The organism is Lentilactobacillus fungorum, assembly GCF_016860605.1.
Classification (GTDB): Bacteria; Bacillota; Bacilli; order Lactobacillales; family Lactobacillaceae; genus Lentilactobacillus; species Lentilactobacillus fungorum.
In genome coordinates this window covers 57,672-115,342 of the sequence record NZ_BNJR01000021.1, presented here as the reverse complement: position 1 = coordinate 115,342, position 57,671 = coordinate 57,672, and the positions used below count along the sequence as shown (strand labels likewise).

Below are 57,671 nucleotides of genomic sequence, written 5' to 3'. Positions count from 1 at the left end.
ATGAAAGAAGTCGAAAAGTACGTTTTAGACGAGCCTAATCAAATTGCCGATTATCACAAACCATGGGCTGATAAGCTTAAGCAAACGGACCATTTTACCAAAGAAAACGTTGAGCAAGTGATCAACCAAGAAATTGGGTTAGTTTTTGCCAGGGTCTTAGAAGATGCTGGTGTTTACAAATGGAATGATGAAGGTCAAGCCGCTTTTGACCGATTCGTGCAAGCAATTAAATAAGTGGCATTTTAACGGGACTGAAGCTAACACCTTGTTTATGGCTTTTAATGAAGTCGAGACGAGGCTGTATAGGCATTAGGGCCCGTTTGTTTTATGGTATGATAATATAACAGATGTAATTGAGTCAGAATAACTGTACTAAGTAGAAGAGGATGCTTAAGTCTACGGGTAAGCCGTTTTCTAGATGCTTTGCTTCGCTCACTTTTGCAGGACAGCTGCGCAAAGCAGAAACTTCCACATAAAACATCTTGGCCAAAAATCCAAGCCCGGGATTTCCGGCCAAGATGCCTTATGTTCCAGTTTCTAAACGCTTTGCTCCGCTCACTTTACTTTTTAGGAGGATGACATGAAATTTATTGCTTATAACGTCAGGGATGATGAAATTCCGTTTATCGAAAAATGGGGGAAGGATCATCAAATTGAAGTGGCTTATACGACCACGACGTTAACACCAGAAACCATTGAAGAAGCCAAAGGGTATGATGGAATTTCTGGTTTGCAGACGATTGCCTATACCAAAGAATTGTTTATTGCTTTTCGAAAGCTCGGGATTAAGTATTTAGCGTTGCGAAACGTGGGCGTTGATAACCTGGATTTACAAGCGGCAGCCGACAATGGTGTTAAAATCACCAATGTGCCGGCATATAGCCCAGAAAGTATTGCGGAATTTGCTGTTACCATGGCCCTGTTTTTGTCTAGAAAGGTTGGGTATATGCAACAACAATTGCGGCAAAAGCAAGAATTTCACTTTTCACCAGACTTTATGGGCCGATTGATTAGTGAACAAACCGTTGGGATTGTGGGTACCGGCCGCATTGGTCAACACGCAATTCGGCTGTTCAAAGGTTTAGGCGCAAAGGTAATTGCTTATGACAAGTATCCAATTAAAGATACTCATGGTGAGTTTCACTATACAACTAGTTTTCAAGATTTAGTTCGGCAAAGTGATATCATCAGTTTACACATGCCAGCCACTCCAGATAACTATCATGAGTTTAATCATGAAACTTTTGAGTTAATGAAAAACACAGCGCTTTTCATTAACACAGCAAGAGGGTCGATTGTTGATACCGCCGATTTGATTTTTGCCTTACAAAGCGGAGAAATTGCTGGTGCCGGGATTGATACCATTGAAAATGAGTCTGCCGATCTTCAAGATTCACGGTCAACAAAGCAAGTGACTGATGCCGATGTCATTAAGCTGTCAATGATGCCCAATGTTTTAATCACGCCGCACTCTGCGTTTCATACTACTCGCTCCGTAATGAATATGGTGAATATTTCAATGGATCATTTAAAAGCAATGGTGGAAGGAAAACCAGTTAGTGACATAGTTGACTAGCGATGGTTTTTATAAATGTTGACAATCATTGCGGTAGGGTTGAACTCACGTGTTTTAATGTGCTTAGTGATGGTTGGAACATTGCTAAAAATGGTCAATCGGCTCCGGTCGAAAAAGTTAAATGACAAAAGGCTTGATGAGCAACACATTAATGTGCCGTTCGTCAAGCCTTTTTCATTAGCAAATTATCTGGCTGGTCAGCTTAAGATGAGTTAGCTAACGTTTAAATATCATAGTCACTGTCATTCATCGATTCAACGTTGCCCAACAAATAACCGTTCCCAACTTGAGAGAAGAAATCATGATTAGCAGTCGACGTTGAAATGCCATTCATAACAATCGGATTAACATCTTCTGCGGTATCGGGGAAGAGCGGGTCTTGCCCAAGATTCATTAAGGCTTTATTTGCGTTATAGCGAATAAAAATTAAAACGTCTTCCGTCCAGCCAATTTGGTCATACAAGAGATGGGTATACTTCTCTTCGTTAGCATATAGCTTATAGAGCAAATCGTACAGCCAATTTTTGAGGTCTTCTTGCTTGCCCTTAGCAAGTTGGTTAAAGCCAATTTGGAACTTGTAGCCAATGTACGTGCCATGGACGGATTCATCTCTTAGAATTAGTTTGATAATTTCAGCTACGTTTGGAATTTTATTATGTCCAAGGTACCAAAGCGGGGTGTAGAAGCCAGAGTAGAACAAGAAGGTCTCTAAGAACACACTCGCAATTTTTTTCTTCAACGGGTCCGGTTCATTTACATAAATATCATGAATCTTGAGGGCCTTATTCTGAAGAAATTCTTCCGTGTCACTCCAATCAAAGATTTCGTCAATTTGCTCAGGTGTATTTAAAGTTGAAAAAATTGACGAATAGCTCTTGGCGTGCACGGACTCCATAAATTGGATATTGTTCAAGACGGCCGTTTCGTGTTGCGTTCGGACATCCTTTCGAAGCGATGCCATGCCTTCTTGTGACTGCAGCGTGTCTAGGAGCGTTAAGCCACCAAAGACGTGGCCGACTACCCACTGATGATCTTCGTTTAGGGTTCGCCAATCTGACAAGTCATTTGATAGCGGGATTCTGGTATCCAGCCAAAATTGCTCCGTTAATTTTTCCCAAGTTGCTTTATCAATTTGATCATCAATCGCGTTCCAATTAATTGCTTTATAATTTTCAGTCATCATTCTCCCCCTAGATAACGCAGCTTTCACATTGATTGGAGCCAACTTCTTGTTGGTCGTCCGTGAAAGTTCGGATGTAATATATTGATTTTACACCTTTTTTGTAAGCATAGTTCCTTAAAATGTTTAAATCACGAGTTGTCATCTTATCAGTCCGACCATCTTTCCATTCGTACAGCCCACTTGGGATGGTTGAACGTAAAAATAGGGTTAATGCCATTCCCTGATCGATGTGTTCTTGGGCAGCGGCATAGATGTCGATCACCTTTCGCATATCCATATCATAAGCGGAAGTGTAATAAGGAATCGTGTCATTTGATAGATAAGGGGCCGGATAATAAATTTTGCCAATTTTTGACTCTTGGCGTTCTTCAATTCGGTTAATGATCGGGTGCAAGCTGGCAGTCGTATCGTTGATGTACGAAATCGAGCCATTAGGGGCAACTGCCAAACGATTTTGATGGTAGAGGCCGTATTGCATAACAGCTTGCTTTAACGCTTCCCAATCGGCTTTGGTTGGGATCATGTCATCAGAAAAGAGTGCCTTGACTTTATCAGACTTTGGCGCATAGGACTTTTCCAAATATTTATCAAAATAGCTGCCATCCGCGTACTTACTTTTATCAAAGTTATCAAAAACTTGATGACGTTCCTTGGCAATCTTATTAGAAGCAACCAAGCTCCAATAATTTAAAAGCATAAAGTAGATGCTGGTAAATTCAATTGATTCTGCTGAACCGTAGTACATATGGTGTTTAGCAAAAAAGCTGTGCAGACCCATGGCCCCTAAGCCGATCGAATGGGACTCGTGATTACCTTTTTGAATTGAAGGGACGACGTCAATGTTGGAGTGGTCTGTTACAAAGGTCAATGCTCTAACCATCGTTTCAATAGAATGACCAAAGTCAGCCGCGTTCATCATATTGTTAATGTTAGTGGAACCCAAATTACAAGAAATATCTTTGCCTAATTTGATGTAATGCTGTTGGTTATCAACCGTTGCTGGTGTTTGAACCTGCAGGATTTCTGAACAAAGATTGCTCATGACGATCTTGCCGTCAATTGGGTTAGCCCGATTAGCGGTATCAATGTTAATAATATAAGGGTAGCCGGATTCTTGCTGTAGCTTACTGATTTCTGTTTCTAGGTCGCGGGCCTTAATCTTGGTTTTCTTGATCTTGTCATTGGCAACCAACTTGTCGTATTCTTTAGTGATGTCCACGTAAGAAAATGGTTCGCCATATTCGCGTTCGACATCGTAAGGACTAAATAAGTACATATCGGCGTTTGCTTTGATTAACTCGTAAAATTTGTCTGGAACAGTCACACCTAATGAAAGGGTCTTTAGGCGGATCTTCTCATCAGCATTTTCTTTTTTGGCACCCAAAAAAGAAATGATATCTGGATGGAAAACGGATAAGTAGACGACGCCGGCACCTTGGCGCTGGCCGAGCTGATTGGAATAAGAAAAGCTATCTTCAAGCAACTTCATGACGGGGACAACCCCTGAAGCGGCCCCTTCGATGTGCTTAATTGGATCGCCGGCGGCCCGCAAATTGGATAAATTGATGCCAACCCCACCGCCAATTCTCGATAGCTGCAAAGCAGAATTGATGGTTCGGCCAATTGTGTTCATGTCGTCAGTTGTCTGAATTAAAAAGCAGGAGACAAACTCGCCGCGATTTTGCCTACCAGCATTTAGAAATGAGGGTGTTGCCGGCTGGTAACGCTGGTGGATGATTTCATCTGCTAGATTCATGGCTAAGCTTTCATCGCCGTCCGCAAAGTAGAGGGCATTTGCCGCGACGCGATCTAAGAAAGTTTCTAGGTAGGCATCATTGTCGTTGGTTTTTAAAGCGTACTGGGCATAAAATTTGTAGGCAGCCATAAATGATTTAAAATGAAAGTTTTGGTTTTGAAGATAATCATAAAGTTTCTCAATAAAGCCAAAATCATATTGATCAATAAAGCCCTTTTCGTAATAATGATTGTTGATTAAGTAGTCGAATCGCTCTTGAAGCGAGTCAAATTTGACTAGATTGGGGGAGACGTTCTTATCTAAGAATGCTTGTAAAGCCTCCTGATCCTTTTGAAGCGGAATTTGCCCGTTAACCGGGATGTTAATCTCGTTATTTAAATCAAAATACGAGGTGTCCGTTAAGTGATGAAGTGACATGTTTGAACCACACTTTCTTTAATTTTGGGAATAAAATAAGCGAGACCAAATGTGGTTTCGCCCATAAGTGATGAAATCTATATGGTAAAATGGATAAAGTGATCAACCGGCGATGGATTGAAGCTGATCAGGTCTAAAGCCACTAAAGGCTTGCTTGCCATCGACATCGACGACGGGAACGGCCATAAAACCACGTTTCTTAAGATAATCAATATATTGTGGCTGCTCGTTAATGTTATGTTCTTCAAACGCAACGTTATGTTCGGTAAGGTAACGCTTTGTCATTTTGCACTGCATGCAATTGTTTTTAGAGTACAACGTAATTTTTGCCATCTTTATCATCTTCCCCTTTTTGCTCGTTTTTACTTGATGCTTATAGTTTACACTAATTGAGAGAAAAATCAACGATAAGAACACAATATATTGTGATTTTAAACTGACCATCCACTAAATATGGGATGCAATTTAAAATGATAGAATAGGAGTTAAAAAATGAGCGACAATCAATTTTACTACTCAAAGAATCCGGATGTCCAATCGAATCCAACGACTTGGCATTTTACATTGTTAAAAAACAACTTAACGTTTACTTCTGACAACGGTGTGTTTTCTAAACATACGGTCGATTATGGCACTCGGGTATTGGTGCACAATCTGAATTACGATCAATTGCCAGTAGGTAAAATCTTGGATTTGGGAACCGGCTACGGCCCTATCGGAATCGCAATTGCCAAAGCGTTTCCTGATCGGCTTGTTGATATGGTGGATGTCAATGAATTGGCTTTGGCACTAGCGAAAAAAAACGCCCATGATAATCAGGTTGACAATGTCAATATTTTTTCCAGCGATGTTTACGCGGCCGTGGTTGATCAATACGCAGCCATTGTGACAAATCCACCCGTTAGAGCAGGTAAGAAAGTTGTTGACGCAATGATTACTGGCGCGCTGGCTCACCTTGTTGCTAACGGGGTCCTAACCGTTGTCTTACAAAAAAAACAGGGGGCGCCCTCGGCCAAAAAGTTGATGACAACCGTTTTTGGTAATTGTGACATTTTAAAACGGGATAAGGGTTATTATATTTTACAGAGCATTAAAAAGTGAGGGAAGCTAATGGCAAGTAAAAACGATCACCAATTTATGCGGGCAGCACTTGTGGAGGCCCAAAAAGCTTTCGTCATTGGTGAAGTTCCCATTGGTGCCGTAGTCGTTTCCGACGGTCGAATCATTGGCCGTGGCCATAATTTGCGAGAACACCTCAATGATGGCGTTGCTCACGCCGAAATCATGGCCATTGAAGAAGCTTGTGCCACCATGAATTCTTGGCGGCTTGTTGATTGTGACTTGTATGTGACAATTGAACCCTGCTTAATGTGTGCCGGGGCAATCATCAACTCAAGGCTTAAAACCGTTTATTTTGGTGCCCGGGATCCCAAAGCAGGTGCGGTTCGAAGCCTTTACCAAGTTTTGGAAGATCCCCGGCTGAATCATCAGATTGAAGTTTTTGAAGGGGTGTTAAAAGCCCAATCAGCTCAAATCATGAAGGACTTTTTTCGGGCGGCTCGAAAAAGAAAAAAGTAAAATAGACTGGCATTTTTTAGTGAAGTAAGTTATGATGGATATTGCCGCAAGGCCCTGAGACAAGGGTCGGGTTACGAACTGTGTCAGGTCCGGAAGGAAGCAGCACTAAGTATCATCGACCTTGTGTCTCTTGATTATGAACTTTAAACTCTCAGCAAATCTGCTGGGAGTATTTTTTTTATCAATTTAAAGATGCGCGAAGGAATTATTAATATAAAGAAGTTTTTGGAACTAAGTTTGGGCCAGCCATCGGGTGACCACTTGCGAAATTTAATGAAAATCGCTTATTATTTATATTGGCATTATTCCGTGTTTCATCATATAATTATTGAGACGTTTTTAATTGAACGATTTTTGAAATGGCGCTTTTTGGAGGGTTTAGTAATGAGCTATCAAGCTTTATATCGGGTATGGCGGCCACAACGGTTTGATGAAATTGTGGGCCAGTCAATCATTACACGAACGTTAAAAAATGCCTTGATTACTAAACAAATTAGTCATGCGTATTTGTTCACTGGTCCCCGGGGAACCGGCAAAACCTCTGCTGCCAAGATTTTTGCCAAAGCAGTTAACTGCCACTACTTAAAAGACGGCGAACCTTGCAATCAATGTGAGACTTGTAAAGCCATTAACGAAGGCAGCTTAAACGATGTCATTGAAATTGATGCCGCTTCAAACAACGGGGTCGAAGAAATTCGGGATATTCGTGATAAGGCCAAGTATGCGCCAACCCAAGCGGATTACAAAGTCTACATCATTGATGAAGTTCATATGTTGTCAACCGGGGCTTTTAATGCCTTGCTGAAAACTTTAGAGGAGCCACCGGCAAACGTTATTTTTATTTTGGCAACCACCGAACCTCATAAGATCCCAGCAACGATTATCTCTCGGACTCAGAAATTCGATTTTAAACGGATTAAGCCAACCGATATTTTGGAGCGAATGGCTTACATTCTGCAGCAAAAACACGTTGATTATGACGATCGGGCGCTGAAGTTAATTGCCAAGGCGGCAGAAGGTGGGATGCGGGATGCGTTAAGCATCTTGGATCAAGCAATGTCGTATGGTGACAATCAAATCACATATGAAAATGCGTTGTTGGTCACAGGAAGCGTCACCAATGAATTATTGACCAAATATATGCAGCAAGTGCACCAGCAAGATACTAAGAATGCATTATTAACGGTTCAAAAGATTCTTGATGAAGGCAAGGATGCAAGCCGATTTGTTGAAGACCTGACCAGCTATTGCCAAGACGTGCTTTTGTACCAGCAAGATCCGCAAATGGTTGAGGAAATGGAATTAGGGGTTATCGACGATGAGTTTAAGCAGATTAGTACGGAAATTAGTGATAGTGATATCTATCAAATCATCAACGAACTAAATGACATTTCAAATTCTTTGCGGTATACGGCTCATCCAGATGTTTATCTGGAAGTTTTAACGGTTAAGATTACCCACCTTGATGAAAAAAAGCCTGCAGCGACGACAATCCAAACGGCCGCTCAACAAGCAGTTCCGGCACCAAATGTTGAGCGGACAATCCAGCAGCTCACTAATCAGGTCAATCAACTGCAAGAAGAAATTGATACGCTAAAAAAATCGACAACCAACGCCATGCCGAAAAGCTCAGCTTCTGCTGATTCAGCAGCGACAAAGCCATTGGCAAGAACTAAGGCAACTGTAGCTGAACACGTTGAATTGGCCAAGATTTATCCAATCTTGGGCTCGGCAACTAGGAAACAATTAAATCAGTTTAAAGAAGTTTGGCCCGATTTGATGAACACGCTGACCGTGACGCAACGGGCGGTAATGCATGTATCAAAGCCGGTTGCTGCGAGTGCCAAAGGGGTAATCGTGTCGTTTGATTATGCGTTCTTATACCAAAAAGCTCAAGGCGATACAGAGTTAAGGGATGCCCTAGAGAATAATTTGGATCGTATTGTGGGGAAAACACCAGAAATTGTGTTTGTCCCGGAAAACCAATGGCCCCAAATTAGAAAAGACTACTTGGCAAACCACAAGGATCAGCTTGCCAGTTCCAAGAAGGCGGGGCAAGATGCTGACCCAAAAGCTGATGAAAGTGCCGGAAGCGATGAACCGCCTATCGTTAAAAAGGCAGCGGAATTGTTTGGTAAAGAAATTTTAGATATTAAAAATGACTAATTGGAGGACTTAATGATGATGAATGGTATGAATCGAAACAATATGATTAAGCAAATGAAAAAAATGCAAAAGCAGTTGACCGAAGAACAGGAAAACTTAAAGCAACAGGCATTTACTGGGGTTGCGCCAGATGATATGGTTAAAGTGACTTTTAATGGCGATCGAAAGATGACCGATATCCAAATTAAGCCGGAAGCCATCGACCCTGACGACCCGGAAATGTTGGCTGATCTGGTCTTGGCGGCGGTTAATGATGGCTTAGCAAACGTTGAAAAGGCAACGCAGGAAACGCTTGGCAAGTATACCAAGGGCCTTCCGGGAATGTAATTGGAATTGAGAAGGGAAAAGTATGCAATATCCGGAACCAATCGCAAAGTTAATTGATAGCTACATGAAATTACCGGGGATCGGCAACAAAACCGCAACTCGGCTGGCTTTTTATACGGTTGATATGAACGAAACAGATGTTAAAGGATTTGCTGACGCACTAGTCGCTACCAAAAAAGATCTTCACTACTGTTCGATTTGCGGCAACCTAACCGATGAGGACCCTTGCGAAATTTGTCGAGATAAAAGTCGGGATCAGTCAACAATCCTAGTGGTTGAGGAGCCAAAGGACGTCATGGTGATGGAGCGGGTTCAAGAATATCACGGTCTTTACCATGTCCTCCATGGGGTTTTATCACCAATTGAAGGCAAAGGACCAGAAGATTTGAATATTAGTTCGCTCATTAAACGATTGCAGCAAAATAAAGCTGTCAAAGAAGTGATTGTAGCCACTAATGCAACTCCCGAAGGTGAAGCGACGGCAATGTACTTAAGTAAACTAATTAAACCAGCCGGTATTAAGGTTACCCGATTAGCTCACGGATTATCTGTCGGTTCCGATATTGAGTACGCTGATGAAGTGACGTTATTCAAGGCAGTTCAGGGTCGAACCGAAATCTAGTGAGGGGGGACATGATGTTTTTTAGTAGATGGAAACGGCGTGATATCAAAGCCGATTATGACGAGCGGCTACTTGAGCTGATTAATAATTTAAAGGAAGAATGGGATCATGCGGCCCAGACACAAAATGCGGTTGCGGATAGTGACATTGAGATGGAACAAGAAACTGCATTAGCTCGGCAAAAGTATTTCTTCATATACAAAGAAGCTCGAATTAGAAAAATTAAAAATAATCAAATTCAGCCATCAGTAATTAGCTATGACCGAGACGATTTTGAATGAGGTCATTTGAAATTAACGGTGGTTGAGCCTCGTTAACTGGCAGAGTGACTCATAATGAATTTTAGTATCGAAACAATGACGTTTTTGTTGTCATGGTTTATCGGTTTCTAAAACAAATTATTAATCGCTCTTTTCTTTTGAAATAGACAGGCTAAACAACATATCGTACAATTAATATAATTATAGAAGTGAGGGAATCGGTTTGAATGGTAAATTTATAACGTTTGAAGGTCCAGATGGTGCTGGCAAGACATCTGTTATGAACGAGGTGGTTGGCCCGTTTAAACAGCAGCTTGGCGATCGTTTGCTGGTTACCAGGGAACCCGGTGGCAATAAAATTTCTGAAGAGATTCGCCACGTTATTTTGGATCGTCAAAATACGGAAATGGATTATCGGACCGAAGCATTATTGTACGCGGCAGCGAGGAGACAACACCTTGTTGAAACGATTCTACCAGCCTTAAATGCCGGTAAACTGGTTCTTTGCGACCGTTATGTGGACAGTTCGGTTGCGTATCAAGGAGCTGGGCGACAGATTGGCATGAAACAAGTCTACCGTATGAATGAATTTGCGACTGAGAAACGATTGCCGAACAAAACAATTTATTTTGATATTCCTGTTGAAGTGGGCTTAACTCGAATTGCCAAGCACAGGGATAGCACCCAAATCGATCGCTTGGATGTTGAGACCACCGAATTTCATAAGCGGGTTCATCAAGGGTACATGGCAATTAGAAAGAAAAATGCTGAGCGGTTTGTCACAATTGATGCTACTCAGCCATTTGAACGAGTCGTGGCAGATACGATTAATGTGATTCGACAAATTGCTAGTGAGTATTTTTAAGGAGAGTTAAGTTATGAGATTAGTAATCGCAATTGTCCAAGATAAAGATGCCAATAAACTACGTTCCGTATTTGTTGCCCACGATATTATCGCAACCCGATTTTCGACTACCGGTAGCTTTTTGCGTTCGGGCAATACAACTTATTTAGTTGCAATTGATGATGAAAAAGTTGACTTGGTTTTGAGCTTGATCAAAGAGACCTGTTCTGCGCGTCAGCAATTCATGACGCCGCCGGTTAGTTTGAATGGTGATACGGCTGAGCACACATTTCCAATTGAAGTCCAAGTTGGCGGGGCAACTGTGATGGTTCTGCCAATCGATCAATTTCACCAATTTTAGAAGGGACTTTCATGGCAGAAAATATCGTAGAAGTTGCCAAACAAAAGCAACCGCAGCTGTTTCACCAGTTCATGTCATTAGTTGCTAACAATGAATTGTCTCATGCCTATTTATTAACGGGTGAAGACGGAGCTGGCCAATTTGCTGTGGCAATGGCCGTTGCGATGCGACTGTTTTGTACGCATGTGGTCGATGGGGTTGCTTGTGGACAATGTCCAGAATGTGTACGGATTATGCACCATGATCACCCTGATGTTGTCTTGACAGCTCCTGATGGTCAAAGCATTAAGGTTGACCAAATTCGCCACGTCAAAAGTGAATTTACTAAGAGCGCGGTGGAAGGGGCCAAGAAAGTTTTTATTATTTCTGAAGCCGAAAAAATGACCACTGGGGCAGCTAATAGTTTGCTCAAATTTATTGAGGAACCCGTTGGCAATGTGGTGACGTTTCTTATCAGCAAAAATCGGCATCTCATTTTGCCAACCATTATCTCCAGAACGCAAGTTGTCGAATTTCCGAGCTTAAGTAAGCCGCAAATGATTGCTGAATTGAAACAGGATGGGATTTTACCCAGCCAAATCAATTTACTGATGGCGATTACGAATAGTCGAAGCGAAGTCGATCAACTACTTAAGGATGATTGGTTCGGGCAAATGCAACAGGCAATTGCCAAGTGGTTTAGTTATTTAGCCAGCGGTAATTTAATGGCAGTCCCATTCATTCAAATGACGATAATGCCGATTGTTGGTAGCAAAGACCAGCAGCGAGTGGTTTTAACAATGATCATTAGCCTTTTTGAAGATGTTTTGGAATTAAAATATGGTACCCTGGCAAAGGATGATTTAAAGTATCCGGCCATTATTGATCAAATGCAAAAAGCAGCGACAAATTGGCAAAGTGGCCAATTAATCACGATGTTGGATGAAGTGCTGGCGATGAACAACAGTATGGCCGTGAATGTTAATTTTCAAGGAATCGTTGAGTCAATGACACTGAAGATATTGAAGATTGCCAAATCGTAATTGGCGAAAGGTGATAAAATCGTGGATTCTCAAAGCTTATATGACGAACTAAAAGAGATGGATACTCGGCTAAGTGATACGGCGGCCAATTTTTCTCATTTGCATGAAGCGTTGATTGAATTGATGGAAAAAAACGCCGAGTTGGAAATTGAAAATCAGCATTTGCGGGAACGAGTAACCGAGATCACGAATAAAGTTGGCCAAAATTCACCTCAATTATCTAAATCTCGAAAGAACTTGGAGAAACTATACAATGAAGGCTTCCACGTTTGCAACGAATATTATGGTAAACGGCGTGAAAATGATGAGGACTGTATTTTTTGTACTGATATTATTTATGGTCGTCGAGATTAGGGGAGAATCGTGGAAACACAAAAAAGTTTTGACGCAACAACTCAATATGGCACGCTGTATTTAGTGCCGACGCCTATCGGCAATTTGGCGGATATGACTTATCGGGCGGTGGAAATTCTTAAAACTGTTGATTTAATTGCTGCTGAAGACACGCGGAATACGCAGAAACTTTTGAATCACTTTGGGGTTGAAACCAAGCAGATTAGTTTTCATGAGCATAATACAGCCCAGCGGATTCCCGAATTGGTTGCCAAACTTAAGCAAGGAGTTTCCATTGCGCAGGTAAGCGATGCCGGCATGCCCTCGATTAGTGATCCCGGTCATGAACTCGTCGTGGCTTGTATTCACCAATCAATTAAGGTGGTGCCACTTCCTGGGGCGAATGCCGGTATAACGGCGTTAATTGCTTCTGGTATTTTGCCGCAGCCATTTTATTTTTATGGTTTCTTATCTCGCAAGCCTAAGGAGCAGCGCGAAGAATTAGGTCATTTACAAAATCGACCTGAGACGCTCATTTTTTACGAGGCCCCTCATCGATTGAAGAAAACGCTCAAGGAACTAATTGAACAATTCGGCCCAGATCGGCAAGTCGCGCTCTGCCGGGAACTGACTAAAAAGCATGAAGAATTTATTCGTGGCGATTTGGCAGCCGTGTTTGAATGGGCCAATTCTGTCGAAATTCGAGGAGAATTTGTTATTATAGTGGCAGGTAATCACAATCCGAAAAGTGATGGTCAAGATCCTTTGGCGGGAATGACGATGAGCCAGCAAGTTGATTTTCATATTAAGAATGGTTTGAAAGTTAACGAAGCAATTAAGCGAGTTGCCAAGGATCACCATTTAAGAAAACAAGTTGTTTATAATGAGTACCATGATATTAAGTAAATGAAAGAAGAAGTGCCCATGGCAGCAAAGCAATTTAGTGAAACCCATACCATTCCGTTTTATGAGTGTGATGTGAACAATCGAATTACGATTCCAATGCTGATTAATGTGCTCATCTTGGCTTCTGAGCATCAAAATGAGCAACTGGGAGTCGATCAGACAACGCTGATTGACCGCTATGGAATTGGTTGGGTCGTGATTTCATATTCGATTAAGATTAACCAATTGCCAACTAATAATTCAACTGTCAAAATGACGACCAAGGGAACTTCTTATAACCGTTATTTTGCTTATCGGGAATTTTGGCTGCATGATCAGGCTGGTAATGAATTAGTTAAGGTTGAGAGCATTTGGGTGTTGATGAATGAACAAACCCGAAAGATTACATCGATGTCAGATGACATTATTGCGCCGTACGAGTCAAAAAAAGTCAAACGAGTCCCACGATTGCCTCGGCCAGAAATTATTAAGGATTTGGCCAAGGCAGACGCTAAGCAGTATCAGGTTCGGGTGAGCGACATTGATTTTAACGGTCACGTTAACAACTCGGTTTATTTGGAGTGGATGCTGGATGCACTGCCGATGTCCTTTTTAGGCCGCTATATACCTCGTCAAATTGATATTCGTTTTGACAACGAGGTTAAGTATGGCAATCTGGTGACCAGTTCCGTGGTTGTTGATTCAACGGATCGTGATAGAATTAAAACGATTCACGAAATTACCACCGGTGATGAGATTTCTGCCAGTGCCACGTTTATTTGGAATCAAATTAATGTAGAAGGTAGTCAACAATCATGAAAATTTTAGCGATCGATACTTCCAACCGACCCCTTTCGGTTGCAGTGATGGATGACGATCATTTGTTAGCAGAGACAACGATGACAACCCACCGAAAGCATGCCGAATTTTTAATGCCTGTAATAGAAGATTTGGTCAAAAAAGCAGCTCTCAGTCCGAATGACTTGGACCGAGTAGTCGTTGCTGGGGGACCAGGTTCTTACACAGGAATTAGAATGGCAACAACAGCGGCAAAAACAATTGCGGCAACCCTATCAATTGATTTAACGATGGTTTCCAGTTTATTAACGCTTTGCTTAAATGTCTCGATGCCAGTCGGGTTAATTAACCCCATCTTTGATGCACGTAATGAGAATATCTTTACCGGTTTATATCGCTTCGATAATCAAGGCAAACTGGTGTCAGTTATTGAAGACCAACATACTAATTTGACTGACTGGCTAACCCAACTTAAGCAATATACCGAAAAAATCACAATTATTGGTGATACGGACGCTTTTGAAGCGAAGATGAGGTCAGCATTACCTAATCGATTAGTAGTTGCTGATCAATTAGCAGACATTCCAAGCGCTGCTCGATTAGGCATTTATGGTCGAAATATCACACCGGTAGCTAACGTTGACAGTGTTGTTCCAAGATATTTGCGACTTACAAAGGCAGAAGCCGATTGGAAAAAAAGTCATCCGAATGAGGATACGCAGAACTATGTTGAGAAAATTTAAGAGCTGGTTTAACAAAAATTTTTATAATAAAGAGGCCCAACTGCGGCAACGATATTTGGACATTAAAAACCACGATGTGGAAATTAACGGTACCAAGTATTTTTTAGCCAAGGCAATGATTCCAGACATCCCAGAAATCTTAGGAATTGAACGGGCAGTGTATGGCGGTCAAACGCCGTGGGATGATCGGGCCTTTCGAAGCGAACTTATGAGAAAGAACGATCGCTTGTATTTAGTGTTGCGTCGAAACGATTGGCTAGTGGCATTTATCGGCTGTTCTTTGAATGAACATACCAAAGACTGTCATATTACGAACGTTGCGGTGGCTCCTAATTTTCAAAATCATGGTCTGGGTTATTTCTTGGTGACAACAATCATCAAAAAGGCTCGGCAAATGACTTTTGATAAAGTAACTTTGGAAGTTCGGGTTAGTAATACGCGCGCTCAAAAGTTATACCGGGATATTGGATTTGTCGATAATGGTCTAAAAAAAGATTATTACTATAATGACCGAGAAGACGCGTTAAATATGATCTTGGATATTACGAAGATTGGTTGACCTTGAGAGAAATGAGATGAAATCAGTGTCTAGAGACTTAATACTTTCTTTTGAAAGCAGTTGTGATGAAACTTCCGTAGCAGTAATCGAAAATGGTGATACCATTTTGTCTAATGTTGTGGCGACACAAATTAAGAGCCACCAGCGATTTGGTGGGGTGGTTCCCGAAGTTGCTAGTCGCCATCATATTGAACAAATAACGAGTTGTATTAAGGATGCTTTAACCCAAGCAGAAGTTGACTATGATGATCTATCGGCGGTCGCTGTTACTTATGGCCCAGGATTGGTCGGGGCGTTATTAATTGGTATTACAGCTGCCAAGGCGGTTGCTTGGGCCCATCAGTTGCCATTGATTCCAGTTAACCATTTGGCCGGCCATATCTATGCTGCTCAGCTGGTGGCACCAATTGAATTTCCCGCGATGGCATTGGTCGTTTCTGGGGGCCATACCGAATTAGTGTATATGCCGGTCGAAAATAAGTTTGAAATTATTGGTGAAACTAGAGACGATGCCGCTGGCGAAGCTTATGATAAAATTGGCCGGGTTTTAGGAATTAACTATCCGGCGGGTAAGCCCGTTGACGAGCTGGCGCACCGTGGTCAGGATACTTTTAATTTTCCACGAGCAATGGATCACGACGATAACTTTGACTTTAGCTTTAGTGGTCTTAAAAGTGCTTTTATCAATACGGTTCATCATGCTGATCAAATTCATGAACAACTAAATAAAGCAGATCTGGCGGCTAGTTTTCAACAAGCAGTTATTGACGTGTTGTCAGACAAAACTGTTCGAGCGCTGCGAGAATTTCCCGTCAAGCAGCTTATTTTGGCTGGCGGGGTGGCAGCAAATAAGGGGCTTAGGGACCGGCTTACTCATGATATTCAACGATTTACAAATACCAAGCTAGAACTGGTGCCACTCTCGCTTTGTGGTGACAATGCTGCAATGATTGGGGCAGCAGGCGAGATGCTTTATCGCCATGACGTTCGTGCCGATGCTCGTTTAAACGCGGATCCAGGCTTGGAATTTGAATGGTTAAAACAACCCCAGCAAAATTAACCAATGACGCGTATCTAAAAATAGGGATCAGTTAACGAAGCAAAATGAGATGCTTCATTAACTGATCCCTATTTTTGGATACTAAGTCGAAACAACGACCGTAGCCTGGTCAACGATTAATACGCCTTTCAATAACTATAGCCCCGATTGAGAATTACCCTTTCGAATAGTTTAGTCGTTTAAATCTTCTAATTGAAGGCTTTTTTCTTCCCAATCAGTTTCGGTGGCCTTAATTTGTTCATTAATGGTTTCTAATTGCTGTTGGAGTTTTTGGAGTTTGTCCATATCGTTAAATATTTCCGGTTGGGTCATCTTGGTCTCAATTTGTTCTTTGGATTGGGATAATTGGTCTAGTTGCGCTTCTAGTTGATCAACTTGTCTGGCAAGTTTTCGGTGTTGCTTTTGCTCTGCCTTATTGAGCTGATAGGTCTTTTTATCAGATGTGACTGGAGCTGCTTCTTTCGGGGTTGGATTCTCAGCTTGCTGAATTTCGGCCGCATGTTCTTTAATGGCAATCAGCTCTTCTTTTTTAGCCACGTAATAATCATAATTACCTAAGTAAGACTGGGTACCAGTTTTTGACAATTCGATAACGGAAGTGGCAATTTTGTTGATAAAGTAGCGATCGTGAGAGACGAACAAAATCGTGCCATCAAAGTGATTGAGGGCTTGTTCGAGGACTTCACGGCTATCAATATCCAAATGGTTAGTTGGTTCATCAAGAACTAAGAAATTATTGTGTTGCATGGCCAATTTCGTTAATAACAAGCGGGCCTTTTCACCACCAGAAAGGTCGTGAACGAGCTTAGTCACATCGTCGCCAGAAAATAAGAAGCTGCCTAAAATACTGCGAATATCGCCCTCAGGGGTTGTTGGATGGTCGTCCCACAGTTCGTTGAGAACCGATTTTTCGGCGTGCAAGGAAGCTTGCTCTTGATCGTAATAGCCGGTGTCGACGCCGGTTCCAAACTGTGCGCTTCCTTTAATAAAGGGGATAATACCTAAAATGCTTTTTAGCAGCGTTGATTTGCCAACACCGTTTGGCCCAACGATCGCAATTGCTTGGTTGCGCTTAATGTCCAAGTTGACGGGTTCTGAAAGAATCGTTGTATAACCGACAGCGGCATCAGCAACTTTAAGGACATTATTGCCACTCTTTGATTTGGGGGTAAATTTGAAACGAGCAGTTTTGGCATCACCAGTTGGTTTGTCAAGCCGCTTCATTTTTTCGAGTTGCTTTCTTCGCGCTTGAGCCTGCTTAGTGGTGGATGCTCGGACAATGTTTTTATCGACAAAGGTTTGCAACTTCTCAATTTGAGCTTGTTGTTTATCGTATGCGCGCCATTGCTGAGAAAGCTGCTGATCCTTTTCACGCGTATAATCCGTGTAGTTACCAGTAAAATGTTGTAGTGTCCCATTAGCCAATTCATAAACTTCCGTGACAATCCGGTCAAGAAAGTAGCGGTCGTGGGAAATAATCAATAAGGCCCCACGATAATTTTGAATATAGCCTTCCAACCAAGTGATGGTTTCAACGTCTAAATGATTAGTTGGTTCATCCAAAATGAGCAAATCCGGCTTCTCCAATAATAACTTGGCAAGCGCCAATTGCGTTTTCTGCCCACCGGAAAGCTCGCTGATGGGGCGCCCATAGTCAGCCTCTCCAAAGCCAAATCCATGTAACACTCCTCGAATTTCGGCGTCGTAGCCGTAGCCATTATGTTGCTCAAAGTCGGCTCGGATATGGTCGTATTGAGAAGAAATTTGTGCATAGGCTTCTGAGTTCGGGTCAAGCGTTGTTGAGCTCATCTGTTCTTCTAAATCATGGATTTTTTGTTCCTGCTGTTTTAATTTAGCAAAAACAGTGGCCATTTCAGCGTAAATTGGTTGATCCGAATCTAATCCTGTATCTTGTGCCAAGTAGCCGATTGATAGATTCTTTTTTTCACTGACTTGGCCGCCATCAACGGATTGTTCACCGATAATCATTTTGACTAAAGTTGATTTGCCGGCACCGTTTCGCCCGACAAGCGCGATTCGACTTTTTTCTTGAATGGCCATGTTAACGCCTGAGAAAATTGTTTCACCATTAAACCGTTTGGTTAAATCTTGGGCTTGTAAAATTATCAAATGATTGGCCACCTTTCTAAAATTCACATCACATAATTTTATCATATTCTGTCAGCTAACAATAATAGATTACAAAGATTAATTGAAATACATTTCACAAGATGGCAGGATATGGTAGAATAATAAATAAAGACAAGTTCACAAAGTAGTAGATTTTAAATGACGCACCAATAGGAGGAAATTTTGACAGCTGAAAACATTCCAAAAGCAACCGCAAAACGATTGCCAATTTATTATCGATATTTAAACATCCTACATGACACCGGCAAACAACGGATTTCTTCTACCGAATTGGCAGAAGCTGTTCAAGTTGATTCCGCTACAATTCGTCGCGACTTTTCATATTTTGGCGCATTGGGCAAACGTGGCTATGGGTACGATGTTGATAGTTTATTAAACTTTTTCAAGCAAATCTTGAATCAGGAACACTTAACAAACGTTGCCTTGATTGGAGTTGGTAACTTAGGTCATGCCTTGCTAAACTTTAATTTTCACAAGGATAGTAACGTTCGAATTTCAGCGGCTTTTGATACGAATCAAGACATTGTGAATACAGTTGAAGACGGCGTTCCTGTATACCCGATTTCCCAGCTGGCTGATCAGTTGCGTGAGCAGCAGATCCAAGTTGTGATTTTGACCGTACCGTCAAGTGCTGCTCAAGAAGTTGCTGCTGATGCGGTTGCCGGCGGTGTAAAGGGAATTTTAAATTTTACGCCAATCCGGCTTTCCGTACCCGATAAGGTATTAGTTCAAAATGTTGATTTAACAAATGAATTGCAGACGCTTATTTACTTTATTGATAATTTCAGTAACTAATGTTGATTGAGCTTGATTCAGCCAAAAACGCTTAATCTCGCCCCACTAAGGGAGGAGACTAGGCGTTTTTTGGTTCGCTGGCAAGTCAAAATTAATAGCGGTCTGTTTTGGACATGGCACACTTCACAATAAATTCGAAGAAGTCCTTGCAATTAGTCGGAAAAAATAATATATTATAAGCAGTGATTAGCACTTTTGTCATTCAAGTGCTAATGATGCTAAAAAATGTTGTAAATGGAGGGACTAACGTGTTAAAACCATTAGGTGATCGCGTCATTATCGAAACAGAGAAGGAAGAAGAAAAATCGGTTGGCGGTATTGTTTTAGCAGATAACGCTAAAAAGAAGCCCCAAGCTGGCACGGTTGTTGCCGTGGGCGATGGCCGGGTTCTAGATAATGGCCAAAAAGTTGCCCCAGTTGTTAAAAAGGGCGACAAGGTGATGTTCGATAAGTACGCAGGGACTGAGATTGAGGACAACGATGAGTCCTATCTAGTTTTGCATGAAAAAGATATTGTGGCAATTGTTGAATAATCTTTTTCGGCATCATCAGCATCATTATTTCTATAATAAATCAAAAATAAATTTTTGAGGTGAAATTTGTAATGGCTAAACAAGTTAAGTTTTCTGAAGATGCCCGCGGCGCAATGCTCAAGGGTGTTGATAAATTAGCAGATACAGTAAAAGCAACGTTAGGTCCTAAAGGTCGAAACGTTGTTTTGGAACAATCAGCAGGGAATCCAACCATCACCAATGATGGGGTTACGATTGCCAAGGCAATTGAGTTGCCAGATCATTTTGAAAATATGGGGGCTAAGCTCGTTTCTGAAGTTGCTTCAAAGACGAACGACGTTGCCGGTGATGGAACGACTACCGCAACCGTTTTGACTCAAGCGATTGTTAATGAAGGTATGAAGAACGTGACTGCTGGGGCTAACCCAGTTGGAATCCGTCGCGGAATTGAAAAAGCAACGAAGGCTGCCGTTGATGGTTTGCACAAGATGTCACACGATGTTAAGACCAAGGATGATATTGCACAAATTGCATCCATTTCATCAGCTAACACGGAAGTTGGTAGCTTGATTGCTGACGCAATGGAAAAAGTTGGTCATGATGGTGTCATTACCATTGAAGAATCTCGTGGAGTTGAAACCAGTTTGGATGTTGTTGAAGGGATGCAATTTGATCGTGGTTACATGTCACAATACATGGTAACCGATAACGACAAAATGGAAGCTGACCTTGATAATCCATACATTTTGGTAACGGATAAGAAGATCACTAACATTCAAGATATTCTGCCATTACTTCAAAAGATTGTTGAACAGGGTCGTTCATTGTTAATCATTGCCGATGATATTGGCGGTGAAGCATTACCAACTCTTGTATTAAACAAGATGCGAGGCACTTTTAATGTTGTTGCTGTAAAGGCACCTGGTTTTGGTGATCGTCGTAAGGATCAACTTCAAGATATTGCCATCTTAACTGGGGCAACCGTCATTACTGATGACCTTGGATTGAACTTGAAGGATGCAACCATTGATCAATTAGGTCAAGCTAACAAGATTAACGTTACAAAGGATTCTACTACGATCGTTGATGGCTCCGGTGATAAAGAGCAAATTAGTCAACGAGTTTCAGAAATTAAAACACAGATTGAAAAGACAACTTCAGACTTTGACCGTGACAAGCTAAAGGAACGACTAGCTAAATTGTCCGGTGGTGTCGCTGTTGTTCGAGTTGGTGCCGCTACTGAAACTGAATTAAAGGAAAAGAAGTATCGAATTGAAGATGCTTTGAATGCAACTCGAGCTGCCGTTGAAGAAGGTTTTGTTCCTGGTGGTGGAACTGCATTGATTAATGTAATTCCGGCACTTGACGGCCTTGATAAGGACGCAGAAGGCGATGAGCAGACCGGTATCAACATTGTTCGGCGAGCACTTGAAGAGCCAGTTCGTCAAATTGCCGAAAATGCTGGTGTTGAAGGTTCAGTTATCGTTGAACAGCTCAAAGGTGAAAAAGCTGGTGTTGGTTACAACGCTGCTAATGGTAACTTTGAAGATATGATTAACGATGGGATCGTTGACCCTACCAAAGTTACGCGTTCAGCGCTTCAAAATGCCGCTTCTGTTTCAGCTTTGTTGTTGACAACTGAAGCTGTGGTTGCTGATGAACCAAAGGAAGATACGCCAGCTGCACCAATGCCAAACCCTGGAATGGGCATGTAAGCTAAATAATTATTAAGTTTGATAGTCACTAGTTAATTCAAAAGGCTATGGGTGAAGGGATTTTTGCTCATGGTCTTTTTGTTTGGTTCGTTGTTAGGTGATTGGCGCGTCAGCATTACGATTGAGTGAGTAGATGGTAATTGCGGCGTTAACTGTTTTGCGTAATGATTTGAATTATTTTGGCAGAGGTGTTATAGTCTCAAACTACTGGGAAATGCCCTTTAAGAGGAGTAACGTTTCATTAAGCTGGTCTTAGCTGACCCTAAAATTCTGGCTTGTCGGGTTGCTTCTTGTGTTGTATGGTGTATTTGTGTGCGATTTAATACTGTATAACAAGACTTGTTTTTGCTACCAAGAAGGACTATTATTTTATGGTTCACTACGAATGGTAGATTTATATAAAAGGAGTAACTATTTATGTGGCGATATTTAAAACGGTTTTTAATTGGAAAACCGCTAAAAACCACTGATGAGGGCGGCCAAGCTCTGACAAAGTTTAAGGCATTGGCACTACTATCTTCCGATGCGCTATCGTCAGTGGCATATGGTACCGAGCAAATTACAACAATCTTGATTACATTGTCTGCTGCAGCCTTGATGTACCAAATTTGGGTTGCGGCACTTGTTTTGATACTATTGGCTGCAATTACGCTGTCTTATCAACAAATCATTCATGCTTATCCGTCGGGTGGTGGCGCTTATGTCGTTGCGAGTACTAATTGGGGTGAGCGAGCTGGCTTAATTGCCGGTGGTTCCTTGTTGGTTGACTATATGCTAACGGTTGCCGTATCAACAACATCAGCAACCGAAGCGATTACGTCCGCAATTCCATCACTGTATTCTCACCAAGTGTTAATTTCTTGTTTAATTGTTGCAGGAATTATGCTGCTTAATTTACGAGGAATTCGAGAATCGGCTTCTTTTTTAACGCTGCCGGTTTATCTATTCATTGTGATGATTATCGCGATGGTCATTTACGGCGGCTATAACATTTCGGTTGGTAACATTCAGTATCATGCTGCTGCCCAAATTGGCGCGCCTGTTGAGGGAATGACGTTAATTCTGTTCTTCCGAGCGTTTTCATCTGGTTCGTCTTCTTTGACTGGTGTGGAAGCAATTAGTAATGCAGTCCCGAATTTTAAGACGCCAAAAAGTAAGAATGCTTCAGCAACTCTAGCGATTATGGCTACTATTTTGGCATGCTTCTTTGGCGGCATTACTTACCTAAGTTACTATATGGGGATTGTTCCTAACGGTCATGAAACGGTGCTTTCTCAAATTGGAGTTAACGTTTTTGGTCATGGCATTGTTTATTATATTTTGCAGTTGTCGACCGCTATGATTTTGGCGGTTGCCGCCAATACCGGATTTTCTGCATTTCCGATCTTGGCTTACAATTTAGCTCGAGATAAATTCTTGCCGCATGCCTACTTGGATAAAGGTGATCGATTAGGATATTCTAACGGGATTATTTCGTTAGCAGTTGGGGCAATTGTCCTGATTGGTATCTTCGGTGGGAAAACGAATGCGTTGATTCCACTTTACGCCGTTGGGGTTTTTATTCCATTTACACTGTCTCAATCGGGAATGATTATTCATTGGTACCATCATCGAGGCAAAAATTGGCAGTTAAAATCAGTGATTAATTTTACCGGGGCCTTTATTTCGCTGGCCTTGGTAACCTGTTTGTTCTTGTTACGGTTTCCTAATGTGTGGCCTTATTTGATTGTGATGCCGGTCTTGATTCATATTTTCTACCGAATTAATCGCCACTACAAGCGGGTTGCCGAGCAATTACGGGTTGTTGAAGATAATACGGAAATTACCACGACCCATCATTTTGATGGGTCAACGGTGGTTGTGTTAGTAGGTGGCGTTACTCGGGTAACAGCTAACGCGATTAGCTATGCGCAGTCCATTGGCGATTACGTCATTGCGATGCATGTATCGTTTGATTCTAATCCTGAAAAGGAACATAAAACGTCAGAAGAATTTAAAAAGGAATTTCCGGATGTCCGTTTTGTGGATATTCACTCTTCTTATCGTTCAATTGCTCAGCCTACGTTGCGGTTTTGTGATGTTATTGCAAAGCGGGCTGCCGACCGGAATTATTCAACGACTGTTTTGGTACCGCAATTTGTTCCAAGACATCGTTGGGAAAATATTTTGCATAACCAAACAAGTTTGCGGCTGCGAACGATTTTAAATTCACGGCAAAACATTATTATTTCAACGTACAACTATCATTTGCGTGAGTAATGATTACGTGATTAAAATAACTTTAGGTAAAGGATGCTTTAACCTTAATGTTTAACAAAGAAGCCAATCATTTCCGGTTTTTGGAATGATTGGCTTCTTTGTTTAGCGCATGGATTGCAATTTAATTCAAGCATCAGTCATAATCTGGGATGCTGCACTTGCAGTAGGGATGCTTGTTTTATCCTAGCGGCAATTATTGACTAATCCCTAAAAGATTTGTAAATAATGGGACTACCAAGTCAACTACGATCGAAATCAAAACGAAGGCAACCGAAGCCATTGAACCGGGGATTGACCCTAATTGAATGGCTTTAGCTGAACCAACGGCGTGGCCAGCTGATCCTAAACTCAAGCCTTGGCTGATTGGTTCATTTAATCGAAACGCTTTTAATAAAAAGGTTGCTAAAGCGTAAATAATGACCGCGTTGACAATACAAGCCATCGCAGTAATTGCTGGGTTGCCACCAATTGCTTCTGCGATTGGCATTGCAATGGCAGTAGTAGCTGCTTGTGGCAGTAACGATGCAATGCCAGCGTCATGGATCCCGAATAATTTACAGATTAAGTAAATACAATATAGAGCGATTAGCAAGCCAATTGTTAATGACAAAATAATCTCCAACCAAAAACGTTTTATGAGATCATTTCGCTTATATAATGGCACTGCAAACGCAATTGTTGCCGGGGTTAAAAACCAAAATAAAAGATCACCACCGGGTTTATAAGTATGGCGATACAACCAGGCAACGTCAACTTTTAAAGAATGCGCCATCAGCCAAAGAACAAAAATTCCCAAAACCATTCCGACAAATAACGGCTGGAATAAGAAGAATCCGTTCGTCACTCGAAATAACCACTCGCCAATTAGATAAACAATAATTGACAAGCAGATGCCAAAAATTGGCGTGCCCAAGTATTCAATAATGCTCTGCTCAGTCATCATGTCCACCGCCCATCAAACTTCTTCAACGGAGACGTCCCGATGAAAGATGAGTCGTTTTAGCCAAATAAAAAACGTGGCGGTGTAAGCAATGACGACTAAAAGAATAATTGTAGAAATCACAATGATGGTGATCAACTGCAAGCCTTGATTTTTTAAAATGTCCAGCGATGTTGCTAGTTGAATACCAGAAGGAACAAATAGAAATGAGATGAACCCAATCATAAAATCGGCAAAGCGTTCAACCCACTCTAGCTTGACAAGGTGAGTGACTAACAGTAAATAAAGAATGATTAAGCCAATCACTGGTGCTGGAACGGGAAACGCTTTTGGAAATAAGGGTGAAATTAAACTTGCTGCAAATAAAATCACAGAAAAGCTGCCCATTTGGCCCAAAATGGGCAGCTCATTTTTAATTTCAGCGGAAGATTGTGTATGGATTATTTTATTTTTCATGAATAAAACTCCTTTAAATTGTGAATTCTGTTTTTAAAGGACACCCATATCTTACTCTTTAAGTATAATTGGTTTTGTGAATCAAGGCAACGCTATTTTGAATCACCCGGATGTTTGTGATTAGTTGAATATCTTAAAACGACTTGAACTTGATTAATCGAGAATTGATCAATTAAAGCTGGCTTGTTTTTATCATTTGTCGTTTGTATAATTGATTTAATACTAATGTAAGGAATTAAGTGAGGTTACAAATTTGAAATTCGAAATCATTGTGTCATTATTTGCTACCATGATTCTTTCGGCAATATTAACCCCATTTATCCGCAAGCTGGCATTCGCCGTTGGTGCCGAAGACCGACCCAACAGGCGTCGAGTGAACAAGATCCCAATGCCTACGATTGGTGGGTTGGCGATTTTTATTTCTTATACTTTTTGTACAATGGTTCTCCTAAGAAACCAGTTTCCGACAAAAATTTTGTGGGGCATTTATGGTGGGGAAACCATTATTATTTTGACCGGAATTATTGATGATATTTTTGAATTACGGCCTCGTCAAAAAGTTCTTGGAATTTCGATTGCTGCTCTTTGGGTTTATTTTGCTGCTGGCGTGAAAATGACAACGATTACGTTACCATTTTTGACGATTCATTTAGGTTGGCTAAGTTTGCCGATTACTTGGATTTGGATTTTGGCAATTACGAATGCGGTTAACTTGATCGATGGTTTGGATGGGTTGGCAACTGGGGTCGCTATCATTGCCTTAACGACGATGGGCATTACCGCGATGTTTTTCTTGAACGTTGGAAACATTTTTGTCGCGATTATGATTTTTGCTTTAGTGGCTTCTTGTGTTGGCTTTTTACCCTATAACTTTTTTCCAGCCAGGATTTATTTGGGGGATACGGGCGCACTGTTTATTGGCTTCATGATGTCGGTTTTTTCGTTATTTGGATTAAAAAACGCCACTTTCATTACCCTTTTGATCCCTGTGATGATTTTGGGCGTACCAATTACTGATACGGTGTTTGCAATCTTTCGTCGATTGTTAAACAAAGAACCGATCTCTCACGCGGATAAACGCCATTTACATCACCGATTGATGCAAATTGGGCTAACACATCGTCAAACTGTTTTGGTTATTTATGGGATTGCATTAATCTTTTCATTTATCTCGTTGCTCTACCCAATTTCGCCACTGTGGGGGTCAATTTTACTAACCATTGCGGTTTTAATTGGCTTAGAGTTATTTGTGGAAACAATTGGATTAGTGGGTGAGGATCGCCAACCACTGCTGAACGGTATTAAGAAGTTGGTAAAAGATACAACCAGCAAAGATAATCATTAGTTACATAACGGTATTTACAGATAAGTTGATTGATGCGGTTAACGTAAACCAAACAATCCCAGATGAGGTTCACTTAGAAACCGATTAATTTCGGCTTTTAACTGAACCTTTTTCGTTAGATTGGCGATTAGGACAAGGCATTTTGACCCCATAGGTTAACAAAAAGCGCTAATCATTCCCGATTCAGGAATGGTTGGCGCTTTTTGTTAACCGGCAACGGGTAAAAATTAAATTTGGGTCTAGCTTCGTGGATTTTGGTGCGGATTGTCTTTTAAAGCTACTAATGGTCCAATTTGATGGAAATCGATCATAAAATAAAGGTTAACTTTTTTGCAATATATTTAACTAGCCAGCATACATTAAGCCGGGAGAAATCACGCCCGCTTTTCTTCTTCTTGGCGTTCTTTTCTAGTAAAGGGCTCCTCAAATAGTCTATCGGCACCGATTGATGAATCAAACTGGTCGCTTAAAAGATCTTTAACTCGCTGGACGAAAGCGGGTAATTCTGTTTCTCTAATCGCCACGGTCACTTTTACTTTATCAGTATAATCAACGTTTTCGATTGGTACTTGATTGGTCTCTAAAAAATATTTTAACTTATCAAATTGACGATAGTCGATTGTTAAAAAGAGTTCTTTTTTGGTGACCAAGTTGACAATCCCAACTTGATCAATGGTTGAAGAGGTTGCATTACTATAAGCCCGAATTAAACCACCGGCACCAAGCTTAATGCCGCCAAAGTAGCGGGTTACAACGGCAATAACATTGTGCAGTTCATTCTTCTTTAAGGCTTCTAGGATTGGCACGCCTGCTGTGCCGGCTGGTTCACCATTATCGCTTTCCCGTTGAATTTGATCGGCTGGCCCCAGCATGTAGGCGAAACAATGGTGATTGGCTTTTTCGTGTTGCTTACTGATTTGTTGGATGAGCTGTTTGGCCTGATCTTCGGTTTGGATTCTTTGAATATGACAAATGAAGCGGGACTTTTTGATCTCGATTTCATGAGTACCGGTTTCTTTAATAGTTAAAAAAGTTGTTGTCAAAAAAATACCTCCAGTTAGTTTCGTAATTAATCAATTGAGGTGAGGTTCTATGATCAATAGTATATCAGACTTGTACGGCCGCCAACTAAGTGAGCTTGATGTGCCCCAAAAATTGTTAGCTTCGAGTGCAGTTCATCAACGAAAAGCGGTCGTCGTTGGTCGCTCAATTACCTGTTCACGGTGTGGGTCGACGCTGGAACGCAGGCAGGCGGCGCTTCCTAACGGCCATTATTATTGCTACGTTTGTATCCAAATGAAGCGGATGGATACGCGCAGTCAATTAGTATTTGCCGATGAACCCAATCAGTTTTCTAAACCAGAGCACGCGTTATCTTGGAAAGGGCAATTAACACCAATGCAGGCCGAATGTGCCAAGCAAATTGTTAGGATTTTCAAAAATCACCAGCGACATTTGTTATGGGCTGTTACTGGGGCAGGTAAGACTGAAATGCTGTTTGAGGGGCTTAATTGGGCAATTTCACAAGGTTATCGGATTGGAATTGCTTCGCCTAGGATCGATGTGGTCATTGAACTTTTCCCGAGAATTCAAGCGGCGTTCAAAACGACGTCGATGGTATTATTGCATGGCAAGAGTGATCAGCCCTATCGATACAGTCAATTAACCATTTGTACCACCCACCAATTATTGCGATTCTATCATGCATTTGACGTCCTAATTATTGATGAAGTGGATGTTTTCCCGTTTTCTGGGAACCCGATGTTACATTTTGGTGTCCAAAATGCCATTAAGCCAACCGGTGCGATGCTTTATTTAACAGCGACGCCTGATGAGCAGTTACTGATGCAGATCAAAAGGGGGAAGTTGTCCGTTAGTTATTTGCCAATCCGCTACCATAGTCATTTGTTGCCCGAGCCGACAATCATCAAAGTTAGAAAACTTGAACAATTAATTGCAAAAGAAATGTTAAGCAAACCGATCCTGAAGACAATCAGGTCGCTTGTGAGACAAAAGCAGCGTTTTTTGTTGTTTGTTCCCCACATTAAGGACTTGGCAGCCGTTTCGGCAGCGATCGGCCACGACAATCTTCAAGCCCGCTATGATACTGTTTATTCAGCTGACCCTACCAGGCTGGAAAAAGTGTCGGCAATGAGGCATAACCAACTGGACTTTTTAATTACGACAACCATTCTTGAACGTGGCGTAACGTTTCCTGGGATTGACGTTTTGGTTTTAAAGGCGGACAATGAAATCTTTTCAGCCGCCGCTTTGGTACAAATTGCTGGGCGAGTTGGGCGGAATAGTAGTCGACCCTTTGGCAAGGTACTATTTTACTGTGAAAGAAAATCGGCAACTATTCGAACTTGTCAGCGTCAGATTAATCAGATGAATCAGCGGGCCAAGAAATTATGAAAAATTGTTTATTGTGTCAGGCGTCAATTCGCGAACAAATCGGCTTAGATGACCTGTTTTCGCTTAGGGCAGCCAAACCGACGATTATTTGTCAAGCCTGTGCTTCGGCATTTTCTAGGTTAAGCGCAACTCCAGTTTGCCAACTTTGTGGAAGAAAATTGACGGCGGCAATGACCGATCCATGTTATGACTGTCAACGATGGGAGAAACAGGCAGCTTTTAGTTTTTCAAATCGGGGGCTATACGACTATAATGCCGCAATGAAGACATATATGAGCCGGTATAAATTCTTGGGTGATTATCGATTGCGCTGGGTTTTTATGACTGAGATGAAAGTGGCCGTGACGCGCACCAAGCGATTGGTCGTTCCGATTCCGGTGACTGAGGCCACGATGGCCATCCGTGGTTTTAATCAAGTAGTTGGGTTGATTGACAATTGCCGGTTTGTGAATGCCCTAACACCAGTCGCAGCAACCAAGGAAAGCAATCAGTCCGCAAAGAGTCGGGCCGATCGTTTATTATTGGATCAGCCATTTAAGTTAGTTAGTGGCATGGAAGCCACCGTCAAAGATGCCAAAATTGTCATTGTTGATGATGTTTATACAACCGGTACCACAATTCGTCATGCAGCAAGGTTGTTATACCAGGCAGGAGCAACGTCAGTTACGGGAATAACCCTCGCAAGGTGAAGAAATCCAGAGTCAATGATTGTTAAAAAGCCAACTTTCAATTATACTAAAGTTGTAGCCAATGATGAAAGTGATTTCATGATTGGACCATTAAGCCGTTAATGGTGAAGGGAGAGATTGTTATGCTAATGTTTAACATTCGTGGTGAAAATATTGAGGTGACTCAGGCGATTCGTGATTACGTCGAAAAACGAATCAGTAAACTGGAAAAATACTTTGAAAAAGACTTAAAAAATACGGCCCACGTCAATTTAAAGGTTTATCCAGATAAACAAGCTAAAGTCGAGGTAACTATTCCTTTACCATACTTAACTTTGAGAGCTGAAGAAATGTCCAATGATTTATACGCCAGCGTTGATTTAGTAACGGATAAATTGGAACGCCAAATTCGTAAATACAAGACTAAGGTTAACCGTAAGTCTCGCGAAAAAGGCTTCAAGAACCTTGAGTTTGCATCAACGCAAGATACGGCTGATACTGAAACTGATTCAGCTTCAGATAACGAATCCAAGTTCCAAGTGGTTCGGACCAAACAATTGGCACTAAAGCCAATGGATAATGAAGAAGCCATTTTACAAATGGATATGTTGGGCCATGACTTCTTCATTTATGAAGATGCTGAAACTTCCGGAATTAATATTGTTTACCGTCGAAATGATGGCCGCTATGGCTTGATTGAGACTGGCGAAGAATAAATAATCGGTGTTTCACTAATCATTTGAACGATTACGAAGGGCATTTTGTATAATTCTGATTTGATTTATACGGAAATGCCCTTTTGTATTGTCATTGATCGTCTTTCAACTTAGGCACGTGAACTTAACGATTTTAGATTTAATCCTTTGAAGATTGGGAAAAGTGGATTATCATGGATTAACACCATTTGATTTTAGTTTTTGTTTTCATTGACAGCTTGAAATGGTACAATTAAAAAGTATGTAGTCCACATTTTACTAAGATGTATAATCAAAACCGTTTATTTTGGAAGGGAATTTACAAATGGCAACTAATGTTTTAAAAAAATGGGTCGAAAGTGATAAGCACGAACTTAAGCGACTCAGTAAAATCGCCGATAAGGTTGGTGCTTATGCAGAAGAGTACCGCCAACTAAGCGATGAAGAATTACAGGCCAAAACGCCTGAGTTTAAGGAACGTTACCAAAAAGGCGAATCACTTGACGATTTGCTACCAGAAGCGTTTGCTGTAGCAAGGGAAGGCGCCAAGCGGGTATTGGGCCTTTACCCATTCCATGTCCAAATCATGGGTGGTATTGTGCTTCATGAAGGTAATATTGCTGAAATGAAAACCGGTGAAGGAAAAACATTAACGGCTACCATGCCGGTTTATTTAAATGCGCTGGCTGGCGAAGGCGTTCATGTTGTAACGGTCAACGAGTACCTCTCACAACGTGATGCGACTGAAATGGGCGAGTTGTACAATTGGCTTGGCTTAAGCGTTGGGGTCAATTTGACTGAAATGGGGCCAGATGAAAAACGAGCGGCCTACGCTGCTGATATTACGTATTCAACCAATGCTGAAATTGGCTTTGATTATTTGCGAGACAACATGGTGGCGTACAAAGAAGAAATGGTTCAACGGCCACTGAACTTTGCAATTGTCGATGAGGTGGACTCCATCTTAATTGACGAAGCTCGGACACCATTAATTATTTCCGGTCAGGCAACGGGGACTTCGGAGCTTTATCAACGAACGGATCGTTTTGCCAAAACGCTTCATGAGGGTGATGACTTCAAGGTTGATCTAGAAACCAAAACCGTTTCGTTAACGGATCAAGGCATTGAAAAGGCCGAAAAGTATTTTAACCTCAAAAACTTATACGATACGGACAACACAGCCTTGACCCACCATTTGGACCAAGCTTTGCGGGCAAACTTTATCATGTTGCGAGATAAGGATTATGTTGTCCAAGAAGATGAAGTTTTAATCGTTGATTCATTTACTGGACGGATTATGCAGGGACGACGTTTCTCTGATGGGCTTCACCAGGCGATTGAAGCCAAAGAAGGCGTTCCGATTCAAGAAGAAAGTAAAACGATGGCGACAATTACGTACCAAAACATGTTCCGGATGTACAAAAAGTTAGCTGGGATGACAGGTACTGCTAAAACTGAAGCTGAAGAGTTCCGTGAAATTTATAACATGGAAGTTATTTCGGTGCCGACTAACAAGCCGGTTATTCGGGTTGATCATCCAGATATTCTCTACCCAACATTGGAAGCAAAGTTTGACGCGGTTGTTAATAAGATTAAAGAACTGCATCATAAAGGACAACCAATGCTGGTCGGGACTGTCGCGGTTGAAACTTCTGAGTATCTATCTCATCGCTTAGATGAAGAAAATATTCCCCACGTTGTCTTGAACGCTAAAAACCATGCTAAGGAAGCCGAAATTGTCACTAATGCTGGTCAGAAAGGTGCTGTGACGATTGCGACCAACATGGCTGGACGAGGAACTGATATTAAATTAGGACCCGGCGTCGTTGAGTTAGGTGGCTTAGCGGTAATTGGGACTGAACGACATGAATCACGACGGATCGATAACCAGTTGCGTGGCCGTTCAGGCCGGCAAGGTGATCCAGGCCTTTCTCAGTTCTATTTGTCGCTAGAAGATGATTTAATGCGTCGATTTGGGTCTGAAAAGATTAAGAACTTCCTGGAGCATATGAACGTTCAGGGTGAAGATGCTGTTATTCGTTCTCGAATGATTACCAAGCAGGTTGAATCTGCACAAAAGCGGGTTGAAGGTAATAACTACGATTCCCGAAAGAACGTGCTGCAATATGATGATGTCATGAGGCAGCAACGAGAAGTTATTTATGGTGAGCGCCAACAAGTTATCGAAGAAAATAAGTCACTCAAATGGGTGATTATGCCGATGATTGAACGGACGATCAATCGAATTGTTGACTTGCATACGCAGGGTGAGCAATCAGATTGGGATCTTCAGACAATTTTGGATTTTGCCATTAGCGCAATGGTTAGTCCCGATCAAATTTCACTAGATGATCTGAAAGGCAAGTCAGCAGATGACATCAAACAAATGCTGATGGACATGGCAAATAAGGTTTATAAGCAAAAGCAGGATCAGCTATATGATGCTTCTCAGATGCTTGAATTTGAAAAAGTTGTTATTTTACGAGTGGTTGATTCGCATTGGACTGATCACATTGATATCATGGATCAATTGCGTCAATCAATTGGACTTCGTGGTTACGGCCAACAGAACCCGCTGGTTGAATATCAACGAGAGGGCTACAAGATGTTCGAAGAAATGATTGCTGATATTGATTATGATGCAACCCGTTTGTTTATGAAAGCCGAGATCCGTCAAAATATGCAACGTTAATGAGTTTTATGAAGGAGGCTGGGGCAAAGGATTTTGTCTCAACCTCTTTTTTAGAGTTAAACGTCGAATCGTCTAGTAAGGAGATAATTATGACATTTGAATTAAGTGAAGCTAAAAAACAACTTGCTGAAATGCAAAAAGCCATCGATGGCTTTAGGAGGTCACTTTGACTTCGATGCATTGAGTGAAAGCATTGCCATCAATGAAGCCAAAATGGCCGAGCCAGGCTTTTGGGACAACCAGGAGAAAGCTCAAAAGTTAATTGATGAAACGAATCAAATTAAAACCAAGCGCGATCAATTCAAAGCACTTGCTGATCAATTGGCTGATTTAAAGGTGACGCTGGAATTGATCGTAGAAGATCCTGACTCTGGGATGCAGGCCGAATTCCAGACTGAAGCCAGTGATCTCAATACGAAGTTACGGCAGTATCAGTTAGGGCTGCTTTTAAACGGCAAATATGATCATAATAATGCCATTTTAGAAATTCACCCAGGTGCTGGTGGTACAGAATCACAGGATTGGGGATCGATGCTTCTTAGAATGTACACCCGCTGGGCAGAGGCTCATGGATTTAAAGTGGCGACGTTGGATTATCAAGTAGGAGATGTCGCTGGGATTAATAGCGTGTCGTTATTAATTAGCGGTAAGGATGCTTATGGTTACTTACGTTCTGAAAAAGGTGTTCACCGATTAGTTAGAATTTCGCCATTTGATTCAGCTGGTCGACGGCACACGTCATTTGCATCAGTGGATGTGATGCCTGAATTAAGCGATGACGTGACTATTAAAATTAACTCGGATGAGTTAAAGGTGGATGTTTATCGTTCAAGTGGCGCTGGTGGCCAGCACGTTAACAAGACATCTTCAGCAGTTCGAATTACGCATTTGCCCACTGGAATCGTGGTTGCCAGCCAAGCCCAACGTTCACAGCTGCAAAACCGGCAAACGGCGATGAACATGTTGAAATCAAAGCTTTATGAACGTGAACAAGAGAAAAAACAGGCGGAAAAAGCCAAAATTGAAGGTGAGCAAAAGGATATTGGCTGGGGATCGCAGATTCGTTCCTATGTTTTTCATCCATACTCAATGGTCAAGGATCATCGTACTGGTTATGAAACGGCCAATGTTAATGGGGTGATGGACGGCGACTTGGATCCGTTTATTAACGCTTACCTTCAGTGGCAACTAAGTCAGGAAAACCCAGAATAATATAGCCATTCAAGTAATTAAAAGTAAAACATTTAATTTGCTAAAGTAGGTTTAAAAATGAGATTGGAACAGATAACTGTTCTCAATCTCATTTTTAGTTAATATTCGCGGATATTAATTAAGTTCCGTTGAAAAGCCGGCTAGTACAGCCTTTCCAACAGAGTTATTAGGTGATTGTTTAATTGCATCATCGTATAGATATTACCAGCTAGTTATCAGAGCCATTAAATCATCCAGGCTCTGTTGAATTTCAGCCAGCCACTGTTTCGGTGTTAATGGGTCATTGGTCCACCCAGAAACGGCTAAGCGGATTTCATCATCAAGAATACCGTAGTATACGCCATATCCATCGGCTGCGGTTGGTGCGAAGGTGAGCCCTTGAATGACGGAAAATGGGATGGAAGTGGTGGAAAGATAGTCAGTTCGAAGCTTCGCAAGCTGCTTTGAGTGGAATAACTTGTCAGCAACTTCCAGTCCTTCAGGGCTTTTGTTAAAGACGGTTTCCAATCCTAACAGATGTCGTTCAACCCCATAACCATTCTGAGCCAGCCGAATTCTGTCTGTGTGGGCTTTCGCAGCCACTTCAAATAGTGGTTTGAGTTGGACTGATGACTCACCGTTTTGGAGGACAATGATGAATCGTTTTTTCTCTATATTCACACTGCGGGCGTTCTCTGTCCTGCCCTGGTAAAAGGCCCGCATGGAGACGGGTTCATAAATACTGCGCCATTGGCCGGTTAAGCGAAACATTGCCAATGCCAAAGCAATGTGAAAGAACGCATCTGGACTAACTTTAGCTGTTTTGATCCGGGTTTTGCCAAAGTGCTTAAATGAGTGACTGGCAATGCTCATCTGTGTGTACCATTTCTCAGCAGCTTCATAAGCATTAGCTAAATTAGCTGTCAATTCCGCGTCTAATTCAAAGGATTTAGGATCTAATTTTGCATCGGTAATGGGAATCGCTGAATCGCTTGTCAAACCAGTCATGGCGTGCTGAATTAAGTTTAGGGCAGGGACGCCATCGACGCGACTATGCTCAATGGCAAAGCCGACATGAAGGTCATTGAAAACCACAACCTGCAGCGTTTTATCCACGAAGCGATCGTTAATCCCTAAAAGGACTTCTTTTAAATAATTACCGCTTATGAGCGTTTCCACTAAACTGACTGAAAAGAGGGAGTCGGCAACCGAATTCCAAACAGCCTTGTTATGCGGAGAATGCCAAAGCTTAGTTAATAGCTGAGCAGCTTCTTCTCTTGGCAGGCTTGTGATAATTCCTGGGAAATGGTCGTTATTATCTTTACGTTTAATAATACCGTTAATTTGTGACTCAATATGATTAATTGAAGTCTGCTGGCCATTTTCATCGGTTACCTGAACAAAGAAAATCTGCCCACCGTGAATAATGGTCACCTTCTGTTCGCGGATGTCAGCAATGCCCTGATGGAAAGTATCTTCTTGGACATGGGCAAACCGCATCGATTTAAAAAAGTTGAGATAGTAGCTCATATCCATTGGACTGCCATCATGGAACTGTTCAATTGGTTGTTTACCCGTTGCAAAGCTCAGATAGGATTCGGTGAGGTGATCAATGATCTCTGCAGTCAAATGTGCTAGCGAGGTATTTTCGGGGATGTCATCGGGGCTAACGGTGAAGGCAAAATTGGATGAACTCTGAAGCGGTTTCCGATTTGACAAATAACCAGTTTCCCAAATTGATGCTAACCAGCTGCCTTCAGTCTGTTTGGCCATGTCCATTAATCGTTGTTGCAGAATCAGACCATCAGATTTTGCAAATTGATCAATTGTGGCGTCCAGATCCGTAAATTCCTTGTCACTTAACAACGGGGTTGACCATTTTTTTAGGCGCTTTAAAGTTACTTCGAGGCTTGGCACTGGCAATTTGGGTAGCTTTGCCATTAAATCTGTCGTGTATTTAGGGTTGTTCATTTTGGCTCACTCCTTCTTTTCGTCAAAGGCTTCGTAGACAATCCAAGCGATTAAGGCAATAAAGGCAATCATAATAATTGAAGTAATTAAGTTGCCAATGATGGAGTGGGACATCAGTGTTTTATCTAATGGAAAGTTTTCTTTAGGAACTAAATTTGCTGCTAAAATCATGAGGCTTGTCATGGTCATTCCTTCTTTCCTTCAGCGAGCTGATCGACGGTTTTTTGATTTTTATTGGCTTGCGTGAGGAGGTTCCTGCTGTAATCAAGCCGCATTTGTCGGAACATGCCAGAAATCGATAAGAAGACAAATAGCATAAATGGAATTCCAATAATGACGCCAACTGCCTTAACGCCATCCAAGGTTCCCGTAATAATGTTCGAGAAGGCAATCATTGTCGCTAAAATTGACCAAATAATGACCCGATTCTTTGGTGCATTTTCAGGCCCATTGCTAGTAATGATACTTAATGAAATCATTCCAGAAGTTGTGGCGGTTGCCAAGAAGACGACTACCAGCAACAAGAAGATTGGCCCGGTGATCGCAAATCCCGGCAGTTCCTTGAGGACCATAATGAACGACAAGTAGACATTTTCTGGATTGTTAGCGATGAAGTGGATAATTTTCCCGTCGCCGAAGAAGGTATTCTAAAAGCCGTTGCCAGCAAAGACACTAAACCAGAAGATCAGGAAGAAAGTTGGTACTAGAATTGACATTAAAACAATTTGGCGAATGGTTCGACCCTTGGAAATTCGAGCGATAAAAATTCCCAAAAATGGCGTCCATGAGAACCACCAAATCATGATGGTGTTTGGCCAAGAGCCAAACCAGCTTTGATCGGAAAACGGAAAGGTGGTAAAGGCCACCGGAAAAACGTCAAGAAACGCATGGCGGATATTTTCAGTTACTAAGCGCATAATCATCGTTGAGTTAGTAATCATAAATACATAAATCATCAGGATAACGGCAACGATGGTGTTCAGTTTCCCCAGCGTCCCCATTCCTTTTTGAATTGGTAAAATGGCTGCAAACGTATAAATAAAGAACATGATGATCAACAGGACAATCGAACCGGTGGTCGATGCAATATCGACCCCACTGACTGATTTAACTGCATTTTGAATTTGAAAAATGCCGATTGCAATGTGAGCGGCAAGGGTGAGGGCAGCGGCACCAGCAGCAACGATGTTTGCGAAGACGGCGATGCTGGGTGCCCACGGTTTATCAGAAAATCCGGCCGCAATTGGTTCGCCCGGCAGAAACTTTTTACCTTTATAGTAGGCAAAGTAGCCAATGACCAATCCCGCCATGGTATAAATTGCCCAAGCAGGCAATCCCCAGATGAACATACTGTACTTCATGCCATTTTCGGCGGCTTGTGCAGGTGAGATACCTGCGGAAATTCCAACTGGTGATTGAAGATAGTGGACAAGGGGCTCTGCCACTCCAAAATTTACAATTCCAATTCCAATGCCAGCCGTGAACAGGGTGCCAATCCAGGCAAAGGTACTCATTTCGGGTTTGTCATCAGGCTTGCCAAGCTTGATCTTGCCGTATTTTCCAAATGCCAAATATAAACTAATCAGTAACAGAATGATGGGCATTGGCATTGTAAACCAACTGAAGTGAAGGTTATATTGTCCCAGTAAGTTCCACAGGGTCGCGGTCATTCCTTTTGGGCTAATCACGGCCCAAAGAGAGAAAAAACCGGTAAAGATGATTGATGCCCAGAATAAGAAGTTTTTTCGCTGAATTAATGCTTTCATTTTGGATTCACCTCAATCTAAAGGTAGTCGACTGACAATATTGCTAAACCCCCTTTTATAACATTTCAGAGATAGAATACATTAGAAAAGCCAAATAAGCAAGCGCTTACACCTTTTGATTATTAGGGCTAGATAACTTTGATTAGTACGATATTTTTTTGATTGTCCTTTCATATACATTGTGTAAGAAATCAATGGGAGCTTACCCAATGTTTCTTCTCCTTAACGGATTGATGGTTTGGCTCGCTAATGTAGCCCAGCATCGGCAACGGTATCGTTAATTGGGATTTGATTGAAATTCAGTGATTGTAAGAAAGAAATTAAAATTTGCTGGTCAGTGGACCTCTAATAAACGGAAAGGATTATTCAGAACATATTAATTAATAAGCAATTCTGTAACAGCCTCGGTCAACAGGACGGCTAACGAAGCAGTTCGCTTTTGCATTATTTAATGAGTTATGCCCAGCCTACTTTTCCTCGCGTTGTGATAAATGATATACTAGCTGTATAATATTCGTGAGGGCATAAACATAATGAAAATAATACTTGCAATTGGTTTTTATATCTTACAGCCCGCGTTGTGGGTGGGATTAATAAGAAGTTACCTGATTTATCATCAACGCATTAAGCGAGAACGAAAATTGTTTAATTCTGCAATCTATGAGGATTTCTACGAGGGACGCCACTTTGTTCGAGGTGGCTTAATATTAGGGATATCGGTTTCTGTTTTATTAGGCTGGTTTTTAACGGTTTCAGTTGGTTGGCTGATACTATATCAGCTGTTGGTCTTAATCCTTTTAATCATCGTTCCTAATTTAATTGCTGCAGTTACCGCGATGGCCTTAGCCAGTTTATTGATTCTCAACTTGCCAAGTTTGGCGTTTCTTGATCCGATTGAGGATTGGCTGGGGCGTTTAGGGTTGATGAGTCAAGTTACGAATCCTTTGAGCTACTTGGTTTTAATGACAGTGACCCTTTTATTAACTGGACTGTTCATTCGAATGAACGCTGGGAAATTTGATTCACCAACAATTGCTCGAAACACCCGCCATACCAAGGTAGCCGTTTACAGGTTTAACGAATTAACGTTAATCCCATTGTTATTATTTGTTCCTGGGGATTGGTTTAGCAGTGACCTATCATTTATCCCGTTCTTTCAAATTGCGGGTCATCGGTATGCAATTTTGATTATTCCGTTCCTGTTAGGCTTAAAATTAACCGTTAGAAAAAGTGTGCCGCGTCAATTTTTTCTCAACTTAAGTCAAACTATTTTTTACTTGGTGATCTTAGGCTTGGGATTAATTGTGATAAGTCAATTTTACCCACAGATGATTACACCATCACTTGCAATCCTGCTTGGTGGCTATTATATTGTTATCGGGTTGGCAAAGTACCGAGACCGCCAAGTCAATTTTGAATATAGTGAAGTCATGGATGGCATTCGCGTTATTGGGATCCAGCCAGGAACTCCCGCAGCCAAAATGGATCTTAAGATTGGGGATGTTATCTTGAGCGTCAATGGCGTCAACGTGGCTAATGAAGATGAGTTTTATCGAGCTTTGTCAACGAACGCAACGTATTGTCGGTTCAAAGTTCGCGACCGTAATGATCAACTCAAAATGACGGAATCGGCAATTTTTAAAAACTCTCCGCATGAAATTGGGGTAAAGACATACACTCAGGCTATGAAGTAGGAGGATTATCGTGAAAAAAGTTTTGGTGGTTGATGATGAGCCGGCAATTGTAACCCTGCTTGAATACAACTTAAAGCAGGCAAACTTTGAAGTTGCGAGCGCGACTAATGGGGTTGATGCACTCTCAATGGCTGAGCATGGTACTTTTGACATTGTTTTGCTGGATTTAATGCTTCCAGAAATGAGTGGTGAGCAAGTTCTCAAACAACTGCGGATGGATCGGAATGATACACCAGTTATTTTACTGACCGCCAAGGATACTGAGTTTGATAAGGTATTTGGATTGGAAATGGGCGCTGATGATTATATCCCCAAACCCTTTAGCCCTCGTGAAGTGATCGCTCGGATTAACGCAGTGTTGCGTCGCTATGAAAAGAGTGCCGCCACCAGTACTCCGGCTAAGGCAGATCAAGATATTGAAGTTGCTGGACCGTTTAAGATTGATCACAAAAAATATCGAGTAAGCGCTCATTCAAAGAATTTAAAGCTGACACCAAAGGAATTTGAACTCATGCAGTACTTAGCCGGTCATGAAAATCAAGTTTTAAGCCGCGACCAGTTACTAGCAGGTGTCTGGGGATTTGACTATAGCGGCCAAAGCCGAATGGTTGATATTCAAATCGCCCATTTAAGAGAAAAAATTGAACCGGATCCTAAAACGCCTAAGTATTTAAAAACTGTTCGGGGATTTGGCTATGAATTCTCAACTGGGGATGACGACGCTGAATAAAATTGCCAAACAAATTTTAATTATCTTATTACTAAGCATTGCCGAACTGGTTATGCTTTTTTATGCTTTTAATGACCGTGATCGCAGCTTAGTGGCTCTCAGTGCATTGATGCTGATTGTGATTTTAATAACTGCCATCTCATTGCAAATTGGTTATCATCGGCATGAAAAAATTTTAAAGCAACTGGAATCAATGACGACTAATATCGTGAATCACCAACCGGCAGCGCCTTTATTTGTGGCACCTGCCAACCCTTATAAAGGGATCGCGGATCAATTGAACGAATTACAATCCCGGCAGCAAGATGAAAGTAAAAGCATTGAAAATAGCAATACAGAGTTAATTACGATTTTGTCGAGTTTACCTGTTGGCATTATGGTCATCGACTCGTCTCATGATGTGATTTTCTCCAATCATAAGATGGCGGCTATGCTTGCCAAACCCATCTTGAATCAGGTTCACCCATATACGCAAGACATTCGGAATTATCAGTTACTTTCGTTAATTGATAATGTTTTTGATAATCATCAATCTCAGCAGGCCGAGGTAAGAAGCGTCAGTGATCCTTCAACTACCTGGGATACCAGTGTGTTATTTAACCAGTTAGAAAATGACTTTCATATCTTAGTGATTATTTATGATATTTCGGATTTAATTAACGTCAAGCAAATGCAGATTGATTTTTTACGTAATGCCAGTCACGAACTGAAAACACCGATTACGGCAATCTCTGGCTTTACTAAAACGTTACTTGATGGGGCGATGGATGATCGTAAAAGTTTAGTTGAATTTCTGAAAATTATTGACCAACAAAGTGAACAGCTGGCTTCTTTAGTTCAAGATGTTCTGACCATTTCACATATTCAAAATGGCCGCGACTATCAATATAAGGTTATCCATTTGCGAACCTTTATCGACTCGGAATTAACGTCATACCAATCAATTGCCAAGGGGCAGCAGATTACGATTAATAATCACGTTTTAGACGGCGTCAAGGTTAATACTGATACTAAAATGCTGACACGTATTCTACGAAACTTAGTGAGCAATGCCATCAAGTACAACCGAAAGGATGGCGAAATTAATATTGACTATGCCGCCAATGACAGTTATTGGGAACTTAGAGTTGCCGATACAGGGATTGGCATTGCGCAAAAGGACGTTTCGCGATTATTTGAACGCTTCTATCGGGTAGATGATTCCAGAACGAAACAAAAGGTGAGTGGAACGGGCTTGGGCTTGTCCATTGTCAAAGAATTGGTTGATGCAATCGGTGGCACGATTCAAGTCAAAAGCCAACGAGGCGTTGGTTCCACGTTTACGGTCAAGTTTCCGATCGTCACAGAAGATGATCAGTAATTGAGCAGTCGTTTGATTAATTTAACAACGCAAAACAGCAGACAAACGGGGCTAAGTACTTGGCTTCAATAATTATTCGCAGCGCAATTAACCGCAGTTAGTGGCAGGTTTGCGCTGCTTTACTATCTACAAATTAAGTGGTGCAATCAAGTTAATCGATGAGAACCGTTTACAATTAGTCCGATTATGACCAATCCAACTCAAAGTAAGTAACCCCCTATCATATTTACATAATCTTTACATTCGACTGGTCAAAAATTTACATTGATTTAATACAATAACAAGTGGAGACAAAGACAGCTACGCAAAGCAAAAGCTTGCGCCTGGATTCGCTTGCCCAAAAATCCAAGTTTGGGATTTTGGAAAAAGATTCGGCGTGGGCAGCCGTGAAATGTTTAATCGACTTGGCGATTTTTAATCGCTTTGCTCCGCTCACTTTATGAGGAGGTATTTTGATGCGAAAGCGAACGCTTATGAAATGGTTGATTGCAGCTGTGATTGTAGTTGCTGGGTTTGGTGCTTACGCAGCCCGTAGTAAAGAGGCAACGAATCAACAATCGATTACGGCCGTTGGGTCAACTGCTCTGCAGCCATTGGTTGAAGCGGCCAGTGAACAATATGCTGGTGATCATGCGGGAATCTTTATCAATGTTCAAGGTGGTGGTTCCGGCACTGGGTTAAGTCAAATCGAATCAGGAGCCGTTCAGATGGGCAACTCTGATTTGTTTGCCGAAGAAAAAGCTGGAATCAACCCAAAGGGCTTAGTTGATCACAAAATAGCGGTTGTTGGCGTAACCCCCATCGTTAATAACGATGTCAATGTCAATCATCTATCAACCAAGCAATTAATTGATATTTTTACTGGCAAAATTACAAATTGGCGCCAAGTCGGTGGTCCTAATATTGCCATTACGTTGATTAATCGTTCGCAGGGCAGTGGCACCCGGGTTACATTTGAACAGTATGGTCTAAAGGGTCATGAGAGCGCGGTTGCCCAAGAACAGGATTCTTCGGGAACCGTTCGCCAGATTGTTTCATCAACTCCTGGGGCAATTAGCTACGTTTCCTTTGGCTACGTGAACAAGTCCGTGCAGCCAATTAGTATTGACGGCGTTCGGCCGACTGAAGAAAACGTGATTCATAATCGGTGGAAAATCTGGTCGTACGAGCATATTTATACGCGTGGTCAGCCGACGGGGCTCACAAAGAAATTCTTGCAATATCTGAAAACCAACCACATTCAAACGACGTTATTTAACAAACTTGGCTATATCTCCGTGAAACATATGCAATACCAACGAAGCTGGCAGGGTAAAATCACTAAGGGATCGGGGGAATAGCAATGCAGCAGAATCAAAAGTTAGCCAAGCAATTAATGAAAAAATCGAAAACGGCCCGCTATGAGCGGTTTGGTCACCTACTAAGTCTTTCGGCTTTGCTATTAATTATGGCAATTGTTTTGGGCATTATTATATTCATTGCCACCAAAGGGCTATCAACGTTTTTTAAAGATCACATTAGCTTGAAAGACTTTTTTGGCGGCGTGATTTGGAATCCCGGCACCCAAACCCCCAGTGGGCAGCAAGCGGTTGGCGCATTGCCAATGATCGTCGGTTCATTTTTAGTAACAATCTTAGCGGCGGTTGTTTCAACCCCGTTTGCAATTGGAACGGCCGTTTACATGACAGAAATTTCGCCGAAACGGGGAGCTAAAATTTTACAGCCAGTTACAGAATTGCTGGTGGGGATTCCTTCGGTTGTTTACGGTTTTATCGGTCTTTCAGTGGTTGTGCCGTTTGTTCGCCATACATTTGGAGGCAGTGGCTTTGGAATTTTATCCGGAACCTTCGTTTTGTTTGTCATGATCTTACCAACAATTGTTTCAATGACCGTTGATTCACTCAAGGCGGTTCCCAAATATTATCGACAAGCTTCTTTAGCTTTAGGGGCGACTAAATGGCAGACAATCTGGAAAGTTGTCCTGCGAGCCGCAACCCCGGGAATCTTAACAGCAATCGTTTTTGGGATGGCGCGGGCCTTTGGCGAAGCGCTAGCCGTTCAAATGGTCATTGGCAATGCTGCCTTGATGCCCCATAATTTAGTCTCGCCAGCGTCAACGTTGACGTCCGTTCTAACCGCTGGCATGGGCAATACCGTCATGGGATCCTTGCAAAATGACGCCCTGTGGTCACTCGCCCTCGTATTACTGGTGATGTCGTTGTTCTTTAACTTGCTGGTTCACTTTATTGGTCGGAAGGGAGCGTTTAAGAAATGAATCGAACGCAAAAACAAAGTCGCACGGCTATCTTGATTCTGAGACTAATCGCAGGACTGGTTGTCTTAATCTTAGCTTTTTTAATTGGCTATATTTTTATCACCGGCCTACCAAACGTGAGTTGGCGGTTTTTGACATCACCAGCTAAGGCATTTACGGCAGGCGGCGGGATTGGTATTCAGCTTTTTAACTCGATTTACTTACTCATTTTAGCAATGTTGATTTCACTCCCGATTGCCCTAGGTGCGTCAATTTACCTCAATGAATATGCCAAGGATAATTGGTTTACCTCAACGATTCGAACGGCAATTGAAATTTTGAGTTCATTACCATCCGTTGTCGTTGGCCTGTTTGGCTTCTTATTGTTTGTGATCCAGTTTAATTACGGCTTTTCGATTATTTCCGGGGCCCTAACCCTCACAATTTTTAATCTACCGTTGTTAACACGCAACATCGAAGAGGCCTTGGCCGGCGTTTCCGATGATCAACGTCAGGGCGGTTTGGGACTTGGATTATCAAAGTATGAAACCATTATCCATATCGTAGTGCCAGCTGCTTTGCCGGGCATCATTAGCGGGATTATTCTTTGTTCTGGGCGGGTGTTCGGCGAGGCGGCCGCTTTAATTTACACGGCCGGCCAAAGCGCGCCAGCATTGAACTTTGGCGATTGGAACCCGTTTAATATCGATAGTCCCCTTAGCCCGTTGAGACCTGCTGAAACGTTGGCTGTTCACATTTGGAAAATCAACTCAGAGGGGATTATGCCTGATCTCACCAAAGTTTCGTCAGGCGCAGCTGCCGTGCTTGTTCTGGCAATTCTGATTTTTAATCTATCAGCAAGGTATATTGGTCGAAAAGTGTTTGAAAAAATGACGTCCGTTAATTAGTGAGGAGTGAAGAGATGCTAAATTCAAACAATCCAACTGATCGCTTTATCTATCACTTTAATCCAGAAGAAACAACGATCACCATGCAAACCAAGAACCTGGAAGTTTACTATGGTAAAACCTTGGCAATGCAGCACGCGGATATTCAGTTCAAACAAAACACGATTACAGCCTTAATTGGGCCTTCCGGTTCTGGGAAATCCACTTTTTTAAGGTCACTTAACCGCATGAATGATGACGTTGCGACCGTTAAGGGACAAATTCTGTATCAAGGCGTCGATATTAATCAGCCCAAAATTGATGTGTACGAAGTTCGAAGACGAATTGGGATGGTTTTTCAGCGGCCTAATCCATTTGCCAAATCCATTTATGGCAACATTACATTTGCTTTAGAACGACGAGGGATCCATGATAAACGGGTTTTGGACGAAGTCGTTGAAAAAACGCTGAAGCAAGCAGCCGTTTGGGATCAAGTTAAAGATAATCTTCACAAAAGTGCCCTGTCATTGTCAGGCGGGCAAGCCCAGCGTGTCTGTATCGCTAGGGCTTTAGCCGTCCAACCAGATGTCTTATTACTTGACGAACCAGCTAGTGCTCTGGACCCCGTTTCAACCCAGCAATTGGAGCAGACCTTGCGGGAATTAAAGCAGGATTACACAATTATTATTGTAACTCATAATATGCAACAAGCAGCGCGTCTAAGCGACTATACCGTTTTCTTTAACCTTGGTGAAGCAATTGAGTACAATAAGACACGAAAAGTCTTTACCCGGCCAAAGATTGAATTAACTGATGATTACGTTTCGGGAAACTTTGGATAGATAGGAGGATAACGATGGACAAACCGATTATTTCAGCTCAAAATTTGGACTTATTCTACGGTGACTTTCAAGCACTTCACGGCATCAATCTTGATTTTGACGCGAACAAAATTTCTGCGTTGATTGGACCATCTGGCTGTGGAAAGTCAACTTTTCTGCGTTGCTTGAACCGAATGAACGATATGATTGACGGGGTCAAAATTACGGGAACCGTTCAATTCCATGGTCAAGATATTTACTCACCGCAAGTTAATCTGGTTGAATTACGCAAGTCAATTGGCATGGTGTTTCAACAGCCTAATCCGTTTCCGTTTTCAGTCTACGATAACATTACTTATGGCCTGAGAATTGCGGGCGTTCGCGACAAGCAGCAGCTTGATGCGATTGTTGAACGTAGTTTAAAGCAAGCGGCCGTTTGGGATGAAATAAAAGATAATTTATATGATAATGCGTTGGCCTTTTCTGGCGGTCAACAGCAGCGAATTTGTATTGCCCGGGTCCTGGCGGTTTCCCCATCAGTTATTCTAATGGACGAACCGACCAGTGCGCTTGATCCCATCTCCAGTGCCAAAATTGAAAATACCTTGTTGGAATTAAAAAAAGACTATACTATTATTATTGTGACCCACAACCTTCAGCAGGCTTCCCGAATTTCGGATAAGACGGCTTTCTTTATGGAAGGGCGAATTGTGGAGTATGATGATACCACGAAAATGTTTGTGAATCCTGATGATAAGCAAACCGAAGATTACGTCAGTGGACGATTCGGATAGGAGAGAAGTGTATGGGGAAAGTTTTTGATGAAGAGATTATGACACTTAAGTCGGATTTTATGAAATTGGGGGCATTGGTCAGCCAAGCCGTTGCCAATGCCGGTCACGCATTCATTGATCATGACACCAAGGCCGCCGATACGGTCATTACCAATGACCACGAGATTAACCATTTGCAAATCCACATTGAAAAGCGCTCATTTGAGATGATTGCGTTGTACCAACCGGTAACTGGCGATTTGCGAGAAGTTGTTGGCATTTTAAAAGCCGTTACTGATTTGGAACGGGCCGGCGATCATGCGCGAAATATTGCCAGGTCAACTATTAGCATCAAAGGCGAAGAACGGATTCCAGAAGTTGAAACCATTATTGCCGCAATGGCCAAAGAAGTCAGCCAACAGTACAATGAATCAATTGACTCATACGGAGAAGCTGATGAAAAAAAGGCTAAACAAACTGCTCAGCAATACGATCAAAAAATTGACCAACTGTATGACGACATTGCTGCACCGAGTTATCAAGCAATGGCTAAGCATCCAGATATTGTAAATTCGGCCATCATTTACTTAAACGTCGCAAAGGATTTAGGGCGAATTAGCGATTACAGCACGAATATCTGTGAGTGGACGGTTTATTTAGCAACTGGTAAAATTATTGAATTAAATTAAGAATGGCTATTTTTTGCACTGCAGACTTGATTGCAGTGTTTTTTTTAGATAGGCTTAACTTAAGAGTAGCGGGCGCGCTAGGCAACTAGAAATCAGATCACTCGATTCTAAGATTTAAATGGGTGGGACTGGTGAGTAGATTTTTGCCGATAGAGTTGCCCTGCAATTGACTGGAGGTAGTCGTATGAATAATGGCAAAAAGTTATATCGTTCAGGAACTGATCGGATCATTGCCGGTGTCTTAGGTGGGATTTCTGATTACTTTGGTTGGAATTCGACTCTCGTAAGAATTTTATATGTCGTACTGGCCCTTACGCCTGGCATTAATTTATTAGCGATTCTTTCATATGTTGTGATGATCGCAATAATGCCAAGCTCCCAGTCAGGAGACTCCGCATTCAATCAATTTAAGTCGGGAATGGCAACCCGTGATCCGGCTAAGAAATCTAGAAAAGTGATTCATGATGTTGAAGAAAAAAATGTCGATGATCATCAGAAAAGAGGCCAATCGTGAGATTCTTGACGACCGTACTAGTAGACACTTTGTTATTTGTCGCGTTAAGCGGATTTTTCCCGGCTAATTTTTACGTTGCCAGTGTTGGCATTGCCGTAATTGCGGCCGTGGTCTTAGCAATTTTAAACTTAGTTGTCCGGCCGATTGTGACGATTTTATCGCTGCCAATTAATTTTTTGACGTTAGGGCTCTTTTCAATTGTGATTAACGGCTTGATGCTGGAAATGACTTCGGCCATTGTTGGAGCAGGCTTTCGGTTCTCTTCTTTTTGGATGGCGATGTTAGCCGCTGTTTTGATGTCTGTGGTGAGTACGATTATTGCCCAATATTTTCGCAAGTCCTAAAGACGAAATGAGTTGGACGTGCTAAAATTATAGTGATTATTAAGGAGTGATAAGCGTGGCCGATAGTGTAAGCGTTGCTGATTTGGTAACAAATGCCAGATTGGATGTCTATTATGGCAAAGAGTATTTGGATAAGCGGACGATTTCGACAAGTGATATTTCTAGGCCGGGTCTGGAGTTGACTGGATTTTTCAATTATTATCCAGCAAAGCGGATCCAATTGTTGGGGATTACTGAGATCTCTTATTCAAAGGGCATGAGTCATGAAGAGTTGTTAGACGTCATGAAAAAAATGTGCCAACCACAAACGCCGGCGTTCGTCGTGTCGACGCAACTGGATCCACCAGAAGAACTGCTGCAAGCTGCCCAAGACCAACATATCCCGGTACTGGGGTCTAAATTAACGACTTCTCGGGTTCTAAGTAATATGACGAATTACTTGGAAGACAAATTGGCCGAAAGAAAGTCCATTCACGGCGTTTTAGTGGATGTCTATGGCCTAGGCATTCTGATCACGGGTGATAGTGGTATTGGTAAAAGTGAAACAGCGCTTGAATTAGTTAAACGAGGCCATCGACTCATTGCTGATGACCGAGTAGAAGTTTATCAACAAAATGAGCAGACACTGGTTGGAACGGCGCCGGCAATTTTAAGGCATCTCCTCGAAATTAGGGGGATTGGCATTATTGATGTCATGACCCTTTTTGGAACGGGGGCGGTTAGGAGCCAAACAACGGTTTCGTTGATTATTCACTTAGCTAATTACACAAAAGAAGCCAAATTCGATCGATTAGGAAATGGGACAGAAAACGTGCATATTTTTGACGTTGATGTGCCGAAGATCACGATCCCGGTTCGAACCGGTCGAAATTTGGCAATTATTATCGAAGCAGCGGCAATGAACTTCCGAGCACAAAGCATGGGGTATGACGCCACCGAAACTTTTGATCGGAATCTAAATAATCTTATTAAGGTCAATAGCCAAAATGATGCGACCCAGAAGCAAAAAGAAAAGGCCGTTGAGCAACAGAACAAAAAGTCAATTAATGAAAATAACCAAAAAAGTGATGATGGTGGGAGATAACTGTGTTGTTGAATTTAAAAACTTTGGCGTTAAATCCGATTGCATTTAACTTAGGGCCAATCGAAGTGCATTGGTATGGCATCATTATCGCCAGTGGCGTCATTCTAGCCGTTTATCTTGCTGTAAGTGAGGGTAAGCGACGCGGGATTAATCCCGATGACATTTATGACATGATCTTGTGGGCGTTACCAGCCGCATTAATCTGTGCCAGATTGTATTACGTTATTTTTCAGTGGGGCTATTATAAGGATAACCCGGGTGAAATTATCAAGATTTGGGATGGCGGTATTGCAATATATGGCTCATTGATTGGTGCGATGATCGTCGTCATTTGGTTTTGTCGAAAGCGGTTTATTCCCGTTTGGCTGATGCTTGATGTTGCGGCGCCGACTGTTATTTTGGCGCAGTCCATTGGCCGCTGGGGTAATTTCATGAACCAAGAAGCTTTCGGGAAGCCGACGACCTTACACTACTTGCAGGGATTACATCTTCCTCAATTTATTATTAACCAGATGAATATCAGTGGGGCTTATCGACAGCCGACTTTCTTGTATGAATCGCTGTGGAGCTTACTGGGGTTTTGCGTATTAATGGTCTTACGGCATAATCCGCATTTGTTCAAGCAAGGGGAAGTCTTTCTTGCGTATGTCATGTGGTATTCATTTGGGAGATTTTTTGTCGAAGGCATGCGAACCGATAGTTTGATGCTATTTAATTTACGGGTATCACAGATTCTTTCAGTCATTTTATTTTTTGGTGCGATGGCCTTGATTGGCTATCGTCGAAGGACTCAAGATAATCCTTGGTATCTAGCCGGGTCGAATCTTAGAAGAAAAACAATGCCAACAAAGGAGAAAAATAATGTCTAAAAAAGTTGCAGTACTTGGAGCCGGATCTTGGGGAAGCGTTTTGGCAAGCTTGCTCGATGAAAATGGGTCAAATGTGAAACTGTGGTCTTATAATGCCGAGCAGGTCAAGGAGTTTAATGAAAAGCACACTAATTCGAAGTACATTAAGAATTTAACGTTTTCAAGTTCCATCGTTGCTTATCATGATTTAGCAGAAGCAATTGATGGTGTTGACTACATACTTTTCGTTGTCCCGACTCAAGTAACCAGGTCGGTTGCTAAGCAAGTAGCTGAAATATTAGCCGAGAAAAACCAAGTGGTGAACATTATTCATGCGTCAAAGGGCATCGAAGAAAAAACGTACTTGCGGCTTTCACAGGTGCTTGCCCAAGAAATTAACCCTAAAAATCGCAAGTCGATTTCGGTCATTTCTGGTCCAAGTCATGCAGAAGATGTGGCGATCAAAGACATTACATTGGTAACCGTTGCCAGCAATGACCAACAAGCTGCTAAAGAAATTCAGGGCTTGTTTATGAATGATTATTTCCGAACATATACAAGCGATGATGTCATTGGCGTCGAAATTGGAGCGGCTTTGAAAAATATTATTGCTTTAGGCGCTGGTGCGTTATATGGGCTTGGCTACAAGGACAATGCTAAGGCGGCTTTAATGACGCGTGGGTTAGCGGAAATCTCGCGTTTAGGGACTTCATTTGGTGCTAATCCGTTGACTTTCATCGGTTTATCTGGTGTCGGTGATATTATTGTGACCGCCACCAGTCGAAATTCTAGAAATTGGCGGGCTGGTAATGAACTTGGCCAAGGCAAGCCACTCGCCGAGGTGGTTAAAAGTATGGGCATGGTCATCGAAGGCATTGCCACGACACGCGCTGCTTATGAGTTGTCCAAAAAGCGTGGGGTTGAAATGCCGATTACAAGCGCTATTTATCATGTCCTTTACGATGGGGCTGATATCAAAGAAACGATTCACCAGTTGATGACTCGAGAGGGTCGCTCAGAAATTGGCTAGTGATTTAGTTATAAAGAAAGTGTGGGACATAATATGCAAAGAAAAGTAACGAAAGCCGTTATTCCGGCGGCGGGACTTGGAACACGGTTTTTACCAGAAACCAAGGCGTTGCCAAAGGAAATGTTACCAATTGTTGATACACCAACGATTCAGTTTATCGTCGAAGAAGCTAAAAAATCAGGTATCCGAGATATTGTCATTGTGATTGGCAAGGGCAAGCGCTCGATTGAAGACCACTTTGATTCTAATCCAGAGTTGGAAATGAATTTGGAAGATCGCCATAAGAATGATATTTTAGAGACGATTCGTAAAACTAACGATATGAATATTTATTTCATTCGCCAATCACACCCGCGAGGATTAGGTGATGCCATTTATACAGCCCGCAGTTTTATTAGTAATGAACCGTTTGTTGTGATGCTGGGCGATGACGTCATGGAAGATAAGGTACCACTGACCAAGCAATTGATGAATAGCTTTCAAGAAACTGGGGCATCGACGTTGGCTGTTAAGCGCGTTGCCCATAAAGATATTTCCAAATATGGTGTCATTGATCCTTCTGAAGAAGTTCGTCCGGGGTTATTTAACGTTAAAAAGTTTGTGGAAAAGCCATCCCCAGAAAAAGCACCTAGCGATTTGGCAATCATTGGCCGCTACTTGTTAACCCCAGAAATTTTCGGGATTCTAGAACATGCTAAACCGGATGCTTCTGGTGAAATTCAATTGACCTCGGCCATCGATGAGCTGAATCAAACTCAACGGGTATTTGCGCATGAGTTTAAAGGCAGTCGGTTTGATACGGGTAACAAACTGAGTTGGCTTAAAACCAATATTATCTTTGGCTTGCGGCACCCAGAAATTGCGACTGGCTTAAGAGCTTATTTAAAGGACTTAGGAAAACAGTTGGCCGATGAGGATAAACCAAGCAAGAGCTAATTACTAGACAGACTTACTTATTAATAGTACATTTAGATTTGTGAATAAGAAGCTGTTTTATTTAGCCAGCCAACTGTATTAAGCAAAAACCTGCCCAGAGCAAAGCTTGTACCTATGCTTTGCTTCACGCACTTACGAGGAGGATTTAAATGGCAAAAAAATATGATGTTGTGATTATTGGTGCCGGCCCCGGCGGAATGACCGCTGCGCTTTATGCATCACGAGCTAATTTATCAGTTGCAATGATTGACCGTGGGATCTATGGTGGCCAAATGAACAATACGGCTGCTATTGAGAATTATCCGGGTTTTAAGTCCATTATGGGACCGGACTTGGCTCAGGATATGTACGACAGTTCGATTAATTTTGGTGCCGAATATGTTTATGGTGCTGTCCAATCCATCGAGGATCATGGCGACACCAAATTAGTTAAGACTGATAGTGATGAGCTAGAAGCCAAAGTTGTAATTATCGCAACGGGATCTGAGTATAAAAAGCTCGGGGTTCCTGGCGAAAAAGACTATGGTGGCAAGGGTGTCTCCTACTGCGCGGTATGTGATGGGGCTTTCTTCAAGAATAAGCACGTCGTCGTTGTCGGCGGTGGTGATTCAGCAATCGAAGAGGCCACCTATTTAGCTGGGATCGTTGATCATGTAACGGTCATTCATCGGCGTGATCAATTGCGTGCCCAACAAGTGATTCAGGACCGCGCATTTGCGAATGATAAGATTGACTTCGTTTGGAACACCAACGTTACCGAAGTAGTTGGTGATGGCACTAAAGTTTCAGGTGTTAAGGTGCGTAATAACCAAACGAATGAAGAATCAACGATTGAAACGGCTGGTGTCTTCATTTACGTTGGTTTATTGCCAATGACGGAACCGTTTGCTGATCTTAAGATAACGAATGCTGATGGTTGGATCAAAACTGATGATCAAATGGCCACGGCCGTTCCAGGTATTTACGCAATTGGTGACGTTCGAGAAAAGAAGCTTCGTCAAATTACAACTGCCGTTGGTGAAGGCGGCATTGCTGGTCAACAGGCTTTTGAGTATATTGAATCCCATCGTTCTAGCGACAAGTCAGAAGTGACTCAATAATTAGATAAATGATTCGCATTTTGAGTTGAATGCGTTAATATGATAGTAAATGATAAAGAGGTTGGAGATTTTCCAGCCTCTTTAGTGTATGAAAATAATTTCATTGACTTGAAAGGGAGCTGCGAATCATGGGGATGCATCAATACTTGGAAAGTTTGGCCGAATTAGAATTAATTAACCGGGCCCCGGGATATTTTAAATTTGAACAGCACTCGGTTGCTGCCCACTCATTTAAAGTAACTGAAATTGCCCAATTTTTAGGTGATGTTGAAGAAAATGCCGGCCAAGAAATTAATTGGCGGCTGTTGTATGAAAAAGCACTTAACCATGACTACACTGAACGGTTTATTGGGGATATTAAAACGCCAGTCAAGTATGCGACACCAGTGCTAAGAAGTATGCTTGCTGACGTTGACGATAAATTAACAGAAAATTTTGTTGAAAATGAAATTCCAACAGAATTTCAAGCGGTTTATCGAAGACGATTATCAGAAGGCAAGGATTCGTCACTAGAGGGAAAAATCCTGGCGGTTGCGGATAAAGTTGATTTGCTATATGAATCATTTGGCGAAATCCAAAAAGGCAACCCAGAAGCTGTTTATCCAGAAATGTATAAAGAAAGTTTATCAACCATGCTGAAATATCGCGACATGGCTTGTGTGCGATATGTCATTACTAAGGTTATCCCAGAAATGTTGGCAGAAAACTTCACGACGCAGGAGAAGCTACGGAATTTAACACGAAAAGTTTTAAAAAAGGAACACGTTTCTAGTAATTAATCGTTGGCGAAAGTATGTTCGTATGGTAGAATAGCGTTGATAGTGGGGCTAATAAAGCAGGTTTTGCTTGTAGCCCCTTTAGTTTTGTACCGTTAATGTTGGACGTCAGGAGGAGTTTAAGATTGATCGAAAGAGAAAATGATCGGCAATTTGATTTAGTGTCTAAGTATAAGCCGACTGGCGACCAGCCACAGGCTATTCAGAAATTGGTTGCTGGTGTTAACGAAGGCGAAAAAGCGCAGATTTTGAAGGGTGCAACCGGTACTGGAAAAACATTTACGATCTCAAACGTGATTGCCCAAGTGAATAAACCGACGCTTGTTCTTTCACATAACAAGACCTTGGCGGGTCAATTATATAGTGAATTTAAGGAATTCTTTCCCAATAATGCAGTTGAATACTTTGTGAGTTATTACGATTATTATCAGCCAGAAGCTTACGTGCCGTCTAGTGATACTTACATTGAAAAGGATTCGGCCATTAATGATGAAATTGACCAGTTGCGTCATTCTGCGACGAGTTCATTACTGGAGCGAAACGATGTCATTGTGGTGGCATCAGTATCGTCAATTTTTGGGTTAGGTGATCCAAGCGAGTATCGGAATCACGTTGTTTCCTTGCGGGTTGGTCAAACGATTGAACGGGATCATTTTTTGCGACAACTGGTTGATATCCAGTATGACCGAAATGATATTGATTTTCAGCGCGGGCGGTTTCGCGTTCATGGTGACGTCGTCGAAGTTTTTCCAGCCTCTTGGGATGAGCACGCGTTTCGAATTGAATTCTTTGGTGATGAAATTGATCGCATTCGTGAAGTTGATACATTAACCGGCGAAGTGATTGGCGATCGAGAACATATCGCAATCTTTCCAGCGACACACTTTCTAACCAGCGATGATGTCATGAAATTAGCGCTCCCAGAAATTAAGGATGAAATGGATCATCAAGTTGCCAAGTTTGAAAAGGCAGGTAAGTTACTAGAAGCCCAACGACTCAAACAGCGAACAACGTATGATATTGAAATGATGAGAGAAATGGGCTATACCAGTGGCATTGAAAACTATTCTCGTTTTATGGATCGGCGAAAACCCGGTCAACCACCGTTTACCTTGCTCGATTTCTTTCCCAGTGATTTCTTGCTGGTAGTTGACGAATCTCATCAAACGATGCCGCAGATCCGCGGCATGTATCATGGAGATCAGGCGCGAAAGAAACAGTTGATTGATTACGGATTTCGATTGCCAAGTGCGTTGGATAACCGCCCGCTGACCCTTGAAGAATTTGAAAAACATGTTCATCAAATTATCTATATGTCGGCGACTCCCGGGCCTTATGAATTGGATCAGACATCTCATGTTGTGACTCAAGTTATTCGGCCGACTGGCTTGTTGGATCCAACGATTGATGTTCGGCCAATTATGGGTCAAATGGATGATTTAGTTGGCGAGATCAACAAGCGGGTCGATAAGCACGAACGGGTTTTTGTGACGACTTTGACAAAAAAGATGGCTGAAGATTTAACGGATTACCTAAAAGATTTGGGAATTAAAGTTAAATACCTGCATTCTGATATTAAAACGCTTGAACGAACACAGATTATTCGTGATCTGCGGCTTGGAAAATTTGATGTTTTGGTTGGCATTAACCTGCTACGGGAGGGAATTGATGTCCCAGAAGTTTCATTGGTTGCAATTCTGGATGCTGATAAGGAAGGTTTCCTGCGTAATGAACGGTCATTAATCCAAACGATTGGCCGCGCTTCGCGAAATGAGCACGGCGCCGTTATTATGTACGCCGATGAGGTAACCGATTCGATGCAAGCAGCCATTGACGAAACGGCCAAACGGCGAGCAATTCAAATTAAATATAATCAAGAACACGGGATCACGCCTAAAACAATCAAGAAGCCAATTCGTAACCTGATTTCAGTTACTAAAGATAGTGATGATACCGGTGAAAAGGATGACTTTGTTGAAAGTGATTTCGAACAAATGGCCAAAAAAGACCAGAAGAATATGCTGGCCAGATTAACGGAAGAGATGCGAGACGCCGCCAAGAAGCTGGATTTTGAACAGGCAGCAACCTTGCGTGATACAATTATTGAGCTAAAAGGTGAAATGAGTTAAAGGAGTAAATGCGTATTGGTAATGGATAAGATTGTAATTCGAGGTGCTCGCGCCCATAACTTAAAAGATGTGAATGTAACCATTCCCAAAAATAAGCTAGTTGTCATGACCGGCCTTTCTGGTTCTGGCAAGAGTTCACTAGCGTTTGACACCCTTTACGCCGAAGGCCAGCGTCGCTATGTTGAAAGCTTGTCATCATATGCCCGCCAATTTCTGGGGCAGATGGACAAGCCAGATGTTGACTCAATTGAAGGGTTAAGCCCGGCAATTTCAATTGATCAAAAAACGACTTCGAAGAATCCCCGCTCAACGGTTGGGACGGTTACCGAAATCAATGATTATTTTCGGCTTTTATGGGCGCGAGTTGGTGTCCCAATTTGTCCAAACGATGGGACTGTCATTTCAAGCCAATCAGTTGATCAAATGATTGCCCAGATTATGAAGTTACCTGAGCGAACCAAACTGCAAATCTTTTCCCCGATTGTCCGGGGAAAAAAGGGGCAGCACAAAAAGATTTTTGCCAAGATTAAGCGAGAAGGATTTGTGAGGGTTCAAGTTGATGGTGACACTTACGATATTGATGACGTGCCAGAGCTTGAAAAGAATAAATCTCACGATATCAACATTATCGTTGATCGGATTATCGTTAAGGATGGCATTAATAACCGCCTTTCCGATTCACTTGAAGCGGCCTTGCGTTTGAGTGGTGGCTATGCAGTTGCTGATTTTATGGGTCAACGTGATCCACTGTTGTTCTCAGAACACTATGCATGTCCAGTTTGTGGCTTCACAGTGGGCGAACTTGAACCCCGTCTGTTTTCATTTAACTCACCCATTGGGGCTTGCCCGGATTGTGATGGTCTCGGTATGAAGCTTGAAGTTGATCCGGATCTCGTGGTGCCTGATAAAGACAAAACCTTAAACGAAGGGGCGCTGGCTCCCTGGAATCCGGCTGGGTCCAAATGGTATCCTAACATGCTTGCCCAAGCTTGCAAGGCTCAGGGAATCGATATGGATACACCCTTTAAGAAACTGTCCAAAAAAGATCAGACCTTTGTTTTATATGGCTCGCCAACTAAAACTTTTCATTTTGTCCTGCAAAGTGACTTTGGCGGCATTCGGGACGTTGATGGGCCATTTGAAGGGGTTATTAACAACGTTGATCGCCGTTATCACAATACAAGTAGTGACTTTACCCGGAATAATTTAAGTCAATACATGACTGAACTAACTTGTCAGACATGTCACGGCGCTCGCCTTAATCGAAAGGCATTAGCCGTAAAGGTGGGCAATCGAGATATCGCTGAAGTTTCATCACTTGACGTATCTGCTGAATTGGCTTTCTTTAGTAACTTATCATTCGGTCCTCAAGACACAATGATTGCCAAACCGATTATCAAGGAAATCAGGGATCGGCTAACGTTCTTAAGAAACGTTGGCTTAGATTACCTAACGTTATCTCGATCTGCTAGAACGCTCTCTGGTGGCGAGGCACAACGAATCCGACTTGCAACTCAAATTGGGTCTAATTTAACCGGCGTTTTATATATCCTTGACGAACCTTCCATTGGACTGCACCAACGCGATAATGACCGCCTGATCGCATCACTTAAAAAGATGCGTGATCTTGGCAATACCTTG

At 42.0% G+C, this 57,671-nt stretch carries 55 protein-coding genes, 1 other RNA gene and 1 pseudogene (2 of these 57 cut by a window edge); 47 read left to right on the top strand and 10 right to left on the bottom strand.

Annotated features, from left to right (window positions below; all coding sequences use genetic code 11):
- Positions 1–234, top strand: partial view of a UDP-glucose--hexose-1-phosphate uridylyltransferase gene (locus YK48G_RS13195; protein WP_203631170.1) — the 3' end only. Its footprint begins 1,233 nt before the window's first position; 234 of the gene's 1,467 nt are visible here — the last part of the coding sequence; the start codon falls outside the window, past its left edge; the stop codon is at positions 232–234.
- A gap of 346 nt (positions 235–580) precedes the next feature.
- Entirely contained in the window at positions 581–1,576 is a 996-nt protein-coding gene (locus YK48G_RS13190; RefSeq protein WP_203631169.1) for a D-2-hydroxyacid dehydrogenase, read from the top strand.
- Between the two features lie 223 nt (positions 1,577–1,799).
- Here the strand turns inward: YK48G_RS13190 and nrdF are convergent, their stop codons facing one another.
- From nrdF to nrdH, 3 genes are all read right to left on the bottom strand, one after another.
- Complete coding sequence (gene nrdF / locus YK48G_RS13185) at positions 1,800–2,756, bottom strand: class 1b ribonucleoside-diphosphate reductase subunit beta (RefSeq protein ID WP_203631168.1); 957 nt, start codon at positions 2,754–2,756, stop codon at positions 1,800–1,802.
- 10 nt (positions 2,757–2,766) lie between these two features.
- Positions 2,767–4,932, bottom strand: coding sequence for a class 1b ribonucleoside-diphosphate reductase subunit alpha (nrdE, locus tag YK48G_RS13180; protein WP_203631167.1), 2,166 nt, complete (start codon positions 4,930–4,932; stop codon positions 2,767–2,769).
- A gap of 102 nt (positions 4,933–5,034) precedes the next feature.
- Positions 5,035–5,265, bottom strand: a complete 231-nt coding sequence (gene nrdH, locus YK48G_RS13175; RefSeq protein ID WP_203631166.1) for a glutaredoxin-like protein NrdH — start codon at positions 5,263–5,265, stop codon at positions 5,035–5,037.
- Positions 5,266–5,424: 159 nt separating this feature from the next.
- Here nrdH and YK48G_RS13170 point away from each other — a divergent pair, with 159 nt between their 5' ends.
- The 16 genes from YK48G_RS13170 (at position 5,425) to tsaD (ending at position 16,490) form a co-directional block, all read left to right on the top strand.
- Positions 5,425–6,033, top strand: a complete 609-nt coding sequence (locus YK48G_RS13170) for a class I SAM-dependent methyltransferase (RefSeq protein WP_203631165.1) — start codon at positions 5,425–5,427, stop codon at positions 6,031–6,033.
- A gap of 9 nt (positions 6,034–6,042) precedes the next feature.
- The gene (gene tadA / locus YK48G_RS13165; protein ID WP_203631164.1) at positions 6,043–6,510 is read left to right on the top strand and encodes a tRNA adenosine(34) deaminase TadA; all 468 of its coding nucleotides are present in this window, start codon (positions 6,043–6,045) and stop codon (positions 6,508–6,510) included.
- Between the two features lie 51 nt (positions 6,511–6,561).
- An RNA gene (ffs, locus tag YK48G_RS13160) (signal recognition particle sRNA small type) lies at positions 6,562–6,648 on the top strand.
- 246 nt (positions 6,649–6,894) lie between these two features.
- Positions 6,895–8,676, top strand: a complete 1,782-nt coding sequence (gene dnaX / locus YK48G_RS13155; RefSeq protein WP_203631163.1) for a DNA polymerase III subunit gamma/tau — start codon at positions 6,895–6,897, stop codon at positions 8,674–8,676.
- A gap of 15 nt (positions 8,677–8,691) precedes the next feature.
- Complete coding sequence (locus YK48G_RS13150; RefSeq protein ID WP_203631223.1) at positions 8,692–9,003, top strand: YbaB/EbfC family nucleoid-associated protein; 312 nt, start codon at positions 8,692–8,694, stop codon at positions 9,001–9,003.
- 22 nt (positions 9,004–9,025) lie between these two features.
- Positions 9,026–9,625: a recombination mediator RecR gene (gene recR, locus YK48G_RS13145; RefSeq protein ID WP_203631162.1), complete on the top strand. Its 600-nt coding sequence runs from the start codon at positions 9,026–9,028 to the stop codon at positions 9,623–9,625.
- A gap of 14 nt (positions 9,626–9,639) precedes the next feature.
- Positions 9,640–9,906 carry a YaaL family protein gene (locus YK48G_RS13140; protein WP_203631161.1) on the top strand — a complete coding sequence of 89 codons (267 nt, stop codon included), beginning with the start codon at positions 9,640–9,642 and terminating at the stop codon, positions 9,904–9,906.
- Positions 9,907–10,108: 202 nt separating this feature from the next.
- Positions 10,109–10,750 carry a dTMP kinase gene (gene tmk / locus YK48G_RS13135; RefSeq protein ID WP_203631160.1) on the top strand — a complete coding sequence of 214 codons (642 nt, stop codon included), beginning with the start codon at positions 10,109–10,111 and terminating at the stop codon, positions 10,748–10,750.
- Positions 10,751–10,763: 13 nt separating this feature from the next.
- Entirely contained in the window at positions 10,764–11,090 is a 327-nt protein-coding gene (darA, locus tag YK48G_RS13130; protein ID WP_203631159.1) for a cyclic di-AMP receptor DarA, read from the top strand.
- 11 nt (positions 11,091–11,101) lie between these two features.
- Positions 11,102–12,112 carry a DNA polymerase III subunit delta' gene (gene holB / locus YK48G_RS13125; RefSeq protein ID WP_203631158.1) on the top strand — a complete coding sequence of 337 codons (1,011 nt, stop codon included), beginning with the start codon at positions 11,102–11,104 and terminating at the stop codon, positions 12,110–12,112.
- A 21-nt stretch (positions 12,113–12,133) separates the two neighbouring features.
- Positions 12,134–12,466, top strand: coding sequence for a DNA replication initiation control protein YabA (locus YK48G_RS13120; protein WP_203631157.1), 333 nt, complete (start codon positions 12,134–12,136; stop codon positions 12,464–12,466).
- 9 nt (positions 12,467–12,475) lie between these two features.
- Positions 12,476–13,351, top strand: a complete 876-nt coding sequence (rsmI, locus tag YK48G_RS13115; RefSeq protein WP_203631156.1) for a 16S rRNA (cytidine(1402)-2'-O)-methyltransferase — start codon at positions 12,476–12,478, stop codon at positions 13,349–13,351.
- Positions 13,352–13,369: 18 nt separating this feature from the next.
- Positions 13,370–14,149, top strand: coding sequence for an acyl-[acyl-carrier-protein] thioesterase (locus YK48G_RS13110; RefSeq protein WP_203631155.1), 780 nt, complete (start codon positions 13,370–13,372; stop codon positions 14,147–14,149).
- The gene (gene tsaB, locus YK48G_RS13105) at positions 14,146–14,871 is read left to right on the top strand and encodes a tRNA (adenosine(37)-N6)-threonylcarbamoyltransferase complex dimerization subunit type 1 TsaB (RefSeq protein ID WP_203631154.1); all 726 of its coding nucleotides are present in this window, start codon (positions 14,146–14,148) and stop codon (positions 14,869–14,871) included. The genes YK48G_RS13110 and tsaB overlap by 4 nt, the downstream gene beginning before the upstream one ends.
- Positions 14,855–15,430 (top strand): ribosomal protein S18-alanine N-acetyltransferase, encoded by a 576-nt coding sequence (rimI, locus tag YK48G_RS13100; protein WP_203631153.1) that lies wholly within the window; start codon positions 14,855–14,857, stop codon positions 15,428–15,430. The genes tsaB and rimI overlap by 17 nt, the downstream gene beginning before the upstream one ends.
- 16 nt (positions 15,431–15,446) lie before the next feature.
- Positions 15,447–16,490, top strand: a complete 1,044-nt coding sequence (gene tsaD, locus YK48G_RS13095; RefSeq protein ID WP_203631152.1) for a tRNA (adenosine(37)-N6)-threonylcarbamoyltransferase complex transferase subunit TsaD — start codon at positions 15,447–15,449, stop codon at positions 16,488–16,490.
- 171 nt (positions 16,491–16,661) lie between these two features.
- On the opposite strand, the gene YK48G_RS13090 is transcribed toward tsaD, so the two are convergent.
- A complete protein-coding gene (locus YK48G_RS13090; RefSeq protein ID WP_232365383.1) occupies positions 16,662–18,620 on the bottom strand; it encodes an ABC-F family ATP-binding cassette domain-containing protein in 1,959 nt (652 codons plus the stop codon).
- 183 nt (positions 18,621–18,803) lie between these two features.
- Between YK48G_RS13090 and YK48G_RS13085 the strand changes: the two genes are divergently transcribed.
- The 4 genes from YK48G_RS13085 to kimA all read left to right on the top strand — a co-directional run bounded on the left by YK48G_RS13085 (position 18,804) and on the right by kimA (position 23,922).
- Positions 18,804–19,436 carry a redox-sensing transcriptional repressor Rex gene (locus YK48G_RS13085; protein WP_203631150.1) on the top strand — a complete coding sequence of 211 codons (633 nt, stop codon included), beginning with the start codon at positions 18,804–18,806 and terminating at the stop codon, positions 19,434–19,436.
- 248 nt (positions 19,437–19,684) lie between these two features.
- Positions 19,685–19,969 carry a co-chaperone GroES gene (groES, locus tag YK48G_RS13080; RefSeq protein WP_172633913.1) on the top strand — a complete coding sequence of 95 codons (285 nt, stop codon included), beginning with the start codon at positions 19,685–19,687 and terminating at the stop codon, positions 19,967–19,969.
- Positions 19,970–20,040: 71 nt separating this feature from the next.
- Positions 20,041–21,663, top strand: a complete 1,623-nt coding sequence (gene groL, locus YK48G_RS13075) for a chaperonin GroEL (protein ID WP_203631149.1) — start codon at positions 20,041–20,043, stop codon at positions 21,661–21,663.
- Between the two features lie 417 nt (positions 21,664–22,080).
- Complete coding sequence (gene kimA, locus YK48G_RS13070; protein WP_203631148.1) at positions 22,081–23,922, top strand: potassium transporter KimA; 1,842 nt, start codon at positions 22,081–22,083, stop codon at positions 23,920–23,922.
- Positions 23,923–24,115: 193 nt separating this feature from the next.
- Here the strand turns inward: kimA and lrgB are convergent, their stop codons facing one another.
- Entirely contained in the window at positions 24,116–24,865 is a 750-nt protein-coding gene (gene lrgB, locus YK48G_RS13065; protein ID WP_203631147.1) for an antiholin-like protein LrgB, read from the bottom strand.
- A 12-nt stretch (positions 24,866–24,877) separates the two neighbouring features.
- A complete protein-coding gene (locus tag YK48G_RS13060; RefSeq protein ID WP_203631146.1) occupies positions 24,878–25,318 on the bottom strand; it encodes a CidA/LrgA family protein in 441 nt (146 codons plus the stop codon).
- Positions 25,319–25,571: 253 nt separating this feature from the next.
- Here YK48G_RS13060 and YK48G_RS13055 point away from each other — a divergent pair, with 253 nt between their 5' ends.
- A complete protein-coding gene (locus YK48G_RS13055) occupies positions 25,572–26,663 on the top strand; it encodes a glycosyltransferase family 4 protein (RefSeq protein ID WP_203631145.1) in 1,092 nt (363 codons plus the stop codon).
- A gap of 374 nt (positions 26,664–27,037) precedes the next feature.
- Here the strand turns inward: YK48G_RS13055 and YK48G_RS13050 are convergent, their stop codons facing one another.
- Positions 27,038–27,706, bottom strand: coding sequence for a YigZ family protein (locus YK48G_RS13050; RefSeq protein WP_203631144.1), 669 nt, complete (start codon positions 27,704–27,706; stop codon positions 27,038–27,040).
- Between the two features lie 49 nt (positions 27,707–27,755).
- On the opposite strand from YK48G_RS13050, the gene YK48G_RS13045 reads away from it, so the two are divergent.
- The 5 genes from YK48G_RS13045 to prfB all read left to right on the top strand — a co-directional run bounded on the left by YK48G_RS13045 (position 27,756) and on the right by prfB (position 34,345).
- The gene (locus YK48G_RS13045; RefSeq protein ID WP_203631143.1) at positions 27,756–29,078 is read left to right on the top strand and encodes an ATP-dependent helicase ComFA; all 1,323 of its coding nucleotides are present in this window, start codon (positions 27,756–27,758) and stop codon (positions 29,076–29,078) included.
- A complete protein-coding gene (locus YK48G_RS13040; protein ID WP_203631142.1) occupies positions 29,075–29,767 on the top strand; it encodes a ComF family protein in 693 nt (230 codons plus the stop codon). The genes YK48G_RS13045 and YK48G_RS13040 overlap by 4 nt, the downstream gene beginning before the upstream one ends.
- Before the next feature lie 122 nt (positions 29,768–29,889).
- A complete protein-coding gene (hpf, locus tag YK48G_RS13035) occupies positions 29,890–30,462 on the top strand; it encodes a ribosome hibernation-promoting factor, HPF/YfiA family (protein WP_203631141.1) in 573 nt (190 codons plus the stop codon).
- Between the two features lie 304 nt (positions 30,463–30,766).
- Positions 30,767–33,133 carry a preprotein translocase subunit SecA gene (gene secA, locus YK48G_RS13030; protein ID WP_203631140.1) on the top strand — a complete coding sequence of 789 codons (2,367 nt, stop codon included), beginning with the start codon at positions 30,767–30,769 and terminating at the stop codon, positions 33,131–33,133.
- A gap of 89 nt (positions 33,134–33,222) precedes the next feature.
- A protein-coding gene (prfB, locus tag YK48G_RS13025; RefSeq protein WP_203631139.1) for a peptide chain release factor 2 occupies positions 33,223–34,345 on the top strand; the annotation gives its coding sequence in 2 pieces (ribosomal slippage) (positions 33,223–33,300 and positions 33,302–34,345; 1,122 coding nt in all).
- Between the two features lie 201 nt (positions 34,346–34,546).
- Here the strand turns inward: prfB and YK48G_RS13020 are convergent.
- From YK48G_RS13020 to YK48G_RS13005, 3 genes and pseudogenes are all read right to left on the bottom strand, one after another.
- Entirely contained in the window at positions 34,547–36,295 is a 1,749-nt protein-coding gene (locus YK48G_RS13020) for a choline/carnitine O-acyltransferase (protein WP_203631138.1), read from the bottom strand.
- Between the two features lie 6 nt (positions 36,296–36,301).
- A complete protein-coding gene (locus tag YK48G_RS13015) occupies positions 36,302–36,484 on the bottom strand; it encodes a hypothetical protein (RefSeq protein ID WP_203631137.1) in 183 nt (60 codons plus the stop codon).
- A pseudogene (locus YK48G_RS13005) lies at positions 36,481–38,061 on the bottom strand (BCCT family transporter). The gene YK48G_RS13015 and the pseudogene YK48G_RS13005 overlap by 4 nt, the downstream one beginning before the upstream one ends.
- 533 nt (positions 38,062–38,594) lie before the next feature.
- Here YK48G_RS13005 and YK48G_RS13000 point away from each other — a divergent pair.
- The 19 genes from YK48G_RS13000 to uvrA all read left to right on the top strand — a co-directional run.
- Positions 38,595–39,755: a PDZ domain-containing protein gene (locus YK48G_RS13000; RefSeq protein ID WP_203631134.1), complete on the top strand. Its 1,161-nt coding sequence runs from the start codon at positions 38,595–38,597 to the stop codon at positions 39,753–39,755.
- A gap of 10 nt (positions 39,756–39,765) precedes the next feature.
- A complete protein-coding gene (locus tag YK48G_RS12995; protein ID WP_284692045.1) occupies positions 39,766–40,485 on the top strand; it encodes a response regulator transcription factor in 720 nt (239 codons plus the stop codon).
- Entirely contained in the window at positions 40,451–41,845 is a 1,395-nt protein-coding gene (locus YK48G_RS12990) for a sensor histidine kinase (RefSeq protein ID WP_232365382.1), read from the top strand. Before YK48G_RS12995 ends, YK48G_RS12990 begins: the two co-directional genes overlap by 35 nt.
- A 455-nt stretch (positions 41,846–42,300) precedes the next feature.
- The gene (locus YK48G_RS12985; protein WP_203631133.1) at positions 42,301–43,185 is read left to right on the top strand and encodes a phosphate ABC transporter substrate-binding protein PstS family protein; all 885 of its coding nucleotides are present in this window, start codon (positions 42,301–42,303) and stop codon (positions 43,183–43,185) included.
- 2 nt (positions 43,186–43,187) lie between these two features.
- Positions 43,188–44,120, top strand: coding sequence for a phosphate ABC transporter permease subunit PstC (gene pstC, locus YK48G_RS12980; RefSeq protein ID WP_203631132.1), 933 nt, complete (start codon positions 43,188–43,190; stop codon positions 44,118–44,120).
- Complete coding sequence (gene pstA, locus YK48G_RS12975; RefSeq protein ID WP_203631131.1) at positions 44,117–45,007, top strand: phosphate ABC transporter permease PstA; 891 nt, start codon at positions 44,117–44,119, stop codon at positions 45,005–45,007. Before pstC ends, pstA begins: the two co-directional genes overlap by 4 nt.
- Positions 45,008–45,021: 14 nt before the next feature.
- The gene (pstB, locus tag YK48G_RS12970) at positions 45,022–45,828 is read left to right on the top strand and encodes a phosphate ABC transporter ATP-binding protein PstB (protein ID WP_203631130.1); all 807 of its coding nucleotides are present in this window, start codon (positions 45,022–45,024) and stop codon (positions 45,826–45,828) included.
- Positions 45,829–45,842: 14 nt separating this feature from the next.
- Entirely contained in the window at positions 45,843–46,601 is a 759-nt protein-coding gene (pstB, locus tag YK48G_RS12965) for a phosphate ABC transporter ATP-binding protein PstB (protein WP_203631129.1), read from the top strand.
- An 11-nt stretch (positions 46,602–46,612) separates the two neighbouring features.
- Positions 46,613–47,269 carry a phosphate signaling complex protein PhoU gene (gene phoU, locus YK48G_RS12960; protein ID WP_203631128.1) on the top strand — a complete coding sequence of 219 codons (657 nt, stop codon included), beginning with the start codon at positions 46,613–46,615 and terminating at the stop codon, positions 47,267–47,269.
- Positions 47,270–47,453: 184 nt separating this feature from the next.
- Positions 47,454–47,783, top strand: coding sequence for a PspC domain-containing protein (locus YK48G_RS12955; RefSeq protein ID WP_203631127.1), 330 nt, complete (start codon positions 47,454–47,456; stop codon positions 47,781–47,783).
- Positions 47,780–48,127 (top strand): phage holin family protein, encoded by a 348-nt coding sequence (locus YK48G_RS12950; RefSeq protein ID WP_203631126.1) that lies wholly within the window; start codon positions 47,780–47,782, stop codon positions 48,125–48,127. The genes YK48G_RS12955 and YK48G_RS12950 overlap by 4 nt, the downstream gene beginning before the upstream one ends.
- 55 nt (positions 48,128–48,182) lie before the next feature.
- Positions 48,183–49,211 (top strand): HPr(Ser) kinase/phosphatase, encoded by a 1,029-nt coding sequence (gene hprK / locus YK48G_RS12945; protein WP_203631125.1) that lies wholly within the window; start codon positions 48,183–48,185, stop codon positions 49,209–49,211.
- Positions 49,212–49,219: 8 nt separating this feature from the next.
- Complete coding sequence (gene lgt, locus YK48G_RS12940; RefSeq protein WP_284692047.1) at positions 49,220–50,080, top strand: prolipoprotein diacylglyceryl transferase; 861 nt, start codon at positions 49,220–49,222, stop codon at positions 50,078–50,080.
- On the top strand, positions 50,073–51,089 hold the full coding sequence (locus YK48G_RS12935; protein WP_203631124.1) for an NAD(P)H-dependent glycerol-3-phosphate dehydrogenase: 1,017 nt from the start codon (positions 50,073–50,075) through the stop codon (positions 51,087–51,089). Before lgt ends, YK48G_RS12935 begins: the two co-directional genes overlap by 8 nt.
- Positions 51,090–51,122: 33 nt before the next feature.
- A complete protein-coding gene (gene galU / locus YK48G_RS12930) occupies positions 51,123–52,025 on the top strand; it encodes a UTP--glucose-1-phosphate uridylyltransferase GalU (protein WP_203631123.1) in 903 nt (300 codons plus the stop codon).
- A 149-nt stretch (positions 52,026–52,174) separates the two neighbouring features.
- A complete protein-coding gene (gene trxB / locus YK48G_RS12925; RefSeq protein WP_203631122.1) occupies positions 52,175–53,125 on the top strand; it encodes a thioredoxin-disulfide reductase in 951 nt (316 codons plus the stop codon).
- Between the two features lie 128 nt (positions 53,126–53,253).
- Positions 53,254–53,904, top strand: coding sequence for a YfbR-like 5'-deoxynucleotidase (locus YK48G_RS12920; protein ID WP_203631121.1), 651 nt, complete (start codon positions 53,254–53,256; stop codon positions 53,902–53,904).
- A gap of 122 nt (positions 53,905–54,026) precedes the next feature.
- On the top strand, positions 54,027–56,030 hold the full coding sequence (gene uvrB / locus YK48G_RS12915) for an excinuclease ABC subunit UvrB (RefSeq protein ID WP_284692044.1): 2,004 nt from the start codon (positions 54,027–54,029) through the stop codon (positions 56,028–56,030).
- A gap of 15 nt (positions 56,031–56,045) precedes the next feature.
- On the top strand, positions 56,046–57,671 hold the 5' portion of the coding sequence (gene uvrA / locus YK48G_RS12910; RefSeq protein ID WP_203631119.1) for an excinuclease ABC subunit UvrA. Its footprint extends 1,257 nt past the window's final position; 1,626 of the gene's 2,883 nt are visible here — the first part of the coding sequence; it begins with the start codon at positions 56,046–56,048; the stop codon falls past the right edge of the window.

Bases quoted from the DNA above. Each gene is read 5' to 3' on its own strand.
- YK48G_RS13190 (WP_203631169.1), top strand. From the start codon at position 581: ATGAAATTTATTGCTTATAACGTCAGGGATGATGAAATTCCGTTTATC.
- nrdF (WP_203631168.1), bottom strand. From the start codon at position 2,756: ATGACTGAAAATTATAAAGCAATTAATTGGAACGCGATTGATGATCAA.
- nrdE (WP_203631167.1), bottom strand. From the start codon at position 4,932: ATGTCACTTCATCACTTAACGGACACCTCGTATTTTGATTTAAATAAC.
- nrdH (WP_203631166.1), bottom strand. From the start codon at position 5,265: ATGGCAAAAATTACGTTGTACTCTAAAAACAATTGCATGCAGTGCAAA.
- YK48G_RS13170 (WP_203631165.1), top strand. From the start codon at position 5,425: ATGAGCGACAATCAATTTTACTACTCAAAGAATCCGGATGTCCAATCG.
- tadA (WP_203631164.1), top strand. From the start codon at position 6,043: ATGGCAAGTAAAAACGATCACCAATTTATGCGGGCAGCACTTGTGGAG.
- dnaX (WP_203631163.1), top strand. From the start codon at position 6,895: ATGAGCTATCAAGCTTTATATCGGGTATGGCGGCCACAACGGTTTGAT.
- YK48G_RS13150 (WP_203631223.1), top strand. From the start codon at position 8,692: ATGATGAATGGTATGAATCGAAACAATATGATTAAGCAAATGAAAAAA.
- recR (WP_203631162.1), top strand. From the start codon at position 9,026: ATGCAATATCCGGAACCAATCGCAAAGTTAATTGATAGCTACATGAAA.
- YK48G_RS13140 (WP_203631161.1), top strand. From the start codon at position 9,640: ATGTTTTTTAGTAGATGGAAACGGCGTGATATCAAAGCCGATTATGAC.
- darA (WP_203631159.1), top strand. From the start codon at position 10,764: ATGAGATTAGTAATCGCAATTGTCCAAGATAAAGATGCCAATAAACTA.
- holB (WP_203631158.1), top strand. From the start codon at position 11,102: ATGGCAGAAAATATCGTAGAAGTTGCCAAACAAAAGCAACCGCAGCTG.
- YK48G_RS13110 (WP_203631155.1), top strand. From the start codon at position 13,370: ATGGCAGCAAAGCAATTTAGTGAAACCCATACCATTCCGTTTTATGAG.
- tsaB (WP_203631154.1), top strand. From the start codon at position 14,146: ATGAAAATTTTAGCGATCGATACTTCCAACCGACCCCTTTCGGTTGCA.
- rimI (WP_203631153.1), top strand. From the start codon at position 14,855: ATGTTGAGAAAATTTAAGAGCTGGTTTAACAAAAATTTTTATAATAAA.
- tsaD (WP_203631152.1), top strand. From the start codon at position 15,447: ATGAAATCAGTGTCTAGAGACTTAATACTTTCTTTTGAAAGCAGTTGT.
- groL (WP_203631149.1), top strand. From the start codon at position 20,041: ATGGCTAAACAAGTTAAGTTTTCTGAAGATGCCCGCGGCGCAATGCTC.
- kimA (WP_203631148.1), top strand. From the start codon at position 22,081: ATGTGGCGATATTTAAAACGGTTTTTAATTGGAAAACCGCTAAAAACC.
- lrgB (WP_203631147.1), bottom strand. From the start codon at position 24,865: ATGATGACTGAGCAGAGCATTATTGAATACTTGGGCACGCCAATTTTT.
- YK48G_RS13060 (WP_203631146.1), bottom strand. From the start codon at position 25,318: ATGAAAAATAAAATAATCCATACACAATCTTCCGCTGAAATTAAAAAT.
- YK48G_RS13045 (WP_203631143.1), top strand. From the start codon at position 27,756: ATGATCAATAGTATATCAGACTTGTACGGCCGCCAACTAAGTGAGCTT.
- YK48G_RS13040 (WP_203631142.1), top strand. From the start codon at position 29,075: ATGAAAAATTGTTTATTGTGTCAGGCGTCAATTCGCGAACAAATCGGC.
- hpf (WP_203631141.1), top strand. From the start codon at position 29,890: ATGCTAATGTTTAACATTCGTGGTGAAAATATTGAGGTGACTCAGGCG.
- secA (WP_203631140.1), top strand. From the start codon at position 30,767: ATGGCAACTAATGTTTTAAAAAAATGGGTCGAAAGTGATAAGCACGAA.
- YK48G_RS13020 (WP_203631138.1), bottom strand. From the start codon at position 36,295: ATGAACAACCCTAAATACACGACAGATTTAATGGCAAAGCTACCCAAA.
- YK48G_RS13015 (WP_203631137.1), bottom strand. From the start codon at position 36,484: ATGACCATGACAAGCCTCATGATTTTAGCAGCAAATTTAGTTCCTAAA.
- YK48G_RS13000 (WP_203631134.1), top strand. From the start codon at position 38,595: ATGAAAATAATACTTGCAATTGGTTTTTATATCTTACAGCCCGCGTTG.
- YK48G_RS12990 (WP_232365382.1), top strand. From the start codon at position 40,451: ATGAATTCTCAACTGGGGATGACGACGCTGAATAAAATTGCCAAACAA.
- YK48G_RS12985 (WP_203631133.1), top strand. From the start codon at position 42,301: ATGCGAAAGCGAACGCTTATGAAATGGTTGATTGCAGCTGTGATTGTA.
- pstC (WP_203631132.1), top strand. From the start codon at position 43,188: ATGCAGCAGAATCAAAAGTTAGCCAAGCAATTAATGAAAAAATCGAAA.
- pstA (WP_203631131.1), top strand. From the start codon at position 44,117: ATGAATCGAACGCAAAAACAAAGTCGCACGGCTATCTTGATTCTGAGA.
- pstB (WP_203631130.1), top strand. From the start codon at position 45,022: ATGCTAAATTCAAACAATCCAACTGATCGCTTTATCTATCACTTTAAT.
- pstB (WP_203631129.1), top strand. From the start codon at position 45,843: ATGGACAAACCGATTATTTCAGCTCAAAATTTGGACTTATTCTACGGT.
- phoU (WP_203631128.1), top strand. From the start codon at position 46,613: ATGGGGAAAGTTTTTGATGAAGAGATTATGACACTTAAGTCGGATTTT.
- YK48G_RS12955 (WP_203631127.1), top strand. From the start codon at position 47,454: ATGAATAATGGCAAAAAGTTATATCGTTCAGGAACTGATCGGATCATT.
- YK48G_RS12935 (WP_203631124.1), top strand. From the start codon at position 50,073: ATGTCTAAAAAAGTTGCAGTACTTGGAGCCGGATCTTGGGGAAGCGTT.
- galU (WP_203631123.1), top strand. From the start codon at position 51,123: ATGCAAAGAAAAGTAACGAAAGCCGTTATTCCGGCGGCGGGACTTGGA.
- trxB (WP_203631122.1), top strand. From the start codon at position 52,175: ATGGCAAAAAAATATGATGTTGTGATTATTGGTGCCGGCCCCGGCGGA.
- YK48G_RS12920 (WP_203631121.1), top strand. From the start codon at position 53,254: ATGGGGATGCATCAATACTTGGAAAGTTTGGCCGAATTAGAATTAATT.